39 protein-coding genes (1 of these 39 running past the window's edge) are annotated in these 57671 nt (G+C 51.3%); 10 read left to right on the top strand and 29 right to left on the bottom strand.

The window, feature by feature from the left end; translation table 11 throughout:
- Positions 1-640: the 5' portion of a response regulator transcription factor gene (locus ACFO4L_RS14770; RefSeq protein ID WP_377910427.1), read on the bottom strand. Its footprint begins 47 nt before the window's first position; 640 of the gene's 687 nt are visible here — the first part of the coding sequence; it begins with the start codon at positions 638-640; its stop codon lies beyond the left edge, outside the window.
- Between the two features lie 285 nt (positions 641-925).
- Positions 926-2131 carry an LCP family protein gene (locus ACFO4L_RS14765; protein ID WP_377910426.1) on the bottom strand — a complete coding sequence of 402 codons (1206 nt, stop codon included), beginning with the start codon at positions 2129-2131 and terminating at the stop codon, positions 926-928.
- Positions 2132-2333: 202 nt separating this feature from the next.
- Between ACFO4L_RS14765 and galU the strand changes: the two genes are divergently transcribed.
- From galU to ACFO4L_RS14750, 3 genes are all read left to right on the top strand, one after another.
- Positions 2334-3212, top strand: a complete 879-nt coding sequence (gene galU, locus ACFO4L_RS14760; RefSeq protein ID WP_377910440.1) for a UTP--glucose-1-phosphate uridylyltransferase GalU — start codon at positions 2334-2336, stop codon at positions 3210-3212.
- Between the two features lie 18 nt (positions 3213-3230).
- On the top strand, positions 3231-4562 hold the full coding sequence (locus ACFO4L_RS14755; RefSeq protein WP_377910425.1) for a UDP-glucose dehydrogenase family protein: 1332 nt from the start codon (positions 3231-3233) through the stop codon (positions 4560-4562).
- 745 nt (positions 4563-5307) lie between these two features.
- Positions 5308-6252 (top strand): nuclease-related domain-containing protein, encoded by a 945-nt coding sequence (locus ACFO4L_RS14750; RefSeq protein WP_377910424.1) that lies wholly within the window; start codon positions 5308-5310, stop codon positions 6250-6252.
- A gap of 623 nt (positions 6253-6875) precedes the next feature.
- Here ACFO4L_RS14750 and ACFO4L_RS14745 read toward each other — a convergent pair.
- On the bottom strand, positions 6876-8390 hold the full coding sequence (locus ACFO4L_RS14745; RefSeq protein ID WP_377910423.1) for an SH3 domain-containing protein: 1515 nt from the start codon (positions 8388-8390) through the stop codon (positions 6876-6878).
- A 247-nt stretch (positions 8391-8637) separates the two neighbouring features.
- Here ACFO4L_RS14745 and ACFO4L_RS14740 point away from each other — a divergent pair, with 247 nt between their 5' ends.
- Complete coding sequence (locus tag ACFO4L_RS14740) at positions 8638-10167, top strand: AbgT family transporter (protein WP_377910422.1); 1530 nt, start codon at positions 8638-8640, stop codon at positions 10165-10167.
- Between the two features lie 557 nt (positions 10168-10724).
- On the top strand, positions 10725-11723 hold the full coding sequence (locus ACFO4L_RS14735; protein ID WP_377910421.1) for an LCP family glycopolymer transferase: 999 nt from the start codon (positions 10725-10727) through the stop codon (positions 11721-11723).
- A 35-nt stretch (positions 11724-11758) separates the two neighbouring features.
- Here ACFO4L_RS14735 and ACFO4L_RS14730 read toward each other — a convergent pair whose 3' ends face one another.
- From ACFO4L_RS14730 to ACFO4L_RS14715, 4 genes are all read right to left on the bottom strand, one after another.
- Entirely contained in the window at positions 11759-12679 is a 921-nt protein-coding gene (locus tag ACFO4L_RS14730) for an NAD-dependent epimerase/dehydratase family protein (RefSeq protein WP_377910420.1), read from the bottom strand.
- Between the two features lie 27 nt (positions 12680-12706).
- Positions 12707-14116, bottom strand: a complete 1410-nt coding sequence (locus ACFO4L_RS14725) for a sugar transferase (RefSeq protein WP_377910419.1) — start codon at positions 14114-14116, stop codon at positions 12707-12709.
- 1052 nt (positions 14117-15168) lie between these two features.
- Positions 15169-18720, bottom strand: a complete 3552-nt coding sequence (locus tag ACFO4L_RS14720; protein WP_377910418.1) for a peptidoglycan-binding protein — start codon at positions 18718-18720, stop codon at positions 15169-15171.
- Positions 18721-18850: 130 nt separating this feature from the next.
- On the bottom strand, positions 18851-22885 hold the full coding sequence (locus tag ACFO4L_RS14715; RefSeq protein ID WP_377910417.1) for a peptidoglycan-binding protein: 4035 nt from the start codon (positions 22883-22885) through the stop codon (positions 18851-18853).
- A 233-nt stretch (positions 22886-23118) separates the two neighbouring features.
- Between ACFO4L_RS14715 and ACFO4L_RS14710 the strand changes: the two genes are divergently transcribed.
- Both ACFO4L_RS14710 and ACFO4L_RS14705 read left to right on the top strand, forming a co-directional pair.
- The gene (locus ACFO4L_RS14710) at positions 23119-25800 is read left to right on the top strand and encodes an ATP-grasp domain-containing protein (RefSeq protein ID WP_377910416.1); all 2682 of its coding nucleotides are present in this window, start codon (positions 23119-23121) and stop codon (positions 25798-25800) included.
- Between the two features lie 79 nt (positions 25801-25879).
- Entirely contained in the window at positions 25880-27577 is a 1698-nt protein-coding gene (locus ACFO4L_RS14705) for a glycoside hydrolase family 88 protein (RefSeq protein WP_377910415.1), read from the top strand.
- Here ACFO4L_RS14705 and ACFO4L_RS14700 read toward each other — a convergent pair.
- Positions 27551-28213 (bottom strand): hypothetical protein, encoded by a 663-nt coding sequence (locus tag ACFO4L_RS14700; protein ID WP_377910414.1) that lies wholly within the window; start codon positions 28211-28213, stop codon positions 27551-27553. The genes ACFO4L_RS14705 and ACFO4L_RS14700 overlap by 27 nt on opposite strands.
- Positions 28214-28759: 546 nt before the next feature.
- Here ACFO4L_RS14700 and ACFO4L_RS14695 point away from each other — a divergent pair.
- Positions 28760-30955 carry a CapA family protein gene (locus ACFO4L_RS14695; RefSeq protein WP_377910413.1) on the top strand — a complete coding sequence of 732 codons (2196 nt, stop codon included), beginning with the start codon at positions 28760-28762 and terminating at the stop codon, positions 30953-30955.
- A 100-nt stretch (positions 30956-31055) separates the two neighbouring features.
- On the opposite strand, the gene ACFO4L_RS14690 is transcribed toward ACFO4L_RS14695, so the two are convergent.
- Genes ACFO4L_RS14690 through ACFO4L_RS14650 form a run of 9 tightly spaced genes read right to left on the bottom strand, consistent with a single transcriptional unit; the run spans position 31056 to position 43068 of the window.
- Entirely contained in the window at positions 31056-32648 is a 1593-nt protein-coding gene (locus ACFO4L_RS14690; protein ID WP_168005954.1) for an acylphosphatase, read from the bottom strand.
- 25 nt (positions 32649-32673) lie between these two features.
- Positions 32674-34215 (bottom strand): ATP-binding protein, encoded by a 1542-nt coding sequence (locus ACFO4L_RS14685; protein ID WP_377910412.1) that lies wholly within the window; start codon positions 34213-34215, stop codon positions 32674-32676.
- 4 nt (positions 34216-34219) lie between these two features.
- Positions 34220-35764 carry a hypothetical protein gene (locus ACFO4L_RS14680; RefSeq protein ID WP_377910411.1) on the bottom strand — a complete coding sequence of 515 codons (1545 nt, stop codon included), beginning with the start codon at positions 35762-35764 and terminating at the stop codon, positions 34220-34222.
- Positions 35761-36972, bottom strand: coding sequence for an ATP-grasp fold amidoligase family protein (locus ACFO4L_RS14675; RefSeq protein WP_377910410.1), 1212 nt, complete (start codon positions 36970-36972; stop codon positions 35761-35763). Before ACFO4L_RS14675 ends, ACFO4L_RS14680 begins: the two co-directional genes overlap by 4 nt.
- A gap of 12 nt (positions 36973-36984) precedes the next feature.
- The gene (locus ACFO4L_RS14670) at positions 36985-38775 is read right to left on the bottom strand and encodes a glycosyltransferase (protein WP_377910409.1); all 1791 of its coding nucleotides are present in this window, start codon (positions 38773-38775) and stop codon (positions 36985-36987) included.
- Positions 38776-38811: 36 nt separating this feature from the next.
- Entirely contained in the window at positions 38812-40347 is a 1536-nt protein-coding gene (locus ACFO4L_RS14665) for an ABC transporter ATP-binding protein (RefSeq protein ID WP_377910408.1), read from the bottom strand.
- A gap of 16 nt (positions 40348-40363) precedes the next feature.
- Complete coding sequence (locus ACFO4L_RS14660; protein ID WP_377910439.1) at positions 40364-41140, bottom strand: ABC transporter permease; 777 nt, start codon at positions 41138-41140, stop codon at positions 40364-40366.
- 4 nt (positions 41141-41144) lie between these two features.
- On the bottom strand, positions 41145-41936 hold the full coding sequence (locus ACFO4L_RS14655) for a glycosyltransferase family 2 protein (protein ID WP_377910407.1): 792 nt from the start codon (positions 41934-41936) through the stop codon (positions 41145-41147).
- Positions 41926-43068: a glycosyltransferase family protein gene (locus tag ACFO4L_RS14650; RefSeq protein ID WP_377910406.1), complete on the bottom strand. Its 1143-nt coding sequence runs from the start codon at positions 43066-43068 to the stop codon at positions 41926-41928. The genes ACFO4L_RS14655 and ACFO4L_RS14650 overlap by 11 nt, the downstream gene beginning before the upstream one ends.
- A 309-nt stretch (positions 43069-43377) precedes the next feature.
- On the opposite strand from ACFO4L_RS14650, the gene ACFO4L_RS14645 reads away from it, so the two are divergent.
- Positions 43378-47247, top strand: coding sequence for a peptidoglycan-binding protein (locus ACFO4L_RS14645; protein WP_377910405.1), 3870 nt, complete (start codon positions 43378-43380; stop codon positions 47245-47247).
- Positions 47248-47293: 46 nt separating this feature from the next.
- Here the strand turns inward: ACFO4L_RS14645 and ACFO4L_RS14640 are convergent, their stop codons facing one another.
- The 12 genes from ACFO4L_RS14640 to mreB form a co-directional block, all read right to left on the bottom strand.
- Positions 47294-48148, bottom strand: coding sequence for a GNAT family N-acetyltransferase (locus ACFO4L_RS14640; protein WP_377910404.1), 855 nt, complete (start codon positions 48146-48148; stop codon positions 47294-47296).
- A gap of 535 nt (positions 48149-48683) precedes the next feature.
- On the bottom strand, positions 48684-50501 hold the full coding sequence (locus ACFO4L_RS14635) for a C40 family peptidase (protein WP_377910403.1): 1818 nt from the start codon (positions 50499-50501) through the stop codon (positions 48684-48686).
- A gap of 35 nt (positions 50502-50536) precedes the next feature.
- Positions 50537-50770: a hypothetical protein gene (locus ACFO4L_RS14630; protein ID WP_377910402.1), complete on the bottom strand. Its 234-nt coding sequence runs from the start codon at positions 50768-50770 to the stop codon at positions 50537-50539.
- A 56-nt stretch (positions 50771-50826) separates the two neighbouring features.
- Positions 50827-51171: a hypothetical protein gene (locus ACFO4L_RS14625; protein WP_377910401.1), complete on the bottom strand. Its 345-nt coding sequence runs from the start codon at positions 51169-51171 to the stop codon at positions 50827-50829.
- A 539-nt stretch (positions 51172-51710) separates the two neighbouring features.
- A complete protein-coding gene (locus ACFO4L_RS14620; RefSeq protein ID WP_168005937.1) occupies positions 51711-51869 on the bottom strand; it encodes a hypothetical protein in 159 nt (52 codons plus the stop codon).
- A gap of 74 nt (positions 51870-51943) precedes the next feature.
- Positions 51944-52120, bottom strand: coding sequence for a hypothetical protein (locus ACFO4L_RS14615; RefSeq protein WP_377910400.1), 177 nt, complete (start codon positions 52118-52120; stop codon positions 51944-51946).
- A gap of 35 nt (positions 52121-52155) precedes the next feature.
- Complete coding sequence (locus tag ACFO4L_RS14610; RefSeq protein WP_377910399.1) at positions 52156-52545, bottom strand: hypothetical protein; 390 nt, start codon at positions 52543-52545, stop codon at positions 52156-52158.
- 327 nt (positions 52546-52872) lie between these two features.
- Complete coding sequence (gene fabZ, locus ACFO4L_RS14605) at positions 52873-53301, bottom strand: 3-hydroxyacyl-ACP dehydratase FabZ (RefSeq protein WP_377910398.1); 429 nt, start codon at positions 53299-53301, stop codon at positions 52873-52875.
- A gap of 41 nt (positions 53302-53342) precedes the next feature.
- The gene (locus tag ACFO4L_RS14600; RefSeq protein WP_377910397.1) at positions 53343-53657 is read right to left on the bottom strand and encodes a DNA-directed RNA polymerase subunit beta; all 315 of its coding nucleotides are present in this window, start codon (positions 53655-53657) and stop codon (positions 53343-53345) included.
- Positions 53658-53693: 36 nt separating this feature from the next.
- Entirely contained in the window at positions 53694-54518 is an 825-nt protein-coding gene (locus ACFO4L_RS14595; RefSeq protein WP_377910396.1) for a flagellar hook-basal body protein, read from the bottom strand.
- Positions 54519-54535: 17 nt separating this feature from the next.
- On the bottom strand, positions 54536-55327 hold the full coding sequence (locus ACFO4L_RS14590) for a flagellar hook-basal body protein (RefSeq protein WP_377910395.1): 792 nt from the start codon (positions 55325-55327) through the stop codon (positions 54536-54538).
- Between the two features lie 24 nt (positions 55328-55351).
- Positions 55352-56347, bottom strand: coding sequence for a rod shape-determining protein (gene mreB, locus ACFO4L_RS14585; protein ID WP_377910394.1), 996 nt, complete (start codon positions 56345-56347; stop codon positions 55352-55354).
- A gap of 279 nt (positions 56348-56626) precedes the next feature.
- On the opposite strand from mreB, the gene ACFO4L_RS14580 reads away from it, so the two are divergent.
- Complete coding sequence (locus ACFO4L_RS14580; protein ID WP_377910393.1) at positions 56627-57517, top strand: manganese catalase family protein; 891 nt, start codon at positions 56627-56629, stop codon at positions 57515-57517.
- Positions 57518-57671 lie beyond the last annotated feature (154 nt).

Here is a 57671-nt window from a genome sequence, read left to right as displayed (position 1 = left end):
CGACGCCGGTGCGGTCGCTTACGCCGACACCGCGAATCAGGTTACTGACATAGCGTTTCACCGTTTTAACCGAGTAGTACAGCTCTTCGGCCATTTCCGGCGTTGATTTTCCGTCCAGCAGCAGCTGCAGAATATTTAATTCCGACTTACGCAGGTCGACGTCGACCCGCTCCGGGATCAGCTTAAAGCGGCTGATCGGCTGCTGGCGTTCTTTTCGTTGTTTCACTTCTTCAGCGAGCTCGTAATTGACCTCCGGATTTAACAGAAATGGGTGGTCACAGATGACTTCCATCGCCTGCTCGGAGTGCTCTCTGAACTTTTCCAGGGAAATGAGTCCCTGCATTTCTTCTCGTAGCATCTCTTTTGCTTTGTGCATGCAGTCGTCCGGCACAATGAAGACAATTTGCTTGCCTTCCCATTCGACCTTCTTCACTCGTGCGCGCTGCTCTTTAATAAGCGTATCGGGATCTGAGCTGAAGAGAAACAGCGTATCAAACGTCGCGGCGTACTCGTCGTCCGCTTCGTCCAGAAATTCATACAGGACGCTTGATGGCGCTTGAATCTTCTTCAGATCGGCTGCGTATGCTTTCTCCGTGCAGATGAGCGCGATTTTCTTCAAATCTGCCTTCGCTGTTTCCATCTGTAACCCTCCACTCACACATCCCTTTTAACGGATGAACAACAATTGTACTACCATTGTAAACATAGAACGGTGCCAATTTCCACTGTTTAGGCCTATCTTTTACGTTGACCTCCCTTTACCCAGGTAAAGGACCGAAGAAAGTCTTACGTATGAAGGGTAGATGCTTTCCTTTTGTTAGTGCAATGAAACAAAATCTATCATTTTGTTTCATGTATGACGTTATCTCTTGTCACTTCATTTACGCATACGAAAACCCCTGGCTTGTTTTGCCAGGGGCGGTGTTTACCACTCGTTATTCGTCGTTGTTTCCCATTCTGCATTCTCTTCTGTACCGGGGTCCGTCTGCCCGTCGTTTTCAGCGCCGTTATGTTGCTGCCAGCTTTCTTCTTCCGGGTTTTCTTCTGTGTTCCACTCATTGTTTTCCGGGCCGGCATCTTCGTTAACGTCGTTTTCGTTCCACTCGAGGTTCGGCTCCCCGCTCGGCTCCACTTCTTCTTCGTCTACGTCGCCGCCTTCGAGCGCTTCAGCATAAACGGGATCGAGCGAGGCGCGCAGCCCTAAATGAACCTGCAGGCGCTGCCGTGTTTTTTCGAGTGAAAATTCGTCTGGCTGGTAGTAGTACACGCCGTCCTGCATCACGCCTTCTCCGTCGTAGCCGAACGACTCGATGTTATCAAGCTCGGAGGCGTAGGCGTGCATGTCAACCATATCGTTAAACGCGACGTTCGTGTACAGATTGTTGCCGATCGCATTGAGCAGGGAATTAAAATTGGTAATTGAATTAAACGATGCCATCTCGTCCACGATGGACGCCATCACTTCTTTCTGGCGTTCTCCGCGGCCGATGTCTCCTTGAGGATCTGATTTCCGCATGCGCACGTAAGCAAGCGCCTCTTCCCCGTCCAGCGTCTGTTCGCCCTCTTCGATTTGAATCGTGCCGTACGTCTGGTTATCCGTTTCCTCAAAAGCCATTGGTGAATCAACCGTCACGCCGTTTAGCGCATCAATGATTTCCATAAAGGCATCGAAGTTGAGTGACACGTAGTAGTCAACCGGGATTTGAAACAGGTTTTCTACTGTATCAACGGTCAAATCCACTCCGCCGTAAGCGTGGGCGTGGTTGATTTTATCCTCTGCCTGTCTGCCAGGGATCGGCACGAGCGTGTCACGGGGGATGTTCACCATTTTGATGGAAGGGTCATCCGGGTTAAATGTGGCGAGCACCATTGCGTCGGTACGGCCGTCCAGGTCACCGTCGCGTGTGTCTAGCCCGAGGAATAAGACGGAAACAGGATCGACATCCGGTTTTACCGCCTCTTCACGCTGTTCGGACTGATCGCCGCGCTCCAGCTCTACCTGGGACTCGGACGTGACGTTGTGCACTTGAGTGGCGACATAGGCAAATGCGCTGCCTGCAGCGAGGAGCAGAATCGCAAACGTAATAATGAGCGTTTTGAGAACGGGGCGCTTTTTCTTTTTTCGGGACATGCGGGATTCCACCATAGGGACACTCCTCAATATATATGTGATGCTCGAACATTCGGACAAAAACCTCAACAATTAATTCTACTTGACATATACCCGTGAGTAAAGATGCCAATTCTGTTTTTTTCAGTGAAGGGTGCCATTTGTTATGATCTGGTAGTATAATGGGGACAGCTCAGTTATACGCACAGGAGGGGTACATATGGTGAAAGTACGTAAAGCAATTATACCGGCAGCGGGACTCGGGACGCGTTTCCTGCCTGCAACGAAGGCGCAGCCGAAGGAAATGCTGCCGATCGTTGATAAGCCGACGATTCAGTATATTGTAGAAGAAGCGATCTCTTCCGGGATCGAAGACATCATTATTATCAGCGGACGCGGCAAGCGCGCGATTGAGGATCATTTCGATACGTCGTACGAGCTGGAAGAAACACTTCGCCGCAAGGAGAAAACGGCGATTTTAGAGGAAGTGCAGGCCATTTCCAATATGGCGAACATTCATTACATCCGCCAAAAGGAAGCGAAGGGGCTCGGGCATGCGATCAGCTGTGCGAAGCACTTCATCGGCGATGAGCCGTTCGCCGTACTTTTAGGGGACGATATCGTTCGGACAAACGGTACGCCTTGTTTAAAGCAGCTGATCGACGTATTTGAACGATACAATTCATCTGTCGTCGGGGTGCAACCTGTGCCGGATAATGACGTCAGTAAATATGGAATCGTTGCGCCGAAGTCAGCGGAAATTGAGCCGGGCGTTATTCACGTCGCCGACCTGATGGAAAAGCCGGCTGTAGAAGACGCGCCGTCGAACTATGCGATCATGGGCCGCTACGTGCTGCGTCCGGAAATCTTTGAGATTCTCGATCAGCTTCCGCCGGGATCCGGCAACGAAATTCAGCTGACAGATGCTATTAAGGAGCTGAACGAGTCTCAGATCGTGCTCGCCTATGAATTCAGCGGCAAGCGCTACGACGTCGGCGATAAGCTTGGCTTTGTGAAAGCGACCGTTGATTTTGCACTCGAGCGTGACGACCTGCGCGACGATGTGCTGGAATATTTAAACACACTTTCCGAGAAGGTTTAATACAGGAGGATTTGACGCATGACAAACATTGCGGTAGTTGGGACAGGATATGTCGGGCTTGTGACAGGCGTCGCTCTGTCGGAAATCGGACATCAGGTGACGTGTATCGATATCGATCAAGCGAAAGTCGAGCGCATGCGCCGCGGCGAATCGCCGATCTACGAGCCGGGGCTTGATGAACTGATGACGAAAAATATTCAGGCCGGACGCCTCTTCTTTACTGCTAACCACGCAGAGGGCTTCACCGATAAAGACGTCGTCTATATCGCGGTCGGAACGCCCGAAAAAGAAGACGGGACCGCTGATCTCCGTTTTATTAACCAGGTGGCAAAGGATATTGCTGCAAACGTGAAGCAGGATGTCGTCGTCGTGACGAAGTCGACGGTTCCGGTTGGAACGAACGATCATATTTTGTCAGTGATCAAAGAGCATCTTCTGCATAACGTGGACGTGCAGATGGTCTCGAACCCCGAATTTTTACGTGAAGGAAGCGCGATTGACGACGCATTTCACGGCGACCGGATCGTGATCGGCGCTGACGCTGGCTACGCCGGCGACTTGATCGAGGACGTGAACGAAGCGTTCGGGATTCCCGTTTACCGTACCGACGTGCGCAGTGCGGAAATGATCAAGTATGCGTCAAACGCATTCTTAGCGACAAAGATCAGCTTCGTCAACGAGATTGCGAATATTTGCGAGAAGACCGGCGCCAATATTGAAGACGTGGCTTCCGGAATGGGCATGGACGGCCGCATCGGCCACCAGTTTTTGCGCGCCGGTATCGGTTACGGAGGCTCCTGTTTCCCTAAAGATACGAAGGCACTCGCGCAGATCGCAGCGAACCACGACCACAGCTTTGAACTGCTGGAAGCGGTGATCCGCGTTAACAATGAACAGCACCGCTCGCTCACGAACAAAGCGAAGGAAGCGTTCGGTTCCCTGAAGGGACGCCGCATTGTACTGCTCGGTCTTGCATTTAAGCCGAATACCGACGACATGCGTGAGTCGCCTGCGATCGCGATCAGTCAAGAACTGCTGCTCGCAGGTGCAGAAGTCGTCGCATACGATCCGATCGCAACCGAAAACGCCAAGCGCGTCATGCCGGAAGGCGTCACCTATGTGGCAACAGCCGAGGAAGCGCTTCGCGGCGGAGATGCGGCCTTTATCGTGACCGACTGGAGCGAAATCAAGTCGCTTGAATTGCGCGCATATGAGCAGTACTTGAAAGAGCCATACGTGTTCGACGGCCGTAACTGCTACTCGCTCGAGGACGTTGCCTCCACATCGCTGAATTACTATTCTGTAGGACGTAAAGCTGTTGTGAATGGAAAACTTGTAGAAACGGTTTGACTAGAGAGCAGCGGCCCGGGGCCGCTGCTTTTTTTTAGGTGGATAGGGGGTTGGGGTGCCTATTCGTAACTTGGAGCCGCTATTCGTAACCGTAGCTGCTGTTATGCGAATGGATATCCGTTTTGTGCGTAGCGGAAGCTGCTTTATGCGGAACCTTTCTTCGTTTATGCGAACCTTTCCTTTATTTCTGCTTAGTCGTTGCTTTCGGCTCAAGCCGAAAGCGTCGATTCAGGTGAATGCGGGTGGCTTCGGCCGGTGCCGAAGCCTTCCTTTTGTAAGTGACCGCTAATCGTAAGTGGAGACTGCTATTCGAATCAGGTACATGCGTTATGCGTACGGATACCCGTTTTGTGCGTAGCGGAAGCTGCTTTATGCGGAACCTTTCTTCGTTTATGCGAACCTTTCCTTTATTTCTGCTTAGTCGTTGCTTTCGGCTCAAGCCGAAAGCGTCGATTCAAATTAATGTGGGTGGCTTCGGCTGGGGCCGAAGCCTTCCTTTTGTAAGTGACCGCTAATCGTAAGTGGAGACTGCTATTCGGATCTGTAGCTGTTGTTGTGCGTACGAATACCGGTTTTATGCGTAGCGACAGCTTCGTTATGCGTAATCTTCCTTCACTTGTGAGTACCTATTCTTTTTTATGAGCTACTTTTTCTTAAATTAGCTAATAATGGATTGTTATCTCTTTTCAAAGAACAAGTGTTTGGTCTATACTTAACGGTAACTTTATATGAGAGGGGCTTATCCATGCTGCTTAATCCTAGAAAAAAGCCTTATTTCTTTTATCAATACGAGGCGCTGCTAAGGCGGCTGCCGAAAACACACCCCATATATGCTCGTGTGGAAGCTGACTTTTACCGGTATCGTGCCGGATTTTCAGGCGAAAAGGAACTTGACTATTACTTCGACTACCTCCCCAGCGACATTTCTTATTTTCATCAGCTCTACGCTTCAGTACTTAACAGCAAATTTTCGGTACAGATTGACTTACTGCTTCTCTCCCCAACATTTATCAGCATCATTGAACTCAAACATTACGCCGGTTCTCTCTATTTTTCGAGCCACTATAATCAGCTAATAAAAAAAGCTGATGGTCAATCTGAAGTGATGACCTGTCCGCTCGCTCAAGTAAATCGGCAGCGCATTCAACTAGAACGCATCTTAAAACACGATTTAAAAAAGGAGATTCCTATTCTCACACACGTTTTTGTCACTAACCCACGCTGTGAAATAAAAAGTGATCTGCCAATTCAAAACCTCGCTCACGTTGCCAAACTGCCTGAACTTGTTCGCCAATGGAAAACAACTTACACTGAACCAACGCTAACGAAAAGTCACATTAGCAATCTTGGGAAACGTTTAGTAAATCGATTAAAAAAGGAAGAACGAAACCTGCTTTCCCGATATAAGCTGGATTCTTCTATATTGAGATCAGGTGTTTTGTGCAACTCATGTGATGCGATCATGGCTCGGCGCCGTGGTTATTGGGTCTGTGCAACCTGCTTCGAGAAAGGGAAGAATCAGCATCAGCAAGCATTTAGGGATTATGCGCTGTTACATAAGACGACTATGACTTTAACAGAAGCGATGAATTGGGCAGGCATGCGCCGCGACACCTGCGGCCGCCTGATGCAGCAGCAATTTAAGCGAGTCCCCTCCGTTTATCCAGTGACCTATCAGTTAATCGATTAGGTGGTCTCTAAACGTAACTGGGCAGCGTTATTCGTACCAGGTTCATGTGTTGTGCGTATGGATACCGGTTTTATGCGTAGCGGAAGCTTCGTTATGCGTAGCCTCCTTCCTTTTATGCGAACCTTTCCTTTATTTCTGCTTAGTCGTTGCTTTCGGCTCCAGCCGAAAGCGTCAATTCAAATTAATGTGGGTGGCTTCGGCTCGCTGCCGAAGCCTTCCTCTTGTAATTGATCGCTAATCGCAAGTGAAGACCGCTATTCGTACCAGGTTCATGTGTTTGCGTACGGATACTGGTTTTGTGCGTAGCGGAAGCTTCGTTATGCGTAGCCTCCTTCCTTTTATGCGAACTTTTCCTTTATTTCTGCTTAGTCGTTGCTTTCGGCTCCAGCCGAAAGCGTCGATTCAAATTAATGTGGGTGGCTTCGGCCGGTGCCGAAGCCTTCCTCTTGTAATTGATCGCTAATCGCAAGTGAAGACCGCTATTCGTACCAGGTTCATGTGTTGTGCGTATGGATACTGGTTTTATGCGTAGCGGAAGCTTCGTTATGCGTTTGCTTTCTTCTTTTATGCGTAAGACGAAGCCATAAATGCAAAAGACCCCGCTTCAGCGGGGTCTCAGCTCTTTATTGATAGTAACGCTTCAGTCCATTTACGACTTGAGTTGCGAGTTTATCCTGCTCATTCAGCAGCACGCTCAGGTCGCTGCTGTTTGACATAAAGCCGGGTTCGATGAGGACCGCCGGCATGTTCGGTCCGGTGAGGACAGACAGGCTGCGGTTGACCGTTCCGCGGTTACGAAGCCCCATGCCGTTTGCGATGCTCGACTGCAGTTCCAAGGCGAGCATGCGGGAGTCATTCGGATGCTTGCCTGCCGAGCTGTAGAGTACTTCTGCTCCGCTTGCGGCACTGTTCGGGAAGGCGTTGGCATGAATGCTGATGAACAGATCCGCACCGGACTGATTCGCAGCAGCAACCCGCTGACCGCCGCTCAAGTAGCTGTCGCCGGTACGGCTCATCACGACGCGGGCCCCTTCTGCTTCCAGCCGCTGACGGACTTTCTGGCTCAGGTTCAGGGCGATTGTTTTTTCATAAATGTTCCCTTGCACGACAGCGCCTGGATCGCGGCCGCCGTGACCTGGGTCAAGGAAGACGGTTTTGCCGCTCAGGCTTCCGGAGCCAGATCCGCTTGAACCGGATGAAGTACCGACTTCACGGACGTAGCTTGCGTGCACGTAGGCCCAGCCGTTGCCGCGCTTAATCGTGTACCAGTTCCCATTCTTTTCATGAATGTCTATTTGCGTACCGCGCGTCAGGCTTCCGACGATGCTGGAGCTCGTTGACGGCTCCGAACGCACGTTTAAGCTGTTCGCGGTCACTTCGCCTTTTGTTGTCGCCGCTTCAGGCGCAGAGCTGCCGGATGATGGACCGGATCCTTCTGTTTTTACGAAGGAGCTGTGAATGTAGCCGGAACTGATTTTGTACCAGTCACCGCTTTTTTCCTGCAGATCGACTTGATCGCCGCGCTTCACGCTGCCAACGATGCGGTGCGAGGTAGATGGTCCGGATCGAACGTTCAGGCTTGATGCTGTAATTTCACCCGTTGCGGCACTAGTGCTTTCTGTTTTTTTCGAAGACGAACTGCTGCTTGTTTTGATGTAAGAGCCGTGTACGAATCCTTCGCTGCTGCCGACCTTTACTTTCAGCCAGTCACCGGATTTTGCAGTGATGTCCACCTTCTGTCCGCGACTCAGGCTGCCGACAACGCGGTGGCTTGTAGACGGTCCGGAGCGAACGCGCAGGCTTCCGGCAGTCACTTCTCCGGTGCCGGAGGCAGCTTCTGCACTGCTGCCGGACGAGGCTGTTTTCACAAAGCCTTTATGTATGTGACCCCATCCGTTGTTAAAGCGAATTTGATGCCAGTCGCCTTTCGTGGCATGAATCTCGACCTTCGCCCCTTTTTGCAGGCCGCCGATGATGCGTGCATTTGACGCTGCGTCTGCACGGACGAATAAGGAGGAGGCGGTGACCTCTCCCTGCTGCGCTTGTGCATGGGCCGTTGTCGCTCCGCGTTCTTCAAAGCTGTACACGATAGAGAATAATAAAATAAAAATAAGTGCAAAAAGACTTGTTCGTTTCACGCGTGTCCCTCCCCTGGCACATTTTTTCAGATTATTTCTTTTTACTGTATCTTAGTGGTTAGCATTTGTACATAGGAACAAGTACCAAACAGAAAATGAGATTTTCTCATACTTTCTCAAGCTGTCCTGCTAGTGGCAATTCTTTTGCAATTACCACTACTTTAAAACGCATTCAATTTTATGAAAATTTCCTTTAGGATGGAAGGGCGCATGTCCAAACTTACATATGAAGGGACGTTTTACCATTATGCCTGAGAAAAAGAAGAAAGGCTTTTTTCAGAAATTTCTAGACGGCATTGAAATTGCGGGAAATAAGCTACCGCATCCGGTGACGATTTTTGCGATTCTTGCTTTGCTCGTCATTGTCGCTTCAGCTATCATTTCCGCGATCGGCGTGAGCGTCGAACATCCTGGTGAAGAAGGCGAGATCGTTGAAGTGACGAGTCTGCTTACGACCGAAGGGATTCAATACTTATTTTCCAGCATGGTCGATAACTTCATCGGCTTCGCACCGCTCGGCGTGGTGCTTGCAACGATGCTCGGGATCGGGATTGCAGAACGCACCGGCTTAATCAGCGCCTGTCTGCGGGGCTTTGTGCTGTCGATTCCGAAAGTACTGATCACAGCCGGCCTCGTATTCGCTGGCATTATGTCCAGTGTGGCCTCAGATGCGGGTTACGTAGTACTCCCTCCTCTCGGGGCGGTTATTTTCGCTGCACTCGGACGACATCCGCTTGCCGGTCTTGCGGCCGCGTTCGCCGGCGTTTCTGCCGGGTTCAGTGCCAACTTATTCCTGTCAGCAACAGATCCGATGCTCGGGGAGCTGACGATTTCAGCAGCCGCAATCATTGATCCGGCCTACGCGGAAGGCATGAACATCGCGATGAACTACTACTTCATCATTGCATCAGTCTTCATGCTCACGCTCGTCGGGGCCTTTGTCACGGAACGGATCGTTGAGCCGCGCCTTGGTGAATACAAAGGCGACTACCGTGAGAGCCTGAACGGACTGGAAGCGATCGAGAAAAAAGGACTGCTCTGGGCAGCCGGATCGCTTCTCGTGACGACGATTTTGTTTGCACTCACGATCGTTCCGGAAAATGGTGTGCTCCGGGCAGAAGACGGCGGCATTGTACAGTCACCGTTTATGGATTCCCTTGTTCCGATCATTTTAATCCTGTTCTTTATACCTGGTCTTATATACGGGATTGCGACGAAAAACATTAAAAGTGATAAAGATGTCGCGAACCAGCTTTCCGAAACGATGGCTGCTATGGGGATGTTTATCGTGCTCGCCTTTACTGCCGGTCAGTTCGTCGCTTACTTTGCAGAGACGAACATCGGTCTTGTTCTCGGCGTGTACGGGGCAGAGGCGCTCGAGGCGGCGAATCTGACCGGCATCCCGCTTATTCTCGGCTTTATCGTTGTCGCAGGCTTCATTAACTTGTTCGTCGGCAGTGCGTCTGCTAAGTGGGCAATGATGGCACCGGTCTTCGTGCCGATTATGATGCAGCTCGGCTACTCGCCGGAGCTGACGCAAATGGCGTACCGTATTGCCGACTCCACAACGAACATCATTACGCCGCTGATGACGTACTTTGCGATCATCATCGCGTTCGCACAAAAGTATGATAAAAAGATGGGTATCGGTACGATGATCTCCGTTATGTTCCCGTATTCGATCTTCTTCACGATTGCATGGACGATCATGCTGATCATCTGGATGACGACAGGCTTCGATTTAGGACCTGGCTCTCCAATTCACTACAATCCGTAAAGGTAGGACGATCCCCGGCAGCTCGCCGGGGATTTCTTTTTGTAGTGCTTTGTCGGGTGGATTTGAGATTTTGCATAGAGTGGGAAGCGGTACGCATAAAGGAGGTTTTCACACGCATTAAAAGCGGTTTGCTACGCACAAAAGCTAATTAGCTACGCATATAGCATGTTCAAGTACGCATAACGCTCCTCACTTACGCATAAGCTCTTAATAGAGGGCTTCGGCCTGCGCCGAAGCCGGGGGTTGAGCTGGACAATCCTTCTTGCGTTAAATGGCATCCTTACGCTTACTTATAGAAATGAAACGCACATAGGCTGATTTCTTACGTATAAAAGCTGTTCAGGTACGCATAGCGACGGTTTCAGTACGAATAGCGGTCGTCACTTACGCATAAGCCTGCCACCGATTTTACCCACACCCGTCATCTTTTTTTGCCAATTATTTTCCGCGAGGTGTAACCCTTTTCTTTATAGAGCGTCCAATCAGATGAACCATAGGCAGGAACTCTGTTCTGTGGTACGATGCATGGGATTTGATTAGAGAAAGGGAGTATCCCGATGAGTGAAGAACTTCAGCGGTCGCGGCGCCAAGAGAAGCGTCCGTCCCGAGTAAAAAAACTGTTTAAAGTAGCCCTGCTTTTCTTTTTAATAACATTTATTGTGACTGGCGGTGTCCTCGGATACATGGTGTATCAGGTACAGAGTGCCACGAATAACTCGCAGGCGGAGCTTGAGCGCGGCGAGAAATCAGACATGCGCGATGAAGCGGTCGATCCGGTTGATGATCCGGTGTCGATTTTATTTCTCGGCCTCGACAGCCGTGAGGATGATTTGAGCGGACGCACCGATGCGATGGTGCTCGCGACGTTTAATCCAAATGATGAGTCGGTCAAAATGGTGAATATTCCGCGTGACTCTTACGTGTACATGCCGGACCGTGATACGAACGACAAAATCAATCACGCCCATGCTTACGGTGGAGTGACGTCAACGATCAACACGGTCGAGCACATGCTCGATATTCCGGTTGACTATGTCGTTTCCTTGAACTTTACAGCATTCGTTGAAATCATTGATACGATCGGCGGTGTCGAAGTCGACGTACCGATGCCGATAGCTGACACGGATAACGCGACGTACGGTACGATCGAAATCGAAGAAGGGCTTCAGACGCTGAACGGCGAGGAAGCGCTCGCTTATTCGCGTATGCGTAAGCAGGATCCGCGCGGAGATTTGGGCCGAGGCGACCGGCAGAAAGACATCATTGAAGCCGTGATTCATCAGTCGGCAAGCTTCCGCACGATCACAAACTTTAACTCGCTTGTCGACAGCATGGAGCGGAACCTGAGCACGAACTTAAGCTTTGGCAACATGGTGAGCATGCACTCTTACGCGAACGACATGAATGACATTGAATCGCTCTCCTTTGAGGGCGACGATTACAACGAAGGTGGCGTTTACTACTATCGCATTCGCGATGAGTCCCTCGCGGACGTTTCCGGTACGCTGAAAGAGCATTTAGAAATCACGAGCTCCACAACCGCTTCACAGGAATAAAAAATGGCCAGCCTCCTTTAAGGGGCTGGCTTTCGTTATGCTTTATAGTAGTCCATCGTCCGCTGCAGTCCTACGGCGAGTGCCACTTCCGGCTTCCACCCGGCTGTCTGACGAAGTTTTTCAGAAGATAAATAGCTGTGGCGAATATCCCCTGTGCGAGGGGCGCCGTATTGAGGATTAAATTCTCTATTAGCGGCGTGACTAAGCTCCTGTAACAGCTCATTGATGCTCGTCTGCGTTTCGGAGCTGACGTTATAGACCCCGCTCACGTCGTCATGATCAAAGGCGGTGATCACCGCTTCCGCCACGTCCTCGACGTAGACGAAATCTCGCGTCTGTTCCCCGTCTCCTTGAATGAGCGGTTGCTTTCCTGCTAGAAGCGCTTCGCAGAAAATTGTGATCACACCTGCTTCTGTTTCCACCGTCTGACGTGGTCCGTAAACGTTCGCAAACCGGAGCGCTGCCGTACGAATCGGATACAGCCTCGCGTACGACTGGATGTACTGCTCAGCTGCAAGCTTCGACGTCCCGTACGGCGAGAGCGGCTCGGTCGCGGACGTTTCGTCGATCGGAAGTTTTTCAGCGTGACCGTAAACAGCGGCCGACGATGCGGAAATAAAACGCGGTACGCCGTTTGCTTTTGCTGATTCCAGCAGATGCACCGTGCCTAAAATGTTAATCTCCAGATCCATATCCGGCTGCTCCAATGACGGACCGACTTTGCTTTGTGCCGCCAGGTGAATGATGCCGTCCGGCTTCGATTCTGCAATGGCCTGCTGAACGGCCGCTTTATCGCGGATGTCGCCTTCGACTGCTTCTGCCCCGGCTGGTATATTCGCAGCGGAACCGGTCGTAAAGTTGTCGTAAACGACAACACGGTCCCCACGCGCGAGCAGCCGCTCGGCAACGTGGGAACCGATAAAGCCGGCTCCGCCTGTCATGAAAATTGTCTGCATATGAAAAGCCCTTTCTTCAAACGGAATCTAAAAGTTAAGCGACGATTTTTTGCGGCTGGCCGCTTCGTCCTTGTTTTCCTCTTCCGGCCGTTCGATCGTGACCGACGTATCTTCTGCGCCTTCTGATTTCGACTTGTCGAACACAACGAGGCACGTTTTCAAAATGATAATAACATCGAGCCAGAGGCTGTAGTTGCGGATGTAATATAAGTCAAAGCGCAGCTTGTCCTCAGCATCCGTCGTATACTTCCCCATCACCTGCGCATAGCCGGTGATGCCTGGCTTCACGCGGTTTCGGTAGCCGTAGTGGTAATACTTCTGCGTGAGCTCCTGAATGAAAAACTCCCGTTCCGGCCGCGGCCCGACAAGCGACATGTCGCCTTTCAGCACGTTAAACAGCTGCGGCAGTTCGTCTAAACGCGTCGCCCGGATCAGCTTGCCGACTTTTGTAATCCGCTTATCGTCAGATGTCGCAAGCACCGGCCCCGTCGATTTTTCTGCTCCCTGAATCATCGAGCGGAACTTGTAAATCGTAAACGGCTTGTTGTATTTTCCAAGACGCTCCTGCGAGTAGATAATATCCGCCTTCGGATCTTCCAGCTTCACCATAATCGCCGTGGCAATGAGCGCCGGTGACGCGAGAATGATAAGAATCACTGCGGATAAAAAGTCGAACACGCGCTTTAAAAACACTTTATCCCACGTGAGCAGAAATGGACGGACGCCCATAACAAGCGTATCATCCATCGGTGATGACGTTGCCTTCTGAAGCAGCAGCTCGTACAGCTCCGGAATGACGTATACGACCTTGTTACGCTCCATCGCATAATAAATGATCTGTGACTTTTTCTCTTTCGAGATGTCGGTTGCGAGAACGACGAAGTCGACTTCATTTAAGTAATAGTTCAATTCTTCGAGCGGCACGTGCTCCGATACGTGGCGCACCGCTGTGCCTTTAAGCATCGGGTGGCGGATTTTATAGAGCAGCTTAGACGCCGCTTCCCCGTCTCCGACTAAGAGCACCTTTCCAATTTTGTTTCCGCGCGTCACCTTCAGATAGAGCACCTTGAACGTGACCATAAGAAACACCGTGAAAATACTGGCGATCAGGACGACCGATCGCGGCATCGCAAATTCACGGAATAAGTATGACGCTGCCATCGTGAGAAACGTCATCAGTGCCGTTGCGACGAGAATTTTACGGACGATGTCACTGACCGTGTGCTTTCGGTCCAGGCTATACAATTCGTAAACCGAGATGAAAAACAATCCTATCAGCAGAATCCACGGCAAAAGCGAGAGAAAGGCCTCCCAGTTTCTATCCGGAAAGTCCAGATAGCGGATGTAAAATGCGCTGATATAAGCAATTAATATACAGAGTAAGTCCCCTAAGATGAGCAGAAATTTATGATTTCTCGTGTCATCCATGCTATACATGTCAAAACCTCTTTCTATCCCCCGTTACCGTCCATGACGCAACGCTGTTCATGCTATGTTTCATTATAGTCGTTTTACGAGGCGTATGCTATCCTTTGCGGAAAATCGATACGTCATTGTAATAGACGGGATTTGGAAGGAAATGTTGCAGGGTGGATTTTAGCGATATTCTGCAGAGGGATGAGGCTTTCGTTTGCGGCCTATTCGTAAGTGATGGCTGCTATTCGCATGGGGGTCGGCGGTTACGAGGAGCGGGTCTGCTTTTAGTAGGTGGTATTTTCTCTTTACGAGGTGATTCCTCTGCTTTACGAGGAACTTTGCTTCCTTTACGTGAAAGTGACCGTCCACCTCACCCTCAGGCTTCGGCACCGGCCGAAGCCCTCCGCTACATGCCTATTCGTAAGTGACGACCGCTATTCGCACGGGGTACACCGTTTACGAGGTGCGGGTCTGCTTTTACGAGGTGGTATTTTCTCTTTACGAGGTGATTCCTCTGCTTTACGAGGAACTTTGCTTCCTTTACGTGAAAGTGATCGTCCACCTCAACCCCAGGCTTCGGCGCCGGCCGAAGCCCTCTACTCCCAGCCTATTCGTAAGTGACGACCGCTATTCGCACGGGGTACACCGTTTACGAGGTGTGATTCCCGTTTTATGAGGTGCCTTTCCTCCTTTACGAGGAGCTTTTTCTCGTTAACGAGGAAGTTTCTCCCCGTAATGAGAAAGTGCCTGATCCACCTTCACCCATGGCTTCGGCTCAGGCCGAAGCCCTCCACTCGAAGCCTAAACGTAAGTGACGACCGCTATTCGCACGGGGATCGGCGTTTATGAGGTGCCATTCCCGTTTTACGAGGTGCATTTCCTCATTTACGAGGTGCTTTTGCTTCTTTATGAGGAGGTTCCGTCCATTTACGAGGAAGTTTCTCCCCGCTAAGGGAAAGTTTCTATTCGTACGGGCACCTACTTACGAGGTGAACGTCATCTTCTACGTATAACTTGTACTGCAGCTGCCAATCGAAAAGCACCGCGGCTCGTTGCTGCCGCGGTGCTTCGTTTTACTGAAGCTCTCTCAGGCGCTCCAGGCTGACGCTGTCCATAATTCCGCTGATCGGAAGCCCTTGTGAAGCTTGAAAGTCGGAGACAACGGATGCTGTTACCGGTCCGAACACGTCGGACGGCTCCGTTGGAAAAGTGCCGTAGCCTGCTGCACTCAGCTTCACTTTCATGTCGCGCGCTTCAGCGGTTGAAAAGCCGCTTTGCAGCACGGTCGCGGTTTCGCGGTCCAGCACCTGCTGATCGCGTCTCGTTATGTTTCCGCTCTGCTCTAGGCCGAAATGAGCCTGGAAGTCCCGGACGACGCTCATCGTCACAGGACCGTATCGGGTTGACGGCCGCTGTGGAAAACTGCCAAAACCAAGCGAGGTCAGCTGCTGCTTCACGTCACGCACACCCGGGGTGTCAGCTCCGTCTGTGAAGACGATCTCCTGTAGCCGGTTCATCGTCTGTTCCGTTACACGGTCAATATTTCCGGTGACGGAAAGGCCCTGATCCCGCTGGAAGTCTTCCACAACGAGTGTTGTGACCGGTCCATACCGGGTTGACGGTCGCTGCGGAAAGCTGCCGTAGCCCAGCGCAGTCAGTTGCTGCTTCAAGCCGGTGATGGCCGGATCGTCATCGCCGTCCGTCCAGAAGAAGCTGAGCTGCTCTTCGATAGCCGCTAGCGTGATCGGATTCGCTGTACCAGAGGCTCTTAGTCCGTTCGCTTCCTGAAACGCACGCACCACCCCTTCTGTTACCGGCCCGTAGCGCGGAGATGGTCGCTCTGGAAACGTTCCGAAGCCTAAGCTCGTCAGGTTCATTTTCATCGACCGGACGTTTTCGTTGTCATCGCCGTCCTTCAAGGACTGCCCCCAAAGCTCGTCCATTTTCCGAAGCGTCACCGGATCGCCATAGCCGTTGACGACTAATCCGTAGTACTGCTGAAAATCAGCTACAACGCCTTCCGTCACCGGTCCGTAGCGCGGTGACGGACGCTCCGGAAACGTTCCGAATCCTAAGTGTGTCAGACGCTGTTTAAACGTGCGGACCTCTTCTGTATCAGACGGCGTCGCATACGTCCCGTCTGTAATCGATGCGATCAGGTGGATGGTATCTGTATCGGCTTCACCAGTCACTTCGAGTCCGTAATACGCCTGCAGCTTCTCCAGTGAAGCTTGTGTGCCTGCTCCGAACGTGCCGCTCTCCCCTGGATCAAATCCGAGGTGTTTCATGGCATCCTGCAGTGCTTCCACACCGGAGCCGCTGTCGTTCAGCTGATACACTTCCTGCTCTTTTACAACGGTAAAAGAGCGCGTCTGCTTGTTTCCAAGCCGGTCTTCGGCGGTGAGCGTGAGCTCAGACTCGCCGTCCTGCAGCCGGTTGCGGATGCGAAAGCTGCCGTCCGCCTGAACGGATGCGGTGCCGGATGAGTAGCGGCTGCCGTTCTGGCTGAGCTCAAACGTAAGCGTCATAGCAGTGTCTGCTTCCTGCCTGTCCGAAAACCGGGAGGCGATTTTTCCCCGAATCAGATTCTGATCCAGCTGCGTCGCTTCCAATGTAATCGTCGGCTTTTCTTCATAGACCTCGATATTCAGCGTGCGGCTGTAGCGGTTCTGTCCGCTGACGGCCTCTAGCTTCAGCTGGTACGTTCCGGTCCCGGCGCGCTTGGCAGCTCCATTCGTGTCCGTATACCTGAGATCCCATTTCAGCTTTGTCCCGCTGCCCGGGTTTATTGTTCCGAGCTTCGTTCCGTCTTTTGTGAAGAGACTGAGTTCTGCCTTCATGCTGCTGTCAATGTTCCACTGCAGCTCCGGCTGAACGTGACGACTGACAAGATTCCGATCGGTTTTAAACTCCTTTACCGGATTCGAAATCGTCTCCACCTGGCCGCCGAATGGAATGCGCAGGTCTTCTGCTGTATTGGAGCGGAATGTGAGCCACCCTTCCATGTAACCGGCTGTCGGCTTAACAGAGGCAAGCGTCACAATCACCTCTTTTTTCCCACCTGCTGGTACGGTCACTTCCTTCGGGAGACTCATCTTCATGCCGCGCATCGCTTTTTCCTCGACGCCCGTCTGATACGTAACGGACGAGGCGCTCGCATTTTCAAGCGTCACGACTGCCGTACGGCTGAACGTACCGCCTGCCCGGATCGCTTTCAGGTTCAGACTGCCGTTTCGGTGTGCCCGCTGCTTCTCTTTACCTTCTTCCGTGAACGTGTGGCTGTCCTGAACGAACGCTGTCACGTTCGCCTGCAGGGCACCAGCCGGATCAATCCTGCCTGCCCCGGCATCGTTGACGGAGACGCCATTAATCGCATCAGCAGTATTCATAATCCGGGCCTTTATTTCATCAGGCGCGAGACTTGCATCCTGCTCGAGCAACAGAGCTGCAAGACCTGCCGTATATGGCGAGGCAAAGCTTGTACCTGAAAAAAATGAATAGGCTTTTGCGTAATTGCCGCCGGCGGATGATTTGGACAACGCCGTGTAAATCGCGGCGCCAGGTGCCGTCAGATCCGGCTTAATGTCATACGTATCGGTAAGCGGCCCTCGGGAAGAGAAGTCTGCGACGACTTCCTGCCCGCGAGACAAATAAGATGCTCCGATCGTCAAGGCAAGCGGCGACGTACCGGGATTATTGATGGTTCTGACACCTTTTTCCCCGTCGTTACCAGCAGCAGCCACGACGACAATGCCGGCATCCACCATGTTGCTGATTGCTTTTGTCAGCGGCGTATCAGCAATATTGGATTCCTGGCCGAACGACATGTTTACCACGTCCACGCCGTCTTCTACAGCTTGATCCATCGCGGTTAAAATGCTGCCGGTATAGCCTTGATTAATCGTATTCAGCACCCGGTACACGTATAAATCAACATCCGGCGCAATTCCCTGCACGTCGCCTTTTCCGGCAATGACGGCGCTCACAGCTGTTCCGTGCGTGGAATTCACGCCGTGGCCTTCAAGCGGATCGGTTCTGCCGTCACGAATGAAGTTGGCGCCGCCCCGGTAGGCGTGCTGTAACGAGGGGTGGTGATAGTCAATCCCGGAATCGAGCACGCCTACTTTGACGCCTTTTCCGGTTAGGCCGAGCTCGGCCAGTGCTTCCATCTCTACTTCCAGCGCCTCAGTCTGCTCCTGCGAGTCGACATCTGTTTCCAAGGTTACTTCATACAGCTGGCTTAAATAGACGCCGTCTACGTAGTCCAATTCTGCAATAGGAGCAGCCTCCCTTGCCGGAATGGTTAACGCAAATCCGTACAGCACCTTTTCCAGCTTCTCGATATGCTCAACTGGAACCTCTTCCTGCTCCAGGTATGCTTCAAACAATGCTGAAGCTTCCTGCTGCCTGGCTTCTGTTTCAAGCGCAGAAAACATTTCTCCGCTTTCCTCTGCTTCTTTTTCCTGAATATGTACCGGTTCCTCGGTTAAATCGACGATCACTTCGACCATCTGCCCGCTGTCTACCGGAATGTCCGGGTCCAAAAAGGCCTCAGCGGCCACAGCCGTCTGCAACAATACCAGCATCCCAATGACAATTAACACGACTGCTCCAACTGATTTCATTCTGAACACCATCCCACTTCTTTAATACGAAAAAGGCAGAGGCTTCACTATTGTGAACATCCTCTGCCTTTATTATATCGTCTATTTTCCTATAAATCTCAAATTCTTTGAGATTGTTTCAACTTTTTTGTTAACGGTATACCGGCACTTCAAACGGCAGATACGGGTTATCAATCTGGTCATACAGCTCTTTAATCATGCGAGTCTGCTTGTAGGCCCATCCGATATCTGTCGCGTACTGGTAAAACGAGCTTCGGTTGATGCTAATGCTGCTGTTCAACGCTGCTTCATGGAAGTCAGGGTCCCAGCGCATTTTGTAGAGCGTATCCTGGCCGCGGTTCAGGTAGTTGTTCGATATAAACTTTGCGCCGCCCTGGATGGAAGCCTGTGGTGTGAACCAGCCTTCACGGTAAGCTCTTACCGAACCACGCGTGTACGGATCGCTGTCGATCGCTTCGATTCCAAACATGTTATACGTTTTCTTCATATCAAGACGGCTCGTATCGTAATTGTCGTCCCGACGGCTGATCCAGCTCCACGAATTGTTTGCGCTGTTAAAGCGCCGTTCCAGCGTATACTTTCGCACGCTGCCATTCGCCTGAGGCTGAACCGACACCCACATGTTGGAATTGATCTGTCCGACTTCAAAAGAGCCGTCGGAAAGTCTGGACGTTCCGTTGCCCGTCTCGAGAAGAGCGTGGGCAATCAGATAAATATCGTTTACTCCCTGCGATTCTGCCGCCTGCTTAAACGCATTCCCCGTATTATGAAGAATACCGCGGTTGCGGAGAATGTTGTTCAACTGCGACGCCGGCACGCCGGACGTTTGAGACAGTACCAGGAACTGGAACATGTCGCGGCTGTTCGGATCAAGGTTGAAGTTGCTAGGATCGATATAGCGTCGCACATCCGCTTCACGTGCATTTTGCCAACCGCCACCGTAGAGATCGGTTTGCGGACGGAGCGGCATCTGCCTGTTCAGCATTTGGGAAACTGTCATCTGATAGTTTCGGTACTCAATATTGTTTCCGATTTTCGCCATCTCATCGTTAATCTGCTGCATCGTACGCGGATCACCAATGCCGTTTACAACAAGCCCGTGATGACGCTGGAAGTCACTTACAACACCTGCTGTTACAGGGCCGTAGCGGTTAGACGGATTGGACGGGAAGCTTCCGAATCCTAAACGGCTCAGATTCCGCTTCAGCTCGCGCACATTTTCATGTTCGGCGCCGTCGATATAGTGAGAGTTGAAAATGGAGTTAATAAAGTCGGCATCACTTTGGCTGAAACGCCCGTTTACTGTGCGTCCGTAGTACGCCTGAAATTCACGCACAACGCGCTCTGTTACGCTGCCATATCCTTCAGAAGGTTCTGATGGAAAGCTGCCAAAGCCGAGCTTCGTGAGGTTCTGCTTCATTTCCACAATTTCTTCTCCACGATCACCGTTCTGGTACGGATAGGAAAGGCCGTCCGTTTCCATGCGCAGATACATACCGCTCACATATGCCGGCTGCTCCGTGATCGAGCTGTGGCTGATCCGGTACCAGCCGTTTTCTTCACTGATTACATCAACGACCGATCCAGTTGGGAGCTGACCGATGACGGAGAAATTCGTGCTTGGTCCGCGACGGACATTTAAGTTCGAATTCGCCGTTACGACTGCCTTGCCGATGAAGCTTTCTCCCACCTGTGATTCCAGCAGACTCATTGTAACGGAGTCTCCAATACCGTTTACTACCAGGCCGTTTGCGCGCTGAAAATCACTGACGACAGAGGCCGTAACCGCTCCGTAGCGATTAGACGGGCTGGATGGGAACGAACCAAACCCAAGCTTTGTCAGGTTCAGCTTCAGCGTCACGATATCCGAATGGGCCTGCCCGTCCCGGTAGCGGGAGTTCAGCTCCGACTGAATCCGGTTCGCTGTCGTTTGATTCGTAATACCTGTGATCGGCAGTCCGTAATATTCCTGAAAGTCTTCCACGACCCTCATTGTCACAGGCCCGTAGCGGACAGAGGGACTGGACGGGAACGTGCCGAAGCCAAGCGTCGTCAGATCCTTCTTCAGCTGCACGATCGCAGAGCCTTGATCTCCGTCTTCATATGGCAGGGTGAGCGTAGCGTCGTAATGTTCCGCAACCCGCTGCTCCAGCCGGTCCATCGTGCGGGAATCGGCTATGCCGCTCGTTACCAGTCCTTCGGAGGATTGAAACTCCTTCACAACTCCGGAAGTAACCGGACCGTAGCGATTGGACGGGTTAGACGGGAATGTGCCGTATCCAAGCCGTGTCAAATCAAGCTTTAAGTCAACGATCGAGCTGTGGGCATTGCCATCCTGAAAAATGGTGCCTGCCTCCTGCTCAACGCGGTTCAGCGTCTGCTGATCGGTGATGCCGTTTACGGTAAGACCAAAGTAGCGCTGAAAATCCTCCACGACACTCATCGTCACCGGTCCGTAACGGACAGACGGATCAGACGGGAAGCTCCCGAAGCCAAGCTTTGTCAGCATCAGCTTCAAGTCCCGCACAGCCGGACCTTCATCTCCGTTCACGTACGGAAGCTCCAGTGAAGATCCTTCTAAAACATCTTCCGCCAGCGCATGAAGCGTCTGCATGGTTACCGAATCGCCGAGGCCGTTTACGATCAACCCGTTATCAGCCTGGAAATCTTTCACAACGTTTGCCGTGACCGCACCAAATCGATCGGATGGCGATGACGGAAACGAACCATAGTTAAGCGATGTGAGCATCATCTTGAATTCCTGAATGCCTTCGCCTTCCTGAAAGTCCTGAAAGTACGTGCCGGCTTCTTCTGAAATCCGCTCGAACGTTTCCGGATCGACTTGACCGTCTGCATCTAAACCAAAGTAGCTTTGGAAGTCAGCGACAACGCTCATTGTCACAGGACCGAATCGTTCGGACGGATCAGACGGGAAGGAGCCAAAACCGAGCTTTGTCAGCTCCAGCTTCATTTCCCGGATTTCAGGAGCTTCGTCTCCATCTTCAAATACAAGTCCTTCATCAGCCGTGGAGAAAGTGGACATGGATGAAAAGCTTTCCTCTGCAGCTTCATTTACACTTTCGTCTTCTTCGTTCTCCTCAGAGGACGAATCAACAGAATCCTGCTCTTCTATGTCTTCTTCAGTTGCTTCTTCATCAGACTCTTCTTCTCTCGCTTCCGGATCGAGGTCGGACTCGTCTTCCTCTGCCTCTTCTTCACGTACTTCTGAGTCAAGGTCAGATTCGGCGTTGTCCGAATCTTCTTCGCGGACCTCTTCTTCCTCTAATTCTTCCTCACGTGCTTCTGAATTAAGATCGGACTCTTCGTCGCTATCCGTATCTTCCTCGCGGGCCTCGTCTTCTTCTGTCTCTTCCTCTCGAGCTTCTGAATCAAGGTCAGCTTCTTCTTCTGCATCTGCTTCTTCTTCACGAGCCTCCGAATCAAGATCGGACTCTTCGTCACTGTCCATATCTTCCTCGCGGGCCTCGTCTTCCTCTACTTCTTCTTCCCGGCCTTCCAAGTCGTGATCGGCTTCGTCTTCACGGGCTGCTTCCTGTTCTTCGCGGAACAGCGCCCACTCATCTGAGAGCTGTGAATACGTTTCTTCATCGACTGCTCCGTGCGGGGTTAACTCTCTCGTTTCCTGATAGCTCTTCACTGCCGCTGCGGTGATGATGCCGTAGAAGGTCGTTAGCTCTTCCTCCTGGAAACGTTCCTCATGAGGATCCAGCTCGTTTAACAGGTGCTTTAATTCCGCTGTTTCCTCTTTGTCTTGTCCAATAAAAAGGAGGTACCCCTGTTCTTCCAACAGCTCGTTCATCTTCTCCCAGGCTTCTTCCGTATATGTAGAAGCTTCTTCGAGATCGTGATCGGCCTGGAATTGATGAAGTGCTTCAGCGAGCTCTTCTTCTGTCGTATATATAGCTTCGTCTGATGGTTCTGCTTCCGGATCAAATTCGTACAGCATCAGCTGTTCACGGAAGATGTTCCATCGGAGTTCATCGAATTCTTCTTCTGTAAGGTCATGAATGATGTCGTCGGTTAACTGCTTTTCTTCCTGCGCATCCTCGTTGTCACTGCCTTCTGCAAATGCAGTGCCAAACGAACTAAATAACAGCAGAAAAACAAGAAAAAAGATCGTACTGCTTTTCAGTTTTTGTTTCATATTAGGCCTCGCTCCTTTCTCAGAAAATTATATCGACAATTGTCATAGATTATAAAGAGACTTTTTTATGTTTTTTAACATTACTGCGCTTCTATAGTGTACCTGCTTCATGGAAGGATGTCCCTCTTTTTCGAGTTATTTCTTTCTTTTATCACGTTCCATTTGATACAGTTTGAAAAGAAGACCGTTCTCAGTCACTCAGCAACAGCTAGCTATACAAGGAGGAAAACAGCATGAGACAAACAATGAAGAATCTATGGCAGGCGGTTACGGAAAACCGGTCTGCTGTATCTGGTGAACTTAAGCCGCCGGCACGAGCATATTCCGGGAGCAATGGCTATATTGTTTACCTTACATATGGAAGTCAGGAGGATCGCTCCACTGTTACGTATGGTGTGCATACCGACTATACCAAAGCGGTTCAAATGGCATTTGAAGCAAGACCGCAGCATACACCAATTCTTTCATTAAAATTGGATGTCGTCACGAGAATTCGGGAAAGATCTGTTCCAACCACTTTTCAGCAGCAGGATGAGCGGATCTCCTTTAAACCAGGGCGGGACGGAATCATACTGGAAGACCGTCCTGACATGTTGTTTATTCCGGAAGAAGTGCAGGCCTATCAAATTCTTCAGCGCGGCAGAGTTAACGAGTCCGGCCTCCGGCATGCACTGTCGTACCGTCCGCAAACTGCTGCGATGGAAAGCAGCATGAACACACCGGCGAATGTGCGTGTGATTCGCACAACTTCCTATTATATTGATTCCTCCGGTTACTATTCCCTGAGCAATGGCCAACGGAAAGGCTTTCCTCTTTCTGAGGAGAAGTTGGAATATGCCGTGAAACTGGCTTCATCCAACTATTTTAAGCATGCTGTCGATGCGAATGGCCGCATTACATATGCCTACCATCCTCACACAGATTCAGAGGCCGACGGCTATAACATCTTAAGACACGCCGGCACTGCTTATTCAATGCTCGAGCTATATGAGTGGAACCGAGATCAAGACATTCTTAATGCAGCGGCACGAGCCCTGGAGTATTTGACGTCTTTTTCACACGAGCATACGATAAACGGCGTCGCTGTTAACGTGATTGTGGAAGAGGATTTAATTAAACTCGGCGGTAACGGTCTCGCGATCGTTGCCTGCGCCAAATACACCGAAGTAACCGGTGACCGGAAGTACGTGCCTTTTATGCAAAGTCTTGCCACCTGGATGGAAGAGCTGCAGCGGGATGCTCCGCGCTTCAGTATTCATAAGCAGGAATACTCGAGCGGGAAAGTTTGGGATTTTGAATCCAGGTATTACCCCGGGGAAGCCATTCTTGCGATGGTTCGCCTCTTCGAAATTGATGGCGACTCCCGATGGCTCGATTATGCGGAAAAAGAAACACGCTATCTCATTGAGGTGAGGGATAGAGAAGCAGATAAAACAACGATTCCGCATGATCACTGGCTTTTATATGGGATCTATAACCTTTATCAATACAGACCGCTTGCTATTTACCGAAGCCATGCCTTTTTCATTGCCGATGCGATTACCGAATCCCAGTTCACTGATCCAAATGAGACGAGCAGTGAAATGCTTGGATACTTTCACATGGATAATCCCCGGCCGCGATCAACACCTGCTGCCTGCCGCAGTGAAGGGCTCGGTGCCGCTGCCAGACTGGCAGATCAAGTAAAGGATCGCGATCGAGCACGGCGGTACCGCCGGTCGATCCATCAAGCGATTTCCTTTCAGCTGCAAATGCAGCTCTATCCGGAAGCGGTGCTGTATTTTCCGAATAAATCACTGTCACTGGGTGCTTTCAGGGGGAATCTGCGAAACTGGGAGCTGCGCAATGATTATACGCAGCACAATATTTCCAGTATTTTGTCGTATATCCGCTTTGTAAAAGTGATGAGCACGACAGAGAAATCGTCGCTGCAGCTGATACAGACCTCTTTTAATGCTGAAAAATATCCGGTCTACCTGCGCCGCTCGAACCGCCGGGTGTTTCTTGCGTGCATTCGCAGAGGTGCTGAGTGGACGAGGCTGGATGGCGGACGATTCGAACTGAAAAAAGGTCGTTTTACGTATACGATAGAAGACGGAAAAGTGCTGGATGCATTAAACAGTCCGCTTGCTGTCCGCTGCATCAAGCGAAAAGAAGTCACGACCGGCCTGCTCAGAAGCCGGGAGCTTCCTGCTCCGGAAAATGCGCTGTTTTATAAGGGTGATCTCGAGCGAGCGTGGGACTGGGCTCAAAAACTTCTTCCGGTCGTTGTGAAGCCCGGCGGCGGCTCGAAAGGCAGATCTGTCTCTGTGAACCTGTCGACACTCAGCGAATTCGAAACAGCATTTCAACAGGCGCTGAACACGGATCCCGATGTACTCGTTGAGCAGCATATAGATGGGGAGATCTATCGTTTCACTTGTCTTGACGGAAACGTAATTGCTGTAGGGAGGCGAAGACGTCTGCATGTGCGCGGAGACGGTTCTTCCACTATTCAGAAGCTACTTGAACAAAAAAACGAAGAGCGGCGAAGACGGAAGGTACTGGGTCATAGCGAAATTAGCGTCACCCCTGCACTGGAAGCATCACTCAGACTTGATGGCTTCGACCTGCATTCCATTCCTGCTAAAGAGAAGGTCGTTTTCCTAAGTCCCGTCTCCCACGTCTCAGCAGGCGGCGAAGCAATCGATGCAACAGACGAGGTCAGTCAGGTTGTCAAGCGGATCGTCGAGGAAGCGGTGCAGTCCATTCCCGGTCTTGGCATGTGCGGGGTCGATGTCATTATCGATGATGACGGTCAGCCGCACATTCTGGAAATCAACAATGATCCGAACATCACCACCCATATGGAGCCGTGGGAAGGCAAAGCCATTCCTGTTGCAAAAATGATTGCGAAAGCGATGTTCCCGGAATAGGAAAAAGTTTCATACCCCGCCGGCGCCCTTTGTGGTAAAGTAGGTTCTGAATGTATTTCTTGAAAAAGGAGTCAATACTGTGGAAAAACTACTTTCAACAATTTTTGATGCTGTTAAAAAACGAACAACAATAGATGCTGTCGACACAGAACTGGAGAACGCCTACCGCACGAAAGAAGGCGAGCTGATCGTGTACCTTTCTGTCGGCAACAGCTACACGCGCGCGTTCGTGACGATGGGCCGCGGCAAAACCGCTGCCGAGGCGATCAATGAGGCGATCGAATCGTACCTGGAATACCGCGTGCGCCACCTGAAGCCGATATCCGTCAAGCTGGACGTTGTCCGCGAGGTCGTTCCCGGCCGCAAGCAGGGCAGCCGCTTGAACGTGAAGAAAGATGAAATTCTTTACCGGCGCGGTGAAGACGGCTTTGCATTTTCCGAGGACCTGCGCATCTCATTCCTCCCGGAAGAAGTAGAGGCGTATAAAATGATCCAGGAGCGCCACCTTGTGAAAGAAAACGCGTTTCTCGCATTTGAAAAACACCCGCTGCTGTTTGATCAAAAAGCTGTGAAAACACTTTTGACGAACGAATTTATGGATGTCTATAAAGTGCGTACTCACAGTCATTATTATGACAAGAACGGCTACTTGAAGCTTTACCGCGGCCACCGGTTCTTTGACGACCTGAACCGTGACGACCTTGTTAATGCGATTACGCTGGCAAAAAACAACTACTTTAAGCAGGCAGTAAACAGTAAAGGAAAAATCGTTTACGCCTATCAGCCGCACAACGGCTCCCAGGCTTCCGGCTACAATATTCTCCGGCATGCGGGCACGACGTATTCGATGCTCGAAGTTCATGAGATGATGCCTGACGACAGGCTGCTGGATGCAGCGAAGCGCGGCATTAACTTCCTCAAGAAAAAAGTAGAGGATATTGAAATCAACGGCAAAAAAGCACAGGCTGTTGTTGAAAAGGGTGCCGCTAAGCTCGGCGGTAACGGGCTCGCGATCGTGTGCCTCGCTAAGTATACGGAGCTTACCGGAGACCGCCAGCATCTGGAGCTGATGCAGAATCTGGCCACGTGGATGGGCGAGCTGCAGGATGAATCAGGTAAATTCGCTGTGCATAAGCAAAAAGTGGCGACTGGCGAAAACACCGGCTTCATCTCCCACTACTATCCTGGTGAAGCAATTCTTGCGATGGTGCGTCTCTATAAAATCGACGGAGACGAAAAATGGCTCGATTTTGCTGAAAATGAAGCCAACTATTTGATCACTGACCGTGACAAAACAGAAACAATCGATACAATTGCACACGACCACTGGCTTCTGTACGGACTGAATGAGCTTTACCGTGAGCGTCCGAAAGACATGTACTTGAAGCATTCCTTCTTTATTGCAGATGCGATGATTCACGCTCAGCGGCTGGATCCAAACGAGTACAGCCGCGAATGGATCGGCTCTTACAAGCAGCCGGGCACTCCGCGCTCCACACCGACGGCCTGCCGCAGTGAAGGTCTCGGAGCAGCGTACCGTCTGGCGATGGATCACGGCTATGAAGACAAAGCGGCATCGTACAAAGCCGGTATTCACGAAGGCATCAAGTTCCAGCTGCAAATGCAGCTGCGGCCGGAGTCCGTCATGTATTACATGAACAAGCGGCTCTGCCTCGGTGCTTTCCACGCCGGTCTGAAAAACTACGAGCTGCGTAACGACTACACGCAGCACAACATTTCCAGCCTTATTTCATATGCAGGTATTCTGGAAAAGTAAACGCATTTTTCTCCTCCTCGGCATGGCGCTGAGGAGGATTTTTAGTGTGCCCTCCTTCAATCCGGGCCTTAATCGTAACTGACTCTCGCTATTCGCATGGGGGGCCGCCTTTACGAGGTGGAATTTACCGTTTACGAGGCGCTTTTTCCTGTTTACGAGGAAATTATTGCCTGTTATGAGCAGGTTGGCTTTCGTTATGAGGAAGTGCGCCTCTTCCACCTCCTTCACCGGCTTCGGCTCGGGCCGAAGCCCTCCGCTCAGAAATCCCTTCCTTATTCGTAACTGACTCCCGCTATTCGCACGGAGGTCCGTTTTTACGAGGTGGAATTTACCGTTTACGAGGCGCTTTTCCCTGTTTACGAGGAACTTTCTGCTTGTTATGAGCAGGTTGACTTCCGTTATGAGGAAGTGCACCGCATCCACCTCAATCACCGGCTTCGGTTCAGACCGAAGCCCTCCGCTCAGAACTCCCTTCCTTATTCGCAACTGAACACCGCTATTCGCATGGGGGTCCGCTTTTACGAGGCGGAATTTACCGTTTACGAGGTGCTTTTCCCTGTTTACGAGGAACTTTCTGCTTGTTATGAGCAGGTTGGTTTCCGTTATGAGGAAGTGCACCGCATCCACCTCAATCACCGGCTTCGGTTCAGACCGAAGCCCTCCGCTCAGAGATCCTCTCCTTATTCGCAACTGAACACCGCTATTCGCACGGGGATCCGCTTTTACGAGGCGGGATTCATCGTTTACGAGGAGCTTTCTACGTGATACGAGCAGCTTGCTTCACGCTACGAGGAAGTGCCTTGAAAAATCAGACAGCTTCTTTTGTTTTATTATGAAAATAGTTCCGCTTCTGCCCTTCTTTCTCAGGCTTTACTAACTCTTTACCCAACAAATACATGCAATCTGTTTAGCAACCGCATTTTTAGGCAATATGTATCATATCTGCTTCAATTCCTGCAGGAGGAAGGTTACCCTTTCGTTTTTTCGTTAGCAGGTTTGTCCGTGGTTATACATGCAGAATATAGGATTATTTGAAAGATTCATCAGAAAATACGTAATTGATAAAAATGTTGGTGACTCTCTCTCCAGCGTGTAGTAATATTATCTCACGGTGCAGACTACCTACCTGGGAACGTCCACAGCGATGAAGCTTTTAATCAACTTAAAGAGGTGTTGTGAATCATGAGCAAGCCGTTTACGATTACGTTTGCGGGAGATACAAGTCTTGGTGACTGGTATCTGCAAAAACCAAACAGAATCACGGAAAAAGAGCGATTGGAGCGGGATCCTTTTTCTTTCGCAGAACAAACTGCGCCTTTGTTTAAGAAGAGCAATTTCTCCATTCTTAATCTCGAGACCGTACTTGAAGAAGATCCGGACGGCTTTCAGGAAGGCAAGCAGTATCCAAACTGGGATCATCCGGAACGTACCGTTAACCTGCTCAAGGACCTGAACATTAAAGCGGTGAGTCTGGCGAATAACCACACAATGGACTTTGGGCCGGACGTTCTTTTAAATACAATAAGCACATTAAAATCAGCAGGCATTCAGCATTTCGGTGCTGGCTCTTCTTTGTCAGAAGCGGTCAGACCACTGAAAATTGAAGTGAAGGCAGGGCTTAAGAAAAATAATGTATTCGTGTTTACAGGTATGAGAGCCTCCAAACGATACCGGGAAGACTATGGGTTCATGGCGAAAAAAGATTCTCCCGGAGTGAACTCGCTGAATGAAAGCCGCATGCTTCGAAAGATTGAAGAAACAAGGGCAGCCCATCCGGAAGCCTGCATTGTCATCTGTCCTCATTGGCAGGGCTCTGATTATAAATGGGTAAAGTCTGCTTACGAGGTAAAATGCCGTAAATTTATTGATGCTGGGGCTGACTTTGTTTTTGCGCATGGAACTCACATGGCGAATCACATTGAAAAATACGAAAGCGGCGTCATCGCTTATTCGATCGGCAACTACATTTTTAACTCGCCAGGCCGCTATGACAAAATGAACGCCCCACCTTTCAGCCTGATTGTGGAACTTACCGCTGACTATGACAAACAAAGCGGATGGTCATTTACACCTGTTTTTTATCCGATCGTCACAGACAACCGGCGAACCGGCTTCAAAACCCGTTTTGCAGACAGAGGAGAAGCAGCCGAACTATTGCACACGTTAAATGAGAAGCAGTATATCGGAGATGATGAAGAGGTGATCTGTGATAAAGATCACGGTCCTGCCTATGTGCTTCCAAAAGGGCATAAAAATATTAAACTAAAATCAGATGAAGTTGCACAGCTGCTGCCGGATCCGGCGCTCGATACAGAAAAAGACCTTTCAGAGAATGAGACCTTTAAAAACGAAGTGAAGCAGTTAGAAGACATTCAGGTAAAAATAGAAACTTACCTGAAAGATTATTACCAGACATTCGCACAAAATAAATCCGTGATTGAAGATAATGACAAGCTTGAGACCCTGTCCGTCATTCTGGAGAAGCGGTTTATTTCTCACGGGTTTCTGAAAAAATTTGAGCGAAAGAAAATTCCGATGCTTAGTTCCTTTTCATTCAAGGATATTATGGTGGAACAGTCGGCGCTGAGAAAGCTTGGTCATCAGAATCATGCATGGCAGCTTGACCGTAAAACAAAGGCGTTCCGTTTCGCTGATGAAATCGGTCTTCGCAGGCCGAAAAGCTCCTCTCGTATTTATACATTTGAGGAGATAAAGGACAAAGAGGCGCCGATCGTGATTAAGCCTGTGCAATCAACAGGTTCCAGAGGTGTGTATCTTATTTTCAATGACTCAAAAATATTGTCTGCCCGCAATAACAAGTATTTATCCAGCCGGGAGGAAATGATAGAGGAAATGCGCGAGCCGCTTGCGGCAGTTTATCGCGGCAATCCGACAGGCCAGCTGCTAAAGGATGAATGGATAACCGAAGAGTTAATTTTGCGCGAGGAAGATTCTACTGCACCGCCGCTTGATTATAAATTTTACTGCTTTTACGGAGAGCTTCTGTTTGTCTTGGAAGCAGATCGTTCAGATGCTTCCGGCTTCAGCGTTTGGAATGCTGACGGAACGCTTGCAAAGACCGGCTGGCAGGATGAAAAGCTGCGGGAAGGAATTGGATTCTCTCAGGAGGATGCAGACGAAGCGCTGCGGGCCAGCCTGGAGATCCCAGCACCTTTCATACGCATGGATATGCTGAAGAGTCACGACGGGATTGTATTTGGTGAAGCGACCCCACGTCCTGGAAAATTTCATCTGTTTAACAAAAAATACGATCAGCTGCTTGGACGAGCTTATAAAGAAGCAGAAGCCAGGCTGCAGCGCGATTTGCTGAACGGAAAAGAGTTTGCAGCGTTTAAAAAACACTTTACGATAAAGTAGTGATGATGAAACCAGACCGGACGTAAATCCGGTCTGGTTTTTCGGTTCTAAATTTCTTCCCATACGAAAAGCAGCGGCTGCAGCCGCTGCTTGTTACGTGCTATTTACGTCCTAACCGGACGATTTTTTTCGCAATATCCAGGGCCAGTCGCACCGGATACGTCATTTTCCACGTGGTACTGTGGACAAGCTGGTCATACTTTCTTGCGATCCGCTTGTACTCTGCACTGGAGAGGCCACGGTAATTCCCTCTGGAATAGCTTTTCTTCGCCTGCTTTGTCTGAAAGCCCATGCGGACAGGCTTCGTCCATTCTTCTTCGAGAATCTCGCGCACTTCCGCACGTTCCGGTCCTTCCAACACTACTTTTTTGAAGTTATTCACTTTCTTTTTATTCGGATGGCAGACGACGATGGAAACAGAGCCGTCGGCTTCATTACGTGCATAGCCATGCAGGTCGCGCATCAGTGCCTCCCGCTTGACCCAGGCGCGGTACCCGACACCTTGCACTTCGCCGCGAACTGTATAAAGCTTGCCGTACAGCTCTCCTTTAGGCGGCTTAGGTACTTCCACCATCGTAGCAGAACGGCTTTTAATTGGCGCAATTACGTTATCAAAGTCAAAATAAAGGTTCGATCTCGGATAGTCGGCCGTTTCCGGGAAATAATAGTCGATAAACGCCTTCGCAAAATCACGCGGTGTTCCGATCATTGGAAACAAGTGGCCGCCAAGCCCCGGACGTGAGTTCACCTCAATGACGGAGCCGGCACCGGTTTCGTCATCAACAATGATATCCACGCCGCTTTGAGCGAGACCCGGGATCGCTTTTGTCGCTTCGATCGCAATCCGTTCAAGCGCCGGAGACAGCTCCTCGGTTACGTCAACGGAATCTCCCCCGTTTGAGAGGTTACTTTGAACGCGCAGGTAAATCCGTTTGCCTTCTTCGAGAACCGAGTCCAGCTCATAGCCCGCCTGCTCGATCATATAGAGCACTTCTTTATCAATCCGGATCATCCGGCTCGTCAAGTGCGGGTTCAGCCTGCGGAATTTGTTTTTATCCTGGATCAGCTTGCGGATCGTGCGCTGACCGTCGCCGACAACATTTGCTGGAATACGGTGCATCGCACCAAGCACTTTTTCGCCGAGAACGATGACGCGGAATTCCTTTTCGCCTGGAATATGTGTTTCGATGATGACTTCTTTGTAACCAAGCTCGTCGCGTACGTACTCGATCGCCTCTTTTAACACCTGTTCTTCGCGGACGTTTGCAAATACCCCTTTGCCGCCGTTTGCACTGACAGGCTTTAAGACGAGCGGATAGCCAAGCTCGTTTCCGTACGCGAGAATGTCTTCATTCGAGGCATCCTCTAAAAATTTTGCCCCCTGTGGAGTCGGTACATTCGCCTTTGTTAAATACTGCTTCGTTAAATCCTTGTCGTCACAAATATCAAATGCTTCATCCGTCACGAGATCGCCTTTCGACAATGCAAAATGATGCTCTTTGTTTTTATGCCGCAGCGAATAGCGGACTTTCAGCTTCATTTCTTCATCAAATTCGCGGTAAAAGCGGAGGCGGATGCCGCGGCGCCAGCCTTCCAGTGCGACGGTATAGGTACTGATCCGTTTTCCCTGCCCTGCTTTCGGTACGGCTCCTTCTAAGTGCGGGAGCCATTGATAGGTTGTTTCCTGTATCACGTTGGGTTCCTCCTGTCCGGGCAGCTTATCGTCTGCCGAATCGTTTCTTCAGTCTCGTGCGGATACCGGATGCTTCGCGAGCCGTCCGCGCTGCTGCTTTTTCTTCAAGCTTCCACTCTTCCAGCAGCTGTCTTCGTTTTATATAGGCCTCCACAAAGGAAGGTCGTGTATCATCATGCCAAACAAACTCTGCCGCGATCATCCTGCTGCTTTCTTCAGCGGTGACCGTACCCGACTCTTTAAGCCGCTGCTTTACTGCCTGCAGATCCTCTGGTGTGCCGAGGAGCGTCGCAGTAAGCGTCTTATTTTTCAACAAGCTGACCGTGCCATACAACGTGAGCTCTTTCATCAAGCGCTCCAGCTGATGCTTTTGCTGCTTTAATGCTCCTTCACAGGTAAACGACTGCTGGATGGTGCCTGTCTGTTCGGGAGCGGGCGCTACTGTGATACGCGAGGCTCCGGCTGCTTTTACGGCCGCTTCGATGGGACCGAGATCAAAATAGACGTGATCACTGCGCGGTGCGTTTGCTGAGGCTGGGAAATAAAAGTCGATCAGCGCTCTCGGCACATCGCGGCTCGTCCCGGTGATTGGAAACAGGTGTGAGCCAAGGCCCGGCTTCGTGTTCACTTCGATCACGACTGCTTCCTTCCAGTCCGGGTCCACCATTAAGTCTACACCACAATGAGGCAGTCCGGGAACCGCTTCTGCGGCACGGATCGCAGTTTCTTTTATTTTTTCTGAGAGCAGGTCGGTTACGTCAACCGGATCGCCTCCTGCTGAAATGTTGCTGACGCGTTTGACGACGATCGTTTCCCCGGCTTTCGGAACCGTTCTGAGCGTCCAGTCTGAAGCGTGCATCGTCGTGTAAAAATGACGGTCGAGCTTGATCGGGCGGTGGTATAAATGCGGCACCTCCCGCCGGTCTTCGTTCTTTTGCTCAATCAGTTTGGCAATGGAGCGCTTTCCGTCCCCAGTGACACTGGCCGGACGGCGCTGCACGGCGCCGAGCACTTTTCCGTCCAGCACCATGACGCGGCATTCTTCTCCCTCGACAAACTGCTCGACGATCACGTGCTTTAAACCCAGCTCCTGCCGCACGTAGGTAACGGCTTTTTGAAACGACGCCTCATCGCGAATGTTCACGATGACACCTTTGCCGCCGGAGGCGTTCGTCGGCTTTAACACAAGCGGAAAGCCTTTATCTTTGGCATACGCGATAACTGCTTCATCCGTTGCTGCTTCCGTGAAGGTTTTTCCGTGAGGAACCGGAACGCCATGTGCCCGCATTGCCTCGTTCGTCCGCGATTTATCGTCACAGATCGCCTCTGCTTCATCGGTGATCCGGTCGCCTTTTGATCCTTGAAACTGATGCACGTTTGAGCCATCTGAGAGCTGATAGCGCAGCTGAAATTCGCCGTCCTCGCCGCGGATCGACCAGAACGTCAGCTCGAGTCCCCGGCGCCAGCCTTCAAGAGCGATCGTATAGAGACTGATTTTTTTATCCTTCGCCGCAAGCGGAACCGCATCAGTTAAGTGCGGGAGCCAGACCGGCTTCGTTTGTTTCATCTCGTTACGTCCCCCTCTTTGAGAGCAGCTTCAGCTTCCCAGGAAGCCCCGCGGTTGTCCGCAGCAGCTTCAGCGTCTGTTCCGTCCGACGCCTTGCGGCAGCTGTCCGGCTTATCAAAGTCGTTACCTCTGCCTGATCCCGGAGCAGCTCTTCCCGGCTCTCATATACGCGGAAGGCAGGTGTGATAAACGCCGGGCCCCTGCCGGCTTCTTTGGCATCAGGAAGCGAGGCTCCGAATGCCTCCGCTTCGTCTCCAGCTGCGAATACGTGCCAGCGGTCCACCCCTTTCGGCTTCAGCCAGCCGTTAAGCCTTCTTTCCATCGCTTCCACATAGATCTGATGCCGTTCCGCTGCATGCAGCGGCTTCTCTATGACCCAGTGTATCCCCTGCGGCTCCTCTGATGGGCAGTCCGGCACTTCAGAGACGGATGCCACCCCGGTTTCAAGTGCCATCAGGCTGTCCTGAAGGTGAAAGTACGCGTGAGACGCCCGAGTATGCTGTTTCGTTTCTGGAAAATAGTAATCGACAATTGCCTTTGGAATGTCGCGACCTTTCCCGTGCATCGGAAACACCATCAGGGCGATTTGAGCAGTTGGGTTCACTTCGAGCACAACGGGGCCGCGCTCGTTTGAATGAATGATATCCACTCCCCCGTGCGGAAACTCGGGAAATGCCTGCAGTGCGCGGACGGCTGTCTGCTTCATGTCATCAGGAAGCTGATCCAGTACATCCACTGGATCGCCTCCTAGTGAAACGTTGCTTTGCGTCCGAAGCGCGACGACCTGACCTGCAGGAGGACGGCTATCCAGCTTCAGTCCCTGCCCCTGCAGCATAGCTTCCACGGCGGTATCGAGTTTGATCAGCGCCGTCGCAAGACGTGGGTTACTGCGCCGTTCGCCGTTTTTACGCGCAATCAACTCTTCGATTGTCGCATTGCCATCGCCGGTTACCGATGCCGGATCCCGCCGGACGGCTCCTGCTACGTGTTCACCAACGACGTACAGCCGGTACTCCGGCCCTTCAATGTGCTCTTCGAGAAGAACAGGCTCCCCAGGGTGCTCCTGTTGCAGCTCCCGGTATACTCCGACGAGCTCGTCTGCGGAAAGATTCGTCCGCACGCCGCGTCCGAAGCTGCCGTCATTGACTTTCAGCACGAACGGACCTGCAAGCTTTCCTGCTTCAACCGCAAGATCTGATTCCGATTCCAGCAGACTGCCGCGCGGAGCCGGAACGTCTGCCTGATGCAGGTACTGCTTTGTGCGCGTTTTGTCGGCTCCCGCTTCGACTGCTTCACGTGAGACACCATCACCTCGAGAACGGAAAAAGCGGACCGTTCGTTTTCCATCCGACAGCGTAAACAGCCTGCCGGGACGGTGCGAATACCAAAAAGGAATATCAGCAAACGCCTGACTTTTATGAGCATGAAACTGAAGTGTCAGTCCGCGCCGCCAGCCTTCCAGCGCGATCAAGTATCCGCATAACAGCGGTCCTTGCGCCTGATGAACGACAGCTGCAGGAAGGTGGGGCGGCCATTGTGCCGGGTTCATAGCAAATTCCTCCAATGTATGTAACGCTCTCCGTTCAGTAAATCATGCATGAGCGCTTCTTCAGCTTCCAAAAACGCTTCCCCGAGCGCTCTGTCGGTTGCGGCGTCGAACTGATCATAGTTGCCGGGCTTTGGCGTGCATTCGCCAAATAAAAGGCCATCGGTCGTCTGCAGAAAATCAAACCGGCAAAACGGGGCCGGAATGGCTTTTCCAAGTCTGGACGCAGCTTCAAGCGCCCGTAGATCCGGTCCGTCGCCATCCATGAGCTGACCGGTATACTTACCCGTCTCAATTGGCTCCCCTTCCGGCGTCCACCAGCAGTAAGCCGTTTTCGGACTGCGGGAAATCTCCAAAATAAGAACTGTTTTTCCGTAAAACGTGTAGCACTTCATATCGCGTGCCGGCTCTTTCGTGTCTTTATCCGCATAATAGACTTTCTCGACGTTCCAGCTGTCCTCAGCAACGCGACCGCCCGCTAAATCTTGCTCCAGCTCGCGGCGAAGTGCCTCCAGAGAGGGGAGCACCTCAGACGTTTTCACGTTTAAAATGTCATCTTCCGCACGGAGTACGTAAACTCCGCGCCCGCCTGCCCCATCTGCCGGTTTTACGACGGTTCCGGGGGCGAGCGTCAGCTGTTCAAGCGGTACGGACGTTGCAAGCACCTCCGGCACGGCAATATCGAGCGAGCGAGCAAGCTTATAAGCCTTCTCCTTATGGTCCACTGTCCATTCCGGCAGAGCGTGACCCTTTTGCAGCCGCCTCGTCCGTGCTGTCAGCTGGCCGCGAAAAGAGGAGAGCGGCTCAAGAGATGGAATGGTACGATGCTCAATTCCGCGTGCAAATCGCTCCGGCAGTTCCGCAGCAGAAAACGCAGGAAGCAGCAGTTGACGCATCTGGTCTTCTGCTGCGGTTCCTTCCCTGGCCGCCTGACGGAGCGCTTCCAGCATCGCTTCTATGCTGAAGCGGTCATGCAGCTGCTTCTTTGCCGCCAGCTCCTGCGCGAGCTCCATCAGCGTGCCTTCCCGGTACGACTCCCGCACCGTTTCACGGACACGGGCAAGATCGTTCATCTCATCCGGGAGCGCTTTGGGTGCAGGCGTTTTCTGCTTGTATACCTGCTCACGCAGCTTTTGGTTTTCCTGCTCGAGACGCGTCATCTTGCTGCCTAATAAGCGCGCTCGAAGACGCGAAAGCGGAGATTGACTCACAAAACCCCTCCTTTACTGCTTCCATTCAGGTGCCGTACCGGTCAGCCGGCGCACTGCTGCTTCCACTGCGGCCTTATCAGCCGCTTTGCCGGTTACAACCGCTTGTTGGGCTTCCATGAGCGGTACAAATCGCTGCTTTTCCAGTAAAGCTTCCGTATCGGAAAAGCGGACTTCACCGGCACGGATTTTCTCTCCGTAGACGAGCATTTCCACTGCGCCGTTGTTGATCAGCTTTCTCCAGCGCGGATGCACGTGCGTAAATGGTGAGCTGTCATAGCGGTACAGCAAAACGAAGCCGATTCGCTTTTTCTCTGCTTCAGCTGCCTTCAGCTCGTCAGCGGCAAGCGCATCTTCGGAACGGAAATCAGCCGCAAATACGACGTCAAATTCCCGCCAGCCGTCTTCTTTTGCTTCCCGCTCTGGACGCATTGGCTCCGGTACGGAAAACGGACGCTCTGTCTGCTCCGGATCGTAGTAGAGCGTGCCTGCGTTTTTATGATGATAGTCGTGCGCCATTTCATATTCGCGGCGGGCGCCCATTTTGTAGTTAGGCAGCCCGAACGCTTCGTTGCCTGTGAGCGACTGATCGGACTGGCGCTGGAAGGAAAGCGGTCCGGTCGCAAGCTCTACGACGGACTGCTCGCCGAACAAGCGCCGGCAGCGGAAAATAAATTCAGAGTCTGCTGCAAAGCGCACACGGTCCCATGAACCGAGTTTTTCGAGTACGCGCTCTCTGCGGAACATAAACGATGACATGTTGTTAAACAGATATTCTCCAGGACGGGCGCGGCGGTGCAGGGACAGATCTTCAAACATACGCGCCTGCTGTGACATGTTGGCTACAACGTCCTCGTTCTCCAGCAGATGCAGCACCTGCTTTTCGATTTTTTCAGGATGCGACCAATCATCGGCATCGTTTACCGTGACAAAGGTGCCGGTCGCCTGTTTCAGTGCCAGATTACGGGCGGCGTAAGGCCCGCCATTCTGCTCCACTTGCAGCACCTTAATCCGTTTATCTTCTTTTGCAAAAGCTTCTGCTGCTTCGACTGTACCGTCGGAGGAAGCATCATCAATGATAAGAATCTCCAGGTTCGTCCACGTCTGCGCCTGCAGCGAATGAATCGCTGTCTTGAGCGTCGCTTCCGCGTGGTATACAGGCACGAGCACGGTTACTTTCGTGTCCTCAAGCGCCGGCTGGTTGACGAGCTGCTTTTTCGCACGCGGCTCGAGGGCGTCATAGGCGGACAGCTGGTTGCGTACAGCCGGGTCGAGCTGAATTTTCATTAAACCTGCGTCACTGAGCACCTTATTTAAATATGGAATACGAGCTTCTGTGTCTTTTATGGTATTTGCACGCGCCAAATACAGATCCGGATGCGGCTTCTTTTTGATCAGCGCATCCAGAACGGCTTCAGCCCGGTCGCGTGTGCCAAGCTGCAGCATCGCTTCTGCAGCCAGAATCGACGCGCGGCGGATTTTTTCTTCGTTCTCCTCCGTCTGCAGCATGTCGAGCAGGTAGTCGAGTGCTTTTTCTGCTCCTTCTTTCGTGTACTGATTCACGTGCCAGAGCGCCAGCTCAAAGGCCGCATAGCGCTTCAGTGCAGGACGCTTCGTCTTTTCATGCAGCGCTTCCAGATCGTGAAGCGCCCGCTCCGTGAAGCCGAGATTGTTAAGCTTCCATTTGAGCGTTTCCACTTTTGCTGTCGGGAGGCCGAGAAATGGAACGACCTGCTTCAGTTTGTCCTTCTGCTCTTTCGTCAGGTTGGCACTGACGCGTTTTTTCATCGTCTGCAGTTTGTTCATGAATCGGGTCACCTGCTTTCATGGAATGGCGCGGCATCAGGAGCTCCGCGGTTTCAGTCTCGTCTTCTTTTGCACGTTGTACTTATCCTTGTACCGGGCGATGGCCTCTTTCGGATCGCCGTCGTATAAAATCTTCCCCTGGTCCATCCAGATCGCACGCGTGCAGATCTTCTCCACAAAGCCCATGCTGTGCGATACGATGATGACGCACTTCGCCATCTCGATCATTTCCTGGATTTTTTCACTCGCTTTCTGCTTGAAGGCAATGTCACCGGTTGAGAGCGCTTCATCAAGAATGAAAATGTCCGGCTTGAGCGTCGCGGCTATGCTGAAGCCAAGCCGGGCCTGCATGCCGCTTGAGTAGTTCTTGACCGGCTTGTCGATCGCCCGGCGGATCCCGGAAAAATCAACGATCTGCTCGTAGTCTTCGTCGATTTTTTTCTTCGGGATACCGAGCAGCATCCCGTTTAAGTAAATGTTGTCCCGGCCGGTCAGCTGCGTATTAAAGCCGGTGCCGTATCCGAGAAGTGATGTTGTTTCCCCGTGCAGCTCAAGTTTTCCTTCATCAGGGGTAAGAATATTCGTCATCAGCTTGCAGAGCGTGCTTTTCCCCGCTCCGTTATGACCGATAATGCCGACGACTTCGCCTTCTTTGATCGTAAATGAATTCTCTTTCAAGGCCCAGAATTCCTCTTTATTGACGTCATATCGCACACCGATATTTTCAGCCCGTACGATCGTCTGGTCTTTGATCGTCGTCTGCGTTTTCTCAATGTCGAGTCTTTTTTGCGCACGCGGCTTCCGCTCCGGTACCGATTCCTTGTACAGGTTCGTGACTCGCTTCGGGTCACCGTCTGCGCGGATCACGCCTTTATCGAGCCAGATGAGCCGGTCACAGTTGCGGCGCGCGTATTTCAGGCTGTGCGTCACGAGAATAACCATCTTGGCTTTTTCCACGAGCTCTTTCATCTTTTCGGCCGCCCGCTGCCCGAAAGCTGCGTCACCGGTGTTGAGTGCTTCATCAAGAATGAGAATTTCCGGCTCCAGGTGAGCGGCGACGCTGAATCCGAGACGTGCCTTCATTCCGCTGGAGTACGTTTTAGTAGGACGGTCGAGAAACTTCCCCAGTCCCGAAAACTCGTGAATGTCGTCGATGAATTCATTGATGCGGTGCTTGGAAATACCGAGCATCATCCCGTTTAAATAAGCATTCTCCCTGCCGGTTAACTCTTTATCAAAGCCCATACCCATGGAAAACAGAGCAGAGACGCGGCCATTCACCGTCAGCTCTCCTTCATCTTTTTCCAGAATGCCGGAAAGCATTTTGCAAATCGTCGTTTTGCCGGATCCGTTTGAGCCGATAATGCCGAGAATTTCGCCTTTGTAGCCTTTGAAGCTCAAATTCCGCAGCGGCCAAAATTCTTCTCCGGCATCCGGATCCTTTTCCCGCTTAATAAAACGGAGCGCAAAGGATTTATAGTCGTCGGTGCGGTTGCCGGAATGAAACTTCACGCCGAGATCGTTTGCTTCGATCACGACTTCGCGGTTTTCCGGTGCCTTGTTGTCACTCATACTGTCACACCCTCACTTAAAGTGCTTTAATGATTTTGTACTCGTTGCGGCTGTAGTAATACAGGAATGCATAGACGAGCAGCGCGGACACGCCGAGGATTATCGACAGTGCAAAAAAGTTCGGCGACTGCTGGTACATCAGCACGTCCCGGTACGAGTTGACGATGTGGGCGATTGGATTAATATCGACCACCCACTGATACTCGTCCGGAAGACGCCCGCCCTCCCAGATAATCGGGGAAGAGTAGAATAAAATTCGCGTTACGTGCGTAAGCAGGTTTTCAATATCCCGGATAAAGACGGATATGTACGCGAGAAACAGGCCGATCGCAAGCAGAAACACGAGCTGTACGATGATAATAATCGGCAGATAGATCGCCTGCCAGCCCGGCATGACGCCAAAGACGACGAGAAAGATCGCCACGATGACGAGTCCGAACGAAAAGTTCACCATTTGTGAAAAGGTTCTGGTGATCGGAAAAATCGACTTCGGCAGGTACACCTGGTTAATGATCGAGGCATAGCGCAAAATCGATCGCGCCGAGCTGTTAATCACGGTATTCGTCCAGCGCCAGGATACGAGTCCGATGACGAGGAAAACAGCGAAGTTTTCGCCGCCTCGTCCGAGAATGAAGCTGATCAGGAAGTAGTAAACGACCACGCCGAGCAGCGGGTCGAGCAGCCACCAGAAGTAGCCGAGATAGCTGTTCCGGTGTTCTGCTTTCAGGCCGGATTTGATCAAATAAACGATCAGATCCTTTCGTTTCATAATTTCATCCATGTATTGTCGCATCACGTTACTTGACACCGCCGTTTCCAGACGTTGACGCACGTCGGTATTTTTTCCATTTGTTCCACGCATAGTGCATAAAATAGTAGCTGCTGGTGAGCAGATTTAATTTTTCTATGTCCCGGTAAACTTTCCAGTTCTGCTTCGCCATCTTTTTCTTATCACTCGAGATCGATGCTTTCTGCCTGCGGTATACGGCAAGCGGCTCACTGATGCCATAGGCGGTAAAGCCTCTGCGGCAGAGCTCCAGCCAGAGCACGTAATCCTGACGGGTGCGGATATCGAGCATTTTGAGCGGGCCTGTCTGCTCCAGATCAACCATCACCGTCAGGCAGCCGATCATGTTCTGCTTCAGCAGATCACGGTAGCCGACGCGTGCCGGGATCAGGTCGCCAAGCCCCAGATTCGTCCCGTCGCTATCAATGACGTAATACTGCGAAAACGTGAAGGCTGCACCGTACTTTTGCATCCAGGCGAGCTGCCGCTCTGTTTTATGCGGCAGCCACTGGTCGTCGCTGTCTAAAAAAGCGGCATACGTGCCGGCGGCCTGCTCAAGCGCAGTATTTCTCGCGACGGCTGCCCCGCTGTTTACGACAAGCTCAATCAGGCGGATGCGGCTGTCTTCAGCGGCATACGTGCGGATTATTTCCCGCGTTTCATCCGTTGAACAATCGTCCACAATCAGCATTTCCCAGTTCGTATACGTCTGTTTCTGTACAGATTCAATCGTTTCACCGATCACACCGGCTGCATTGTACGCCGGAGTGATGACTGAGACGAGCGGCTGTTTAGTTGTCACTGTATTCACCTGCTTCAATTCCGTTAAGTCTATCATACAAATTCGTCAGTTTCTTTTCCTCATGACCCCAGTTTAAATAGTTCTGCACGGCTTTCCTGCCGCGTTCTCCCATCGTCTTTGCTTCCTCCGGATTCTGACGCAGATAGTTGATGGCATCACGGATATCTCCCTCGCTGTCCGGGTTCACACAAATACCGCACTGATATGTATCCATAAACGTCTGCCATTTCGGGTAGTCCGAACAAATGACTGGCAGCCCGGCGGCCATATATTCAAAAAACTTCGTCAGCTCTTTTTTCATGTAGTGCTCGCTTGGCGGAAACAGGGCGATTCCAGCAAGCCATCCGCTTTGGGCGTAAGCCGCATCAATCTCTGCTTTCGGTACGTAACGTCCCTCACCGTGCAGATGAAGACGCCCCTCATGTGTACCTGCACGCTGCTTCATCTCAGCTGCGAGGCTTTCCGGACAGTAGCCGTACAAATGAACCTGAAGCGACTCATCCAGTGCCGGAAGCGCTGCGTGCTGCACGGCCCCGCGGTCCTTCGTTACGTTTCCTGTGTAAAGAAGTCCGTCTGCCTGATGAAATGAGCGATCGATGCCTGTCAGCTTCTCCTGTAAAATCGGATAGTTTAATACGCAAAGACCTTGAGGGTATTTTTCCAGGTAATATTTTTCTGCAAGAATCAGCTCCATCCGCCGGGTGCAAAATGCTTCGACCTTTTTATAGACTGATGCAATAAGTTGACGGACCGGCCTGGTGAAGTACTGTCGCTGCACGATGCCAGTTTCGTAATCTTCGTGAATGTCATAAATGACGTGATTCCGCTTGTTTTTCAGCAGCCAGCCGACCGGCAGCAGCTCCGGGTCGTGAATATGGTAGATATCCGCCTTCTGTTTCTTGGCGCGGAAATAGGCACGGACCGTTCCGAAAAGGAGTCCTTTCCAGCGGTTCGAGTACTTCGGAAGCGGCTCAAACGGCACTTCCCCTTCCTCGGTATTAGTCGGCACCGGCGCCAGAAGAGTTACGTCATAGCCTGCCCGTTTCAGGGAGGCGCACTGTTTATAGTAAATTCGCGGATCTAACGGATGGTGCAGTGTCGTCATATGCAGCACCTTAACAGTATGTCTCATAGAAAACTCCTACGTATAAAGTACAGCTTTGTTCGCTGCAAACTTTCCAACATCATATTATATCATAGGAAAAGGAATTTTCCTGCCCTTAGCAGGAGAATGTAACCGAATTGATACGTGCTAATGTTACAAGTTCATTACAACACAGAATCGCAAGAAAAGTCGCATGTATTAATTTGTCGAATGTAATAAACTTACTATCGTAGCTGAAATATATCCCGTATTTCTGACTGCGCACAACAATGAATCCAGCTTAGATACACAAGACATTCACGGCACTTTGATAAACGAACGAAAGGAGCGGATCGATTGAAGAAACATCTGGCAAAAAAAGCCGGCATCACCGGACTTGCTTCCCTGCTGTTTATGACTTCCGCCCTGCCTGCATCTGCCGGCTCGGCCGAGGAAGTGATGAACGATTTATTTCCCGAGCAGGAAACAGCTGAAGCAGACGTTACTCCGGCCCTGTTCAACCAGCAGCTTGAAGAAGAGCTACATATTTCATTTGAAGAGACTCCTGATGAAGCTGCACTGGGACTGTTTGACGAGAACGGGCTTGTGGGAGAGATGGCGGTAACTGAAGAGGAAGAAGGGTTCAGCTGGTCTTTTGACCTGACCGAAGAAGACGAAACGGTCGAGCTTGAACTCGAAGACGGCCGGTACTACATCGGCTCCATGGAAGAGGAAGAGGTGACGTACGGCTCATTTATTCACTTCAGTGAACAACCGGAGCTTCTGCTCGATGAAGAAGAAACCGGCAGCGGCACCGCGTATTCTGAGCTGGAAGCTTATGGACTTCACGTCGGACACCTTGAGCTCACAGCTGAGGCAGACGCTTTTGACGCACTCACCGTCGATATAGCAGAAGACGGCAGCTTCTCAGCGGAACTCCCGGAAACAGACGAAGATACGACCGTCACATTCCGCCTCCTCGATCCTGCCGGCAATGAAACGACAGCAGAAGCTGTCTGGACAGCCGCCGTAGAAGAGGAAGAGTCTAGTGAAGAAGACGGCCTTGAGGAAGACGAAAGTGCTGAAGAGGACGCCGCTTCTGAAGACGGGCTCGAAGACTCCAACGAGGAAGATGGTCTTGAGGAAGACGAGAGTTCCGATGAGGATGCTGCTTCTGAAGACGGACTCGAAGACTCTAACGAAGAAGACGCTCTTGAAGAAGAGGAAAGCTCGGAAGAGGACGTATCTTCTGAAGACGGACTCGAAGATTCCAACGAAGAAAACGCTCTTGAGGAAGACGAAAGCTCCGAAGAGGACGTATCTTCTGAAGACGGACTCGAAGATTCCAACGAAGAAAACGCTCTTGAGGAAGACGAAAGCTCCGAAGAGGACGTATCTTCTGAAGACAGGCTCGAAGACTCTAACGAGGAAGATGGTCTTGAGGAAGACGAGAGTTCCGATGAGGATGTAACTTCTGAAGACGGACTCGAAGACTCCAACGAAGAAGACGCTCTTGAAGAAGACGAAATCGCTGAAGAGGACGCTGCTTCTGAAGATGGATTGGAAGACTCCAACGAAGAAGACGCACTTGAGGAAGAAGCAACGTTTTCCACGTTCTCGATGTTCTCAGTAGAGAACAATTCCACTTCTACCAATATCGGGGAATTTTATGATGGTGCTTCCGGTGAGTATATCCGCAGCATGAAACTTGATTTAACTGCTCTCGGTTTTGGCAGTTTCCCTTCTTCCCCTTCTGATCGTTTCGGTCCGGTGACAATGGGGGTTACAGAAGATTTTCAGCGGGCTTATGGACTTGAAGTTACTGGTCTTCCGACTGATGAAATGCTCAGCATCATTGAAGCTGAATTAAACGGAAGCTTCGGGGCGCTCGATCAAACGTCCACATCAATCGGCGAGTTTTACGACGGCGCTTCCGGCGAATACATCCGCAGCATGAAGCTTGATTTAACTGCTTTAGGCTTTGGATCATTTCCAACTTTTCCATCTGATCGTTTTGGTCCAGTAACGATGGGCGTTGTGGAAGATTTCCAACGGGCTTTCGGACTTCCGGTAACCGGGCTTCCAACTGACGAAATGCTTCGCTTGATGGAAGCAGAACTGAATGACGGGGTCGGCGGTCTGGATTACACTGTCACGTCAATCGGTGAATTTTATGATGGTGCTTCCGGTGAGTACATCCGCAGCATGAAAAAAGAACTCACGGCATTAGGTTTTGGCACGTTCCCATCTTCTCCCTCTGACCGCTTTGGTCCAGTAACGATGGGCGTTGTGGAGGATTTCCAACGGGCTTTCGGTTTAGCTGTCACAGGGCTGCCAACCGATGAGATGCTTAATCTGATGAGCGCTGAGCTGCAGGGCAGCTTTTACGATGGCGCTTCCGGCGAGTACATTCGTGAACTGAAGCTTGATTTAACAAAGCTTGGTTTCGGCAGCTTCCCATCTTCTCCTTCTGACCGCTTCGGTCCGGTAACGATGGGCGTTGTGGAAGACTTTCAGCGGGCTTACGGCCTTTCTGTAACAGGTATTCCGGACCAGGCAACCTTGAATGCGATTGAGCAGGCATTACAGACTGCATTTTATGATGGCGCATCGGGGGAACACATTCGCGATCTAAAGTTTGACCTGACAAATCTTGGATTCGGCACATTCCCATCCTCACCTTCTGACCGCTTCGGTCCGGTAACAATGGGTGTCGTCGAAGATTTCCAGCGAGCTTACGGTCTTTCTGTAACAGGTATTCCGGATCAGACCACCTTGAACGCTATTCAGGAGGCATTGAGTACAGCATTTTATGATGGTGCTTCCGGAGAACATATCCGTGATTTGAAGCTTGATCTAACAAGACTCGGCTTTGGAACGTTCCCATCTTCCCCTTCTGACCGCTTCGGTCCGGTAACAATGGGTGTTGTCGAGAACTTCCAGCAGTATTACGGTCTCAGCGTGACCGGCATTCCAAACCAGAACACGCTCGACAAAGTAAACAGCATTCTGAATTCTTCTTACTCGGACGGTAAAAGCGGAGATCATATCAGAGAGCTGAAGCTTAACTTGACTAAGCTTGGATATGGGAACTTCCCCTCTAATCCGTCTGGTTCGTATGGATCCGTAACAGCGGGAGTTGTTCGCGATTTCCAGGCTGCCAATGGTCTTATTGTAAACGGAATTGGCGATGACCCAACGCTTGAAACCATCTCTACGATGCTTGAAGATGTTTCGATGACAGGTGTCGTTACTGCAACTTCTCTGAATGTTCGCAGCGGCCCTGGTACAAATCACGGCGTTGTCGGTTCCCTCGCAAACGGAACGGTAGTTACGATCGTTGGGGAACAAAACGGCTGGTACCAGATCAGCTTCAACGGCGGCACTGCTTTCGTATCCGCGAGCTTTATTGATACGAGCGCTGCTCCGGATCCTGGAGGGGACTTTAACGGTCCAAACCAGGTTGCCTATACGAACGGTTCTTCTTTAAACGTTCGCTCCGGTCCTGGAACGTCACACGGTATTTTAGACAACCTAGGCTCGAACACGCGAGTTGAAATTTTGTCGACACACAGCTCCGGATCTGCGAACAGTTGGCACCAGATCCGCTATGACGGCAATAAAACCGGCTATGTATCCGCCGGGTACGTACAGTTGGCTTCGAAAACACCAGCGAATTCCGGACCGTTGGCGGGCCGTACGGTTGTCATTGATGCGGGCCACGGTGCTCAGGACCCGGGAGGCATTGGCGGCGGCATGCGTGAGAAAGATGTCGTACTCGATATCAGCCTCCGCGCGGAAGAACTGCTTCGTGCAGCAGGCGCTGAAGTCATCATGATTCGCCGCACCGATATCTTCCTGTCACTGAGCCAGCGGGCGTTTATCGCGAACCGCTCCGGCGCAGATGCATTTCTAAGTGTTCACACGAACGTATTTAATGGTTCGGCCAGAGGAACGGAAACGTTCTGGCACAGCCGCTTCCAGGCATCAAACAGCGAGAGGCTCGCTCACGTGATGCAGGACAATACGGTTGCGAAGATGGGGACTCATTACCGCCGAGTGGATCACGGAAATTACCACGTGATTCGCGAGACACAGATTCCAAGCGCACTGCTTGAAATCGGCTTTAAGGATTACGCCCCTGATGCGGAAAAGCTGCGCTCTGACGCATATCGCCAGCGTGCAGCAGAAGCAATTCGAGACGGGTTCATCCAGTATTTCAGATAAATGTTATGAGAACAGCTCCCAGCCTGATTCGGCGGGAGCTGTTTCTTTATGCTTTTCTCTGTCCGTATAAGGTCCATCTTGACCGCAGCTCAAACGGATGGTCATCCGGCAGTGCGTCGGCTTCCTGGATGTCGAGCCACACCTGAAGCGGCTCCTGCAGCTGCTGCTCGCTCTGTACATGGGCAGAGGCAATCGTTTCCCACAGCCCCGGCTGATCGTCGTAATCGTTCCAAGGGTAGACGACGTGCAGATACGAGCGATCTTTCGTATCGATTTTCGTCAGCATGTAGCGGGTTCCTGTGGCGTTTTCGTAAAAGCGCCACGTGTTCAGGTTTTCATGGCTGAAGAGCGCATCTGTTGCGGGGAACGGATAGTAGCACTCGTATGGAAAAACCCCGCCTGCTTCCAGAAACGTTTCGCGGAGCCAGCTCCGTTTTCGATCGCCTTCCGTTATTTCCTGCCACGGTGTATGACCGTTTGCAAGTTCGCTCACATCATCGGCAGCAGCAATTTGCAATGTAGCCTGCTGATTCAGTCCAATATTGGCCAGTACTTTTCTGGCAGGGGTGTTTTGTTCTTCGGTGTTGCCGCCGACCCAGTGAATGTGAGGCTGCGCGAGCGCTTCCTCTTTAACGTGGCTCATGAGCGTTGTCGCAAACGAACGGCCCCGATAGCGCCTGTCACTCCGTAAACGCCCGAGCATCGCGTAGCGGCCTGCAAAGACCGTATAACCGGCGGTACTGATCAGCCTGTCATCTGTAAACAAGCCGTACATTTCACTTCGCCCGCCCGTCAGCCGCTCAAATATACGGGCGACATAATCATCCTCTATACCGGTATCCATGCTTCGGTAGAGGTCAATGTCCTCAAATGTAAGCGTCCGGATCGAATAGTCCATCATACAAGCTGCCTCCCTGCTTCAAAGGTTTCTTTATCCAGTATAGCCGATTCAGGAAATGACAGGAAGAGATACGGTGTTTAGCTGATGGGATCATCGTTTACCACATAAGGGTGGTTCCCTGGAGAGAAACACGGCTGTCATACGCAGCTTGAAGCGTTTCGCCCGTGCCGACTGGACAGGTGCTTTGAAGCTTGTGAACAAGCTTTAAAGTGGTTCTTTCTTCCCCAACGTTCTCTGTTTTTAAACGATCACAAGCAGCGCTCCAAGAAGCTTTAAAATTAATTCGTAAAAAGTTATCGTTTTATGTTTAACAACCCCCGTCCCGGGGAACACCTCTACTAAGAGTTGAAACCACCACTTTCATCTCTCCCCCCTATCATTTTTGATAGAAAAAATGCCGGCAATACTTAGTTATTCTGGCGAAGGAATAAGGCAGTCTGCACCTCCGTCCCAAGGTGCATGGCTGCCTTTTCCTTTTGGTTCACTTCGTAATGAACAAAGAACCCGCGGCGCTTATGCGCTGCGGGTTCTTATTTTAGTGGCGGCGTGTGCCGAGGTAGCGCTGGCTCCAGTAGCTGGAGCTCAGGCTTGCGATCGTAACGCCTGTAGAGCTGCCGGCATGAATGAACTGGCCGTTTCCGATGTAAATCCCGTTATGGGACGGACCGGACGTGTACGTTTCGAAAAAGACGATATCGCCGACGCGTCGGTTCGAGCTTGAAACGTGTGAACCGGCTGCATGCTGCTGCGCAGCGGTTCGCGGCAGGCTTTTGCCGTTCTGCTTAAATACATATTGAATAAAGCCGCTGCAGTCGAATCCAGCAGTCGTCGTACCGCCCCAGCGGTACGGCACGCCGATCAGCGCTGAAGCGTCAGCAATCAGGTTGGTGACGTTAAAGCCTCCGCCTGAGCTTCCTGGTGTTGCGTTGCCCTGGTGGATCGAGGAAACCTCCTCCAGCTTGTTCCACGTCGAGGTAGTAACAATGCCGTCAGCCGTCAGTCCCCAGCGCTGCTGAAACTGTGTCACGGCGCGCTTTGTAACATCCCCAAAATAGCCGGTTGAAGTCCCGGAGAAAAATCCGGCTGCTTTCAGGCGGTCCTGCAGCTCACGCACGTTATCGTTTCGGGCACCATGCTGGAGCACCGTATTCGAAGACGAACCGCTTGAGGCATTGCTGCCGCCGCTGCTTCCGGACGAACTTCTCGGGCTGGCATTCTCGAGCGCACGAAACGTCTGCGGTCCGGCAACGCCGTCCACGCCGATTCCTGCAGCCCGTTGAAAATCACGGACAGCCTGCTGTGTCTGCGGTCCGAACGTCGATGAAATCGGCCCGCTGTAATAGTTCAGGTCCGTTAGAGTTCTCTGAAGTGAACGAACTGCCTCACCTGTTGAACCAGAGCGAAGCGTTGCGGTACTCGTCGAGCTTCCGGAGCTGGATGATCCGGACGATGTGTTACTCGATGAGCCGGAGCTTCTTGGACTTGCATTATCAAGAGCACCGAACGTCTGCGGTCCGGCGATTCCGTCCACTCCGATACCGGCAGCACGCTGAAAATCGCGGACAGCCTGCTGGGTCGCAGAATTATAGCTGCCGTTTACGCTTCCGCTGAAGTAGTTCAGCTCCTTCAGACGGTTTTGCAGATTGCGCACCTGTTCTCCGGATGAACCAGATCGTAAAATCGTGGAGCTGCTTCCGGATGAAGAGCTACCTGAAGAAGAGCCTGAGGAAGCGTTCACTTCCCGATTCAGCTGGCCAAGCGTCTGCGGTCCGGCAATGCCATCTACAGACAGATTGCGAGCACGCTGAAAGTCGCGAACGGCGTCACGCGTCGAATTACCGTAGCTTCCCGTCGTATGCGACTGCTTATAAAAGCCAATTTTGCCGAGATTGATCTGCAGCTGTTCTACTGCACTGCCGGAAGATCCCGGACGCAGCACCTGTGACGCGTTCATCTGCGCAGCTGAAGCACTGGAAATGCTCTTCTGGGAGGAGGAGCCTGACGAGCTGCTGGAGCTGTTCGAACTGCTGCTGGAGCTAGAGGAGCTTGACGTGCCCAGTGCTCCGAACGTCTGCGGTCCAGCGATCCCGTCCACCTGCAGGTTGTTGGCACGCTGATAATCCATGACTGCCTGTCTGGTAAGAGGCCCAAAGACGCCATCTACGGTGTATGTATAGTGGCCCTTTTCTTTAAGCTTTTCCTGCAGGGTGCTGACATCACTGTTCGACATCCCGACTCGAAGCGTCTGATCTCCAAAAGCTGCTTCTGTTACGGCTGGAGCGGCAAACATCACCCCGGTGGCTGCGACTGTTGAGACGACGGCTGTTCTGACACTGCTCATTTCCACTTTCATTCGGCAATCCTCCTTTAGCTATTACGAAAATTCCATCAGTTGAGCGACATAAATTGGCATAGAACTCGATCAAAATATATATGAAAAGATAAAACCTCTTCTATTATCGGTGATTTAGACCAGGTCTTAACAGTTCCAAACGTCCCATTTTCAGAAAATTCTCGAGCGCCTAAAAACAGGAAATTTGTTGCTGATTTTGAGGTTTGATTATGGCGGTTAATTGGGTATGCAGACGCGCCCAGGGCACTTGAAACATTCGTTTTAAACACAAATAACCCCCTGCGTCAAAAGGGGTTAAGACGCAGGGGGAGAAAAACAGCTGAGCTTACTCAGCGTCTTCTTCCATTTCGTTTTCTTCCATGTTATCTTCTGCAGGATCTTCTTCGTTCATGGCGTCATCTTCTTCCATGTTATCCTCTGCAGGGTCTTCCTCCATATTGTCTTCTTCATTCATCGCGTTGTTTTCTTCTGCAGGATCTTCTTCCATGTTGTTCTCTGCAGGATCATTCTCCATGTTATCTTCTACATCTGCGTTATCCTCGACTGGAGTCGTGTTGTTTTCAGCTGGATCGTTTTCAAGACCATTGTTCGCATCGTTGCCGCCGCATGCTGCGAGCATTCCAACTGCAAATACGCTTGTAAGAATAGATAGGCTTAACTTTTTCTTCATTGTTAATTCCTCCTGAGTTTGGATCTTGATTATCACGCTCATCCGCCGCATGTCCTGCGTGGACTGAGGTTATCATACCGTGCAGAAGTACCTGCTTCAATAGATTCTGTGTGTTTTGCAAACTGTTCCACGATCTGCGACAATGTTGTGAAAAAATACACGTTCAATCGTGGGAAAGTGTACGAATCACCGCATGCTGAGAAAGCAGTGATGGAAACTTTGCTTTCCTGCTTTTGATAAAGGTGACGTTTTGTCTGCGAAAGTTGAACATTTTGCCGCTGCAACTAATGCTTTTTTCGTTATAACAGTCTTACGTTGATACTCGTGAACATTTGCCCGCCGAGGTTAATGCTTTTGCAGCGAAAGTTTGAAGCTTTCGGGAGCGAGGTTAATGCTTTTGCAGCGAAAGTTAAACACGTTGACCATGCTCACGCGTCAATTGCTCGAAACAGCTTTTATGTACACACTACACGTTGCGTATGGCAATGCGATCAGTAAACAACGAAAAAGCCTCTCCACAATAGGAGAGGCTAAAGGTTTTACATATCCGCGTCGTTATCTTCCATGCCGTCGTTTTCCATGCCGTTATTCTCCATTGGCTCGTTTTCGATTTCATTTCCTTCCATATCTCCGCAGGCGGCAAGTGCTCCAACTGAAAACATAGATGCAAGTGCTGTAACCATCAGTTTCTTTTTCATGTTTACCACTCCTTTGTAGAATTTAAGAAAATAATTTATCTCAACGGGCTGTTAACAACCCGGTGAATGAATCATCACGTTTCGTCTGCTTCATTGACCGGTTCGTTGAGACCTTCGTTCATGTCAGCATCGTCATCAATCATCGGATCTTCATTGACGTTTTCCGATTCCAGATTTTCGGCTCCGTCACCGCAGGCAGCCAGCGTAAGCAGGGCTGCTGCAGCAAAGGTGACAACGGATATACGCTTCATATGCGTTCCCTCATTTGTGTGAAAAGGACTCGATTTTAGTAGTCTTCGTTGTCCTCATCGTTCATATCGTCATTCATGTCATCTTCCATGTCGTCATCCATGTCTTCGTTCATGCCATTATCTTCGGCATCGTCATTCATGTCATCTTCCATGCCGTCATCTTCCATGTTGTTATCCATGTCATCATCTTCCATGCCGTCATTTTCCATGTTATCTTCGGCATCATCTTCCATGCCGTTGTCTTCCATACCATCATTGTTTTCCATACCGTCATCTTCCATGTCGTTCTCCATACCGTTGTTTTCCATGCCGTTGTTACCGGCTGGGTCGTTGGCTGGGTCGTTTTCAGCGTTATCTCCGCACGCTGCGAGTGTACCGATTACGAACATACTTGAAAGTGCGCTAATCATCATCTTTTTCTTCATTATGAATTCCTCCTTGGAATAATTGCGTTTTTTATCACAGGCGCCGGTTCTTCTCTCCCGGCCGCTCTGTTCTGTCTATTACCTTCTCCCTCTTCAGTAAAACGCATCTAAACGGGATTGGACAATCTCCCACATTCCTCTCATAAAGTACCAAAGTCTCAGAAAAGCGGCAGCAGGTTCTTTTTCAGTCATTCCGGTTCACCAGCCCGCCTGCTTTCTTCCCTGTCTCAGCTCGGTTTCCGGTACGTTCCTCCGCATTCTGTTTACCGCTGATGGAATTTGGTACGCAAAAAGCCGGGGAGCGTCCCCGGCTTTCGTCCCTTTTATTCAGCTGTCTCCCAGCGCAAACATAAGCTCGGCTTCTGCCACGAGTTTGCCGTCGACCTTGGCCTGGGCTTTTCCTTTGCCTACCGGCCCGCGCAGCCGTGTAATTTCCACTTCCAGCTCCAGCTGATCGCCCGGCTTCACCTGTCCTTTAAACCGGCAGCCGTCAATCCCCGCAAAAAATGCCAGCTTGCCGCGGTTTTCTTCCTTCTTTAAAATAGCTACTGCGCCGACTTGAGCGAGCGCTTCAATGATGAGCACGCCGGGCATCACCGGATAGTCCGGAAAGTGGCCGTTGAAAAATTCTTCATTGGCCGTTACGTTTTTCAGACCGACTGCCCGCTTCCCTTCTTCGACCTCTAAAATCCGGTCGATAAGCAGAAAGGGATAGCGGTGCGGAATGATCTCTTTTATTTCTTCTGTTGAAAGCATATGTATCCATCCTTTCGGTTCGTTTGACGCATAAAAGGGTGTCAGCTGCCGCCGTCACCCTCTGTGTCTCCATAAATAATATCATAAATATGCTGCCATGTTTCAGGCTCGAAAATTTCCATCGGATCGGTCCCTTCGCCGATGATCGTATAGCCGATCATCGCGCCGACGACAGCCGATACGGCGATCAGTACAAGTGCGAGCACGATACGAAGCCAGATCGGCACCCAGCGGATCGGCCGCCAGAACCACCCGCCGCGCTGTTTCTTTTCCTTTACCGCAGGCTCTTCTGCCGGCTTGTTGTGCTGTTGTTCCTCTTTTCCGCTGGACGTGCGGTATTTGGTTTCATCATTCATACGTATCGATGCTCCCTGTCTTTCAAGCTGTTCCTGTTAACGCAGGTTCGTGACCATTCCCATCATCTGGTCGGTCATGTTTGCAGCGCTGGCGTTGAACTGATAGTGGCGCTGCGCGGCGACCATATCACTCATTTGCTTCGCGGTATCCACGTTTGCCATCTCAAGCGCCTGCTGCTGGACGACCTGTGCCCCGTTTCCATCAGCGAGAACGTCGGCTTCAGCGACGCCAAGCTCCTCTAAATCCGGGAAAGAGACGATGCCTGCGCCCTGCTGTTCAAGCAGCTGCGGCTTCGTAATTTCAACCGTCTGCAACGCTCCGGCTGCGATTTCCGTCCCGTCTTCATCCGTTACAAAGATACCACCCGTTTCATCAATCCGCAACCCGGAATGATTTTCAGGAATCGCTGCTGGGGTTCCGTCTGCTGCGAGAACATACTCGCCCTCCCCGTTCACTAGCTGATTCGTGCCGTCTCCCGCGGGGCTGAGGTAAAACGCGCCGTCTCTTGTAAACCGGCGTGTTCCATCATCGGCTGCCCCAAGCTCAAAGAAAAAGCCCGGTTCCGTGATCGCTGTATCGAGATCCCGTCCTGTCTGCTGCAGCGTCCCCTGCTCGAAGCGGATCGCAGTCTGGGCGACACCGGCGCCGCTGCCACGTCTGATCCCGGCCGGTGTGTCCCGCCCTTCTTCATAAGGTCCGACGCGCTGATTCTGCACTTGGCGGAACATCAGATCGGCAAAGGAGGTGTCTCTGCGCTTAAAGCCGGTCGTATCCGAGTTAGCCAGGTTGTGACCGACGTTGTCGAGTTTATACTGAATCTGGCCCATCGTCACCGCTGAATTTATCATCGACTGGTTCATGAATTCCCTGCCTTTCGCTACTGAACGCGGCCGATGTCATTCACGGCGCGCTCCAGGCTCTGATCATAGGCCTGCAGCATTTTTTGATTTGCTTCAAACGTTCGCATCGTGTTCATCATTTCCGTCATCGTCTGCCTTGAATCAACGTTGGATCGTTCAATGAAGCCCTGCTCCAGCGTATACGGCGCTTCTTCGTTGCCGACTGCCGTTACCGCTGCTTCCTCTCCTTCATATGCAAACAGTCCTTCGCCTTCTTTAACGAGCTGGGCCGCTTCCGGGATCACCACGATGCTCAGCTGGGCAATCTCATTGTCATCAGCGTCGAGCACCTGGCCTTCAGGCGTGATCGTGATCTGTTCGCTGCCGGCTTCTATTTCATTTCCATCCGTATCCAGTATGTAGTTACCGGAAGGAGTCGTTAAAAAGCCTTCTGCATCAACCGTAAAGCTGCCGCTCCGCGTATAACGCGCCCCATCTTCTGAAGCCGTTTCGAACATGAGCGCGGCTCCTTCCGGAAGCGTCCCTTCAAGCAGCGCCACATCGAGACTGTTTCCCGTCTCCTGCACGTCGCCCTGGCGGAAATTCGGCGTCCGCTCCTGCATGTAGACGCCGGTAGCAAGCGCTCCGATCCGGCCGTGTGGACCGTTTCCTCCTCTTGCTTCGAGAAGCATGTTGGGAAACGTCCGCATCGAAGCCTGATCGGCTTTATACCCGGGCGTTTCGGCATTGGCCATATTATTAGTCAGCATTTCCTGGCGGCGCTGCTGGGCGATCATGCCGGCCCCCGCCGTGTAAAGTCCTCTCAGCATCGTGACAGATTCCTCCTTATTGGATCAGCGGTTGCGTCGGACTTTATCGAGGTTCTCGAGTAAAATTCCGGTACCCTTTGCGACGCACTGCATCGGTTCTTCTGCGACAAAAACGGGTACGAGCAGCTCTTCACTCAGCAGTTCATCAATACCGTGCAAATACGCTCCTCCGCCTGTGATCGTAATTCCTCTGTCTATAATATCGGCAGAAAGTTCAGGAGGTGTAATTTCCAGTACCGTTCTTGCTGCCTGCACAATGTGGGAAACGGATTCTGACATCGCCTGCTTGACTTCCTGGGCTGTCACAGTGATCGTTTTCGGAAGCCCGGTGACCATATCCCGGCCGCGAATCTCCATATCCCCTTCGCGTCCCTCGGGGGAAACAGTGCCGATTTCTTTTTTGATCAGCTCGGCCGTACGTTCGCCGATCATGAGCTTATGCTTCTTTTTAATGTGAGTTAAAATGTCCTGATCGAAGCGGTCGCCAGCTACACGGATCGATTCCGCTGTGACGATATCTCCCATTGACAGGACCGCAACATCGGTCGTACCGCCTCCGATATCGACGACCATGTTACCGCTTGGCTGCCAGATGTCCATCCCGGCTCCAACAGCAGCTACTTTTGGTTCTGCTTCCATATAAATCTGCTTGCCGCCGCTTTTTTCAGCCGCTTCCCGGATCGCCTTCTGCTCGACGGAGGTGATGTTTGTCGGGCAGCAGATTAAAATCCGCGGCTTGGAAAACCAGCCACGCATGTTGATTTTTTGCAAGAAGTGCCGCAGCATCGCTTCTGTCGTATCGAAGTCTGCGATAACCCCGTCTTTTAACGGACGGATCGCGACAATGTTTCCAGGCGTGCGGCCTACCATGTTAAACGCTTCTTCTCCGACTGCGAGCACCTGCCCGGAACCGGTTTCAATGGCAACAACAGACGGTTCATCGAGAACGATGCCCCGGCCTTTCACATGTATCAATACATTAGCAGTTCCTAAATCGATCCCGATATCTCGTCCAAACATGTAGCTAAGCCTCCTAAGAAATATGTACTCCCGCTCTTTAGACAGGATTTGCATGCGTGCATACAAATCCGCTCATTCTATCATTTTACCATAAGACGGGAATCGACAGCTATTTCTTTTATCGGAAATACCCGGGTCTTTCGTTCCGTCTGCAGCTGCTTGGAAACAAAATTGGCATCTATGCCAAAAGATGGATTTTCTGAACATTTTGTTATCTTATTGAAAGATCGGGTACTAGTAAACCGTTCGTGCTTGATAACCTACAAAGGAGTGAAGATGATGTTCCAACGTTTTGACAAGCTGCAAATTGATCTTCCGACCCCTGACAAAGCAGATCCGAAAGCCGCGGCAGCCGTTCAGGAGCTGATGGGCGGACGTTTTGGCGAAATGTCGACTTTGATGAACTACATGACCCAGTCCTTTAACTTCCGGCGCAAAAAGAAGCTGAAGCCGTTTTATGATTTGATCAGCAGTATTTCCGGTGAGGAGCTCGGCCACGTAGAGCTCGTTTCCGCAACGATTAACTCTCTCATGGAAGGCGCAACGGATGACAGTCCGGACCCGGATGCTCCGCTTGCAAACGGCCTGGACGGGCCGAACCTCCACCACTTTATCGTCAACGCACAGACGAGCATCCCCGGTAACTCCATGAACATCCCCTGGCAGGGCGACTATGTATTTAACAGCGGTACACTCGTGCTGGACCTTCTCCACAATTTCTTCTTGGAGTGCGGAGCCCGTACACATAAAATGCGCGTCTATGAAATGACGAGCCATCCGGTGGCCCGGGAAATGATCGGCTATCTGCTTGTGCGCGGGGGTGTGCATACGCTCGCTTACGCAAAAGCCCTTGAAGAGCTGACCGGCGTCGATGTGAAGAAGATGATGCCGATCCCGGATCTCGATAACAGTAAATATGCAGAAGCAGAAGCATTTGAAATGCAGGGTCTGCACCGTAAACTGTTTACGTTCAGTCCGGACGACTACCGGGATATTGATAAAATATGGATAGGGAACCATCCGGATGACGGCAAGCCGCTGGAAGTGGAAATCGGCATGCCGGAGGGCGGCGAAAAGCCGGACTTCGAAGCGAAGACGGAAGAGTTCGCACCAGGCTATGACGTTGATTATTTCTATGACATCGCGAAAAAGCTGCAGGACCGCATGTAAACGCACGAAAAAGAAGCCAGACGGGGGTGATGCACCTCGTCTGGCTCTTTTTGTGCTGTTCCTGGCAATATTTCCCGGGAAATGAAAAGGGGCTGTCCCATAAGTCGATATTATCGACGGAACAGCCCCTTCTTTATGTGTAGAAAACATTTAT

Source organism: Bacillus daqingensis, from assembly GCF_042654445.1.
Taxonomy (GTDB): Bacteria; Bacillota; Bacilli; order Bacillales; family Salisediminibacteriaceae; genus Alkalicoccus; species Alkalicoccus luteus.
The sequence above is the reverse complement of the archived record's forward strand: the minus strand, read 5'-3'. Positions and strand labels throughout refer to the sequence as shown.

What these genes read in the sequence shown, in the direction of transcription:
- ACFO4L_RS14635 (WP_377910403.1), bottom strand. Translation starts at nt 50,501, where the DNA reads ATGAAAGTGGAAATGAGCAGTGTCAGAACAGCCGTCGTCTCAACAGTC.
- ACFO4L_RS14720 (WP_377910418.1), bottom strand. Translation starts at nt 18,720, where the DNA reads ATGAAATCAGTTGGAGCAGTCGTGTTAATTGTCATTGGGATGCTGGTA.
- ACFO4L_RS14600 (WP_377910397.1), bottom strand. Translation starts at nt 53,657, where the DNA reads ATGAATGATGAAACCAAATACCGCACGTCCAGCGGAAAAGAGGAACAA.
- ACFO4L_RS14710 (WP_377910416.1), top strand. Translation starts at nt 23,119, where the DNA reads ATGAGACAAACAATGAAGAATCTATGGCAGGCGGTTACGGAAAACCGG.
- ACFO4L_RS14580 (WP_377910393.1), top strand. Translation starts at nt 56,627, where the DNA reads ATGTTCCAACGTTTTGACAAGCTGCAAATTGATCTTCCGACCCCTGAC.
- ACFO4L_RS14640 (WP_377910404.1), bottom strand. Translation starts at nt 48,148, where the DNA reads ATGATGGACTATTCGATCCGGACGCTTACATTTGAGGACATTGACCTC.
- ACFO4L_RS14660 (WP_377910439.1), bottom strand. Translation starts at nt 41,140, where the DNA reads ATGCGACAATACATGGATGAAATTATGAAACGAAAGGATCTGATCGTT.
- ACFO4L_RS14625 (WP_377910401.1), bottom strand. Translation starts at nt 51,171, where the DNA reads ATGAAGAAAAAGTTAAGCCTATCTATTCTTACAAGCGTATTTGCAGTT.
- ACFO4L_RS14670 (WP_377910409.1), bottom strand. Translation starts at nt 38,775, where the DNA reads ATGAACAAACTGCAGACGATGAAAAAACGCGTCAGTGCCAACCTGACG.
- ACFO4L_RS14725 (WP_377910419.1), bottom strand. Translation starts at nt 14,116, where the DNA reads ATGTATAGCATGGATGACACGAGAAATCATAAATTTCTGCTCATCTTA.
- ACFO4L_RS14615 (WP_377910400.1), bottom strand. Translation starts at nt 52,120, where the DNA reads ATGAAGCGTATATCCGTTGTCACCTTTGCTGCAGCAGCCCTGCTTACG.
- mreB (WP_377910394.1), bottom strand. Translation starts at nt 56,347, where the DNA reads ATGTTTGGACGAGATATCGGGATCGATTTAGGAACTGCTAATGTATTG.
- ACFO4L_RS14765 (WP_377910426.1), bottom strand. Translation starts at nt 2,131, where the DNA reads ATGTCCCGAAAAAAGAAAAAGCGCCCCGTTCTCAAAACGCTCATTATT.
- ACFO4L_RS14715 (WP_377910417.1), bottom strand. Translation starts at nt 22,885, where the DNA reads ATGAAACAAAAACTGAAAAGCAGTACGATCTTTTTTCTTGTTTTTCTG.
- ACFO4L_RS14755 (WP_377910425.1), top strand. Translation starts at nt 3,231, where the DNA reads ATGACAAACATTGCGGTAGTTGGGACAGGATATGTCGGGCTTGTGACA.
- fabZ (WP_377910398.1), bottom strand. Translation starts at nt 53,301, where the DNA reads ATGCTTTCAACAGAAGAAATAAAAGAGATCATTCCGCACCGCTATCCC.
- ACFO4L_RS14665 (WP_377910408.1), bottom strand. Translation starts at nt 40,347, where the DNA reads ATGAGTGACAACAAGGCACCGGAAAACCGCGAAGTCGTGATCGAAGCA.
- ACFO4L_RS14595 (WP_377910396.1), bottom strand. Translation starts at nt 54,518, where the DNA reads ATGAACCAGTCGATGATAAATTCAGCGGTGACGATGGGCCAGATTCAG.
- ACFO4L_RS14685 (WP_377910412.1), bottom strand. Translation starts at nt 34,215, where the DNA reads ATGAAACAAACGAAGCCGGTCTGGCTCCCGCACTTAACTGATGCGGTT.
- ACFO4L_RS14730 (WP_377910420.1), bottom strand. Translation starts at nt 12,679, where the DNA reads ATGCAGACAATTTTCATGACAGGCGGAGCCGGCTTTATCGGTTCCCAC.
- ACFO4L_RS14735 (WP_377910421.1), top strand. Translation starts at nt 10,725, where the DNA reads ATGAGTGAAGAACTTCAGCGGTCGCGGCGCCAAGAGAAGCGTCCGTCC.
- ACFO4L_RS14610 (WP_377910399.1), bottom strand. Translation starts at nt 52,545, where the DNA reads ATGAAGAAAAAGATGATGATTAGCGCACTTTCAAGTATGTTCGTAATC.
- ACFO4L_RS14680 (WP_377910411.1), bottom strand. Translation starts at nt 35,764, where the DNA reads ATGAACCCGGCACAATGGCCGCCCCACCTTCCTGCAGCTGTCGTTCAT.
- ACFO4L_RS14740 (WP_377910422.1), top strand. Translation starts at nt 8,638, where the DNA reads ATGCCTGAGAAAAAGAAGAAAGGCTTTTTTCAGAAATTTCTAGACGGC.
- ACFO4L_RS14750 (WP_377910424.1), top strand. Translation starts at nt 5,308, where the DNA reads ATGCTGCTTAATCCTAGAAAAAAGCCTTATTTCTTTTATCAATACGAG.
- ACFO4L_RS14650 (WP_377910406.1), bottom strand. Translation starts at nt 43,068, where the DNA reads ATGAGACATACTGTTAAGGTGCTGCATATGACGACACTGCACCATCCG.
- ACFO4L_RS14590 (WP_377910395.1), bottom strand. Translation starts at nt 55,327, where the DNA reads ATGCTGAGAGGACTTTACACGGCGGGGGCCGGCATGATCGCCCAGCAG.
- ACFO4L_RS14620 (WP_168005937.1), bottom strand. Translation starts at nt 51,869, where the DNA reads ATGAAAAAGAAACTGATGGTTACAGCACTTGCATCTATGTTTTCAGTT.
- ACFO4L_RS14695 (WP_377910413.1), top strand. Translation starts at nt 28,760, where the DNA reads ATGAGCAAGCCGTTTACGATTACGTTTGCGGGAGATACAAGTCTTGGT.